The organism is Companilactobacillus versmoldensis DSM 14857 = KCTC 3814, from assembly GCF_001434295.1.
Taxonomy (GTDB): Bacteria; Bacillota; Bacilli; order Lactobacillales; family Lactobacillaceae; genus Companilactobacillus; species Companilactobacillus versmoldensis.
Genome location: NZ_AZFA01000012.1, coordinates 1 through 57,671 on the forward strand (window position 1 = coordinate 1; position 57,671 = coordinate 57,671).

General features: G+C 37.7%; 58 protein-coding genes, 1 pseudogene and 1 other annotated feature (1 of these 60 running past the window's edge). Of the genes and pseudogenes, 39 read left to right on the forward strand and 20 right to left on the reverse strand.

What is annotated here, in order from left to right:
- Positions 1-312 precede the first annotated feature (312 nt).
- The 3 genes from FC27_RS07130 (at position 313) to FC27_RS07140 (ending at position 2,205) form a co-directional block, all read left to right on the forward strand.
- A complete protein-coding gene (locus tag FC27_RS07130) occupies positions 313-1,080 on the forward strand; it encodes an ATP-binding cassette domain-containing protein (protein ID WP_010624376.1) in 768 nt (255 codons plus the stop codon).
- A 1-nt stretch (position 1,081) separates the two neighbouring features.
- Positions 1,082-1,915, forward strand: a complete 834-nt coding sequence (locus tag FC27_RS07135; protein ID WP_010624375.1) for a hypothetical protein — start codon at positions 1,082-1,084, stop codon at positions 1,913-1,915.
- 89 nt (positions 1,916-2,004) lie between these two features.
- Positions 2,005-2,205, forward strand: coding sequence for a hypothetical protein (locus tag FC27_RS07140; RefSeq protein WP_010624374.1), 201 nt, complete (start codon positions 2,005-2,007; stop codon positions 2,203-2,205).
- A gap of 258 nt (positions 2,206-2,463) precedes the next feature.
- Here FC27_RS07140 and FC27_RS07145 read toward each other — a convergent pair whose 3' ends face one another.
- Positions 2,464-2,922, reverse strand: a complete 459-nt coding sequence (locus FC27_RS07145) for a DUF5067 domain-containing protein (RefSeq protein WP_010624373.1) — start codon at positions 2,920-2,922, stop codon at positions 2,464-2,466.
- A gap of 644 nt (positions 2,923-3,566) precedes the next feature.
- Here FC27_RS07145 and FC27_RS07150 point away from each other — a divergent pair.
- Complete coding sequence (locus FC27_RS07150; RefSeq protein WP_010624372.1) at positions 3,567-5,708, forward strand: hypothetical protein; 2,142 nt, start codon at positions 3,567-3,569, stop codon at positions 5,706-5,708.
- A 104-nt stretch (positions 5,709-5,812) separates the two neighbouring features.
- Here FC27_RS07150 and FC27_RS07155 read toward each other — a convergent pair whose 3' ends face one another.
- Positions 5,813-7,732, reverse strand: a complete 1,920-nt coding sequence (locus tag FC27_RS07155; protein ID WP_010624371.1) for a heavy metal translocating P-type ATPase — start codon at positions 7,730-7,732, stop codon at positions 5,813-5,815.
- Between the two features lie 111 nt (positions 7,733-7,843).
- Here FC27_RS07155 and FC27_RS07160 point away from each other — a divergent pair, with 111 nt between their 5' ends.
- The 3 genes from FC27_RS07160 to FC27_RS07170 all read left to right on the forward strand — a co-directional run bounded on the left by FC27_RS07160 (position 7,844) and on the right by FC27_RS07170 (position 11,833).
- Complete coding sequence (locus FC27_RS07160) at positions 7,844-8,203, forward strand: ArsR/SmtB family transcription factor (RefSeq protein WP_010624370.1); 360 nt, start codon at positions 7,844-7,846, stop codon at positions 8,201-8,203.
- A gap of 527 nt (positions 8,204-8,730) precedes the next feature.
- Positions 8,731-10,656, forward strand: a complete 1,926-nt coding sequence (locus FC27_RS07165) for an Ig-like domain-containing protein (protein WP_010624369.1) — start codon at positions 8,731-8,733, stop codon at positions 10,654-10,656.
- 202 nt (positions 10,657-10,858) lie between these two features.
- On the forward strand, positions 10,859-11,833 hold the full coding sequence (locus FC27_RS07170; protein WP_056938087.1) for an alpha/beta hydrolase: 975 nt from the start codon (positions 10,859-10,861) through the stop codon (positions 11,831-11,833).
- Between the two features lie 70 nt (positions 11,834-11,903).
- Here the strand turns inward: FC27_RS07170 and FC27_RS07175 are convergent, their stop codons facing one another.
- Positions 11,904-12,434, reverse strand: coding sequence for a phosphatidylglycerophosphatase A family protein (locus FC27_RS07175; RefSeq protein WP_010624367.1), 531 nt, complete (start codon positions 12,432-12,434; stop codon positions 11,904-11,906).
- 134 nt (positions 12,435-12,568) lie between these two features.
- Between FC27_RS07175 and FC27_RS07180 the strand changes: the two genes are divergently transcribed.
- The 5 genes from FC27_RS07180 to FC27_RS07200 all read left to right on the forward strand — a co-directional run bounded on the left by FC27_RS07180 (position 12,569) and on the right by FC27_RS07200 (position 15,293).
- Positions 12,569-13,015, forward strand: coding sequence for a DUF3290 family protein (locus FC27_RS07180; protein WP_010624366.1), 447 nt, complete (start codon positions 12,569-12,571; stop codon positions 13,013-13,015).
- Positions 13,016-13,025: 10 nt separating this feature from the next.
- Complete coding sequence (locus FC27_RS07185) at positions 13,026-13,655, forward strand: DUF421 domain-containing protein (RefSeq protein WP_010624365.1); 630 nt, start codon at positions 13,026-13,028, stop codon at positions 13,653-13,655.
- A 49-nt stretch (positions 13,656-13,704) separates the two neighbouring features.
- Positions 13,705-14,082, forward strand: a complete 378-nt coding sequence (locus FC27_RS07190; RefSeq protein WP_010624364.1) for a hypothetical protein — start codon at positions 13,705-13,707, stop codon at positions 14,080-14,082.
- An 85-nt stretch (positions 14,083-14,167) separates the two neighbouring features.
- Entirely contained in the window at positions 14,168-14,830 is a 663-nt protein-coding gene (locus FC27_RS07195) for a DUF6198 family protein (RefSeq protein WP_010624363.1), read from the forward strand.
- A gap of 223 nt (positions 14,831-15,053) precedes the next feature.
- Positions 15,054-15,293, forward strand: coding sequence for a hypothetical protein (locus FC27_RS07200; protein ID WP_010624362.1), 240 nt, complete (start codon positions 15,054-15,056; stop codon positions 15,291-15,293).
- Here FC27_RS07200 and FC27_RS07205 read toward each other — a convergent pair whose 3' ends face one another.
- Complete coding sequence (locus tag FC27_RS07205) at positions 15,294-15,725, reverse strand: GNAT family N-acetyltransferase (protein ID WP_010624361.1); 432 nt, start codon at positions 15,723-15,725, stop codon at positions 15,294-15,296.
- A gap of 107 nt (positions 15,726-15,832) precedes the next feature.
- Entirely contained in the window at positions 15,833-16,702 is an 870-nt protein-coding gene (fba, locus tag FC27_RS07210) for a class II fructose-1,6-bisphosphate aldolase (RefSeq protein WP_010624360.1), read from the reverse strand.
- Between the two features lie 509 nt (positions 16,703-17,211).
- On the opposite strand from fba, the gene wecB reads away from it, so the two are divergent.
- Positions 17,212-18,354: a non-hydrolyzing UDP-N-acetylglucosamine 2-epimerase gene (gene wecB, locus FC27_RS07215; RefSeq protein ID WP_056938088.1), complete on the forward strand. Its 1,143-nt coding sequence runs from the start codon at positions 17,212-17,214 to the stop codon at positions 18,352-18,354.
- Positions 18,355-18,420: 66 nt separating this feature from the next.
- Here the strand turns inward: wecB and FC27_RS07220 are convergent, their stop codons facing one another.
- Together FC27_RS07220 and FC27_RS07225 are read right to left on the reverse strand one after the other, a co-directional pair.
- The gene (locus FC27_RS07220; RefSeq protein ID WP_056938089.1) at positions 18,421-18,882 is read right to left on the reverse strand and encodes a GtrA family protein; all 462 of its coding nucleotides are present in this window, start codon (positions 18,880-18,882) and stop codon (positions 18,421-18,423) included.
- A 3-nt stretch (positions 18,883-18,885) separates the two neighbouring features.
- A complete protein-coding gene (locus tag FC27_RS07225) occupies positions 18,886-19,341 on the reverse strand; it encodes a flavodoxin (RefSeq protein ID WP_010624357.1) in 456 nt (151 codons plus the stop codon).
- 145 nt (positions 19,342-19,486) lie between these two features.
- Between FC27_RS07225 and map the strand changes: the two genes are divergently transcribed.
- Genes map through galU form a run of 3 tightly spaced genes read left to right on the forward strand, consistent with a single transcriptional unit; the run spans position 19,487 to position 22,164 of the window.
- On the forward strand, positions 19,487-20,284 hold the full coding sequence (gene map, locus FC27_RS07230; RefSeq protein WP_010624356.1) for a type I methionyl aminopeptidase: 798 nt from the start codon (positions 19,487-19,489) through the stop codon (positions 20,282-20,284).
- 11 nt (positions 20,285-20,295) lie between these two features.
- A complete protein-coding gene (locus FC27_RS07235) occupies positions 20,296-21,255 on the forward strand; it encodes a YihY/virulence factor BrkB family protein (protein WP_010624355.1) in 960 nt (319 codons plus the stop codon).
- 3 nt (positions 21,256-21,258) lie between these two features.
- The gene (gene galU, locus FC27_RS07240; RefSeq protein WP_010624354.1) at positions 21,259-22,164 is read left to right on the forward strand and encodes a UTP--glucose-1-phosphate uridylyltransferase GalU; all 906 of its coding nucleotides are present in this window, start codon (positions 21,259-21,261) and stop codon (positions 22,162-22,164) included.
- Here the strand turns inward: galU and FC27_RS07245 are convergent, their stop codons facing one another.
- Positions 22,165-22,449, reverse strand: coding sequence for a hypothetical protein (locus FC27_RS07245; RefSeq protein ID WP_010624353.1), 285 nt, complete (start codon positions 22,447-22,449; stop codon positions 22,165-22,167).
- Between the two features lie 88 nt (positions 22,450-22,537).
- On the opposite strand from FC27_RS07245, the gene FC27_RS07250 reads away from it, so the two are divergent.
- The 5 genes from FC27_RS07250 (at position 22,538) to FC27_RS07270 (ending at position 28,352) form a co-directional block, all read left to right on the forward strand.
- Entirely contained in the window at positions 22,538-23,692 is a 1,155-nt protein-coding gene (locus FC27_RS07250) for a thiolase family protein (RefSeq protein ID WP_010624352.1), read from the forward strand.
- Positions 23,689-24,930, forward strand: a complete 1,242-nt coding sequence (locus FC27_RS07255) for a hydroxymethylglutaryl-CoA reductase, degradative (protein WP_010624351.1) — start codon at positions 23,689-23,691, stop codon at positions 24,928-24,930. Before FC27_RS07250 ends, FC27_RS07255 begins: the two co-directional genes overlap by 4 nt.
- 1 nt (position 24,931) lies before the next feature.
- Entirely contained in the window at positions 24,932-26,086 is a 1,155-nt protein-coding gene (locus FC27_RS07260; protein WP_010624350.1) for a hydroxymethylglutaryl-CoA synthase, read from the forward strand.
- An 863-nt stretch (positions 26,087-26,949) separates the two neighbouring features.
- Positions 26,950-27,906, forward strand: coding sequence for a quinone oxidoreductase family protein (locus FC27_RS07265; protein ID WP_010624349.1), 957 nt, complete (start codon positions 26,950-26,952; stop codon positions 27,904-27,906).
- On the forward strand, positions 27,906-28,352 hold the full coding sequence (locus FC27_RS07270; RefSeq protein ID WP_010624348.1) for a MarR family winged helix-turn-helix transcriptional regulator: 447 nt from the start codon (positions 27,906-27,908) through the stop codon (positions 28,350-28,352). The genes FC27_RS07265 and FC27_RS07270 overlap by 1 nt, the downstream gene beginning before the upstream one ends.
- A 403-nt stretch (positions 28,353-28,755) precedes the next feature.
- Here FC27_RS07270 and FC27_RS07275 read toward each other — a convergent pair whose 3' ends face one another.
- From FC27_RS07275 to FC27_RS07290, 4 genes are all read right to left on the reverse strand, one after another.
- Entirely contained in the window at positions 28,756-28,968 is a 213-nt protein-coding gene (locus FC27_RS07275) for a hypothetical protein (RefSeq protein WP_010624347.1), read from the reverse strand.
- Between the two features lie 27 nt (positions 28,969-28,995).
- The gene (locus FC27_RS07280) at positions 28,996-29,280 is read right to left on the reverse strand and encodes a flavodoxin family protein (RefSeq protein WP_010624346.1); all 285 of its coding nucleotides are present in this window, start codon (positions 29,278-29,280) and stop codon (positions 28,996-28,998) included.
- A 579-nt stretch (positions 29,281-29,859) separates the two neighbouring features.
- Positions 29,860-30,678 carry a hypothetical protein gene (locus tag FC27_RS12190; protein ID WP_010624345.1) on the reverse strand — a complete coding sequence of 273 codons (819 nt, stop codon included), beginning with the start codon at positions 30,676-30,678 and terminating at the stop codon, positions 29,860-29,862.
- Positions 30,679-30,848: 170 nt separating this feature from the next.
- Entirely contained in the window at positions 30,849-31,322 is a 474-nt protein-coding gene (locus FC27_RS07290; protein WP_010624344.1) for a nucleoside 2-deoxyribosyltransferase, read from the reverse strand.
- A gap of 111 nt (positions 31,323-31,433) precedes the next feature.
- On the opposite strand from FC27_RS07290, the gene FC27_RS07295 reads away from it, so the two are divergent.
- On the forward strand, positions 31,434-32,942 hold the full coding sequence (locus FC27_RS07295; protein ID WP_010624343.1) for a multicopper oxidase family protein: 1,509 nt from the start codon (positions 31,434-31,436) through the stop codon (positions 32,940-32,942).
- 106 nt (positions 32,943-33,048) lie between these two features.
- Positions 33,049-33,918 (forward strand): DegV family protein, encoded by an 870-nt coding sequence (locus FC27_RS07300; protein WP_010624342.1) that lies wholly within the window; start codon positions 33,049-33,051, stop codon positions 33,916-33,918.
- Positions 33,919-33,933: 15 nt separating this feature from the next.
- On the opposite strand, the gene FC27_RS07305 is transcribed toward FC27_RS07300, so the two are convergent.
- Together FC27_RS07305 and rlmD are read right to left on the reverse strand one after the other, a co-directional pair.
- Positions 33,934-36,600 carry an HAD-IC family P-type ATPase gene (locus tag FC27_RS07305; protein ID WP_010624341.1) on the reverse strand — a complete coding sequence of 889 codons (2,667 nt, stop codon included), beginning with the start codon at positions 36,598-36,600 and terminating at the stop codon, positions 33,934-33,936.
- A 264-nt stretch (positions 36,601-36,864) separates the two neighbouring features.
- Entirely contained in the window at positions 36,865-38,244 is a 1,380-nt protein-coding gene (rlmD, locus tag FC27_RS07310) for a 23S rRNA (uracil(1939)-C(5))-methyltransferase RlmD (RefSeq protein WP_010624340.1), read from the reverse strand.
- Between the two features lie 64 nt (positions 38,245-38,308).
- Here rlmD and recX point away from each other — a divergent pair, with 64 nt between their 5' ends.
- The 8 genes and pseudogenes from recX (at position 38,309) to FC27_RS07350 (ending at position 43,768) form a co-directional block, all read left to right on the forward strand.
- Positions 38,309-39,082 (forward strand): recombination regulator RecX, encoded by a 774-nt coding sequence (gene recX, locus FC27_RS07315; protein WP_010624339.1) that lies wholly within the window; start codon positions 38,309-38,311, stop codon positions 39,080-39,082.
- Positions 39,083-39,151: 69 nt separating this feature from the next.
- Complete coding sequence (gene ntdP / locus FC27_RS07320) at positions 39,152-39,685, forward strand: nucleoside tri-diphosphate phosphatase (protein WP_010624338.1); 534 nt, start codon at positions 39,152-39,154, stop codon at positions 39,683-39,685.
- A gap of 81 nt (positions 39,686-39,766) precedes the next feature.
- Complete coding sequence (locus FC27_RS07325) at positions 39,767-40,657, forward strand: LysR family transcriptional regulator (protein ID WP_010624337.1); 891 nt, start codon at positions 39,767-39,769, stop codon at positions 40,655-40,657.
- An 80-nt stretch (positions 40,658-40,737) separates the two neighbouring features.
- Positions 40,738-41,037 carry a hypothetical protein gene (locus FC27_RS07330; protein ID WP_010624336.1) on the forward strand — a complete coding sequence of 100 codons (300 nt, stop codon included), beginning with the start codon at positions 40,738-40,740 and terminating at the stop codon, positions 41,035-41,037.
- A 4-nt stretch (positions 41,038-41,041) separates the two neighbouring features.
- Entirely contained in the window at positions 41,042-42,001 is a 960-nt protein-coding gene (locus FC27_RS07335) for an aldo/keto reductase (RefSeq protein ID WP_010624335.1), read from the forward strand.
- 25 nt (positions 42,002-42,026) lie between these two features.
- Positions 42,027-43,025: pseudogene (locus FC27_RS07340) on the forward strand (aldo/keto reductase).
- A gap of 41 nt (positions 43,026-43,066) precedes the next feature.
- Entirely contained in the window at positions 43,067-43,555 is a 489-nt protein-coding gene (locus FC27_RS07345) for a carboxymuconolactone decarboxylase family protein (RefSeq protein ID WP_010624333.1), read from the forward strand.
- Positions 43,556-43,582: 27 nt separating this feature from the next.
- Positions 43,583-43,768, forward strand: a complete 186-nt coding sequence (locus FC27_RS07350) for a carboxymuconolactone decarboxylase family protein (RefSeq protein WP_010624332.1) — start codon at positions 43,583-43,585, stop codon at positions 43,766-43,768.
- A 52-nt stretch (positions 43,769-43,820) separates the two neighbouring features.
- On the opposite strand, the gene FC27_RS07355 is transcribed toward FC27_RS07350, so the two are convergent.
- The 6 genes from FC27_RS07355 to FC27_RS07380 all read right to left on the reverse strand — a co-directional run bounded on the left by FC27_RS07355 (position 43,821) and on the right by FC27_RS07380 (position 48,694).
- Positions 43,821-44,582, reverse strand: a complete 762-nt coding sequence (locus FC27_RS07355) for an amino acid ABC transporter ATP-binding protein (RefSeq protein ID WP_010624331.1) — start codon at positions 44,580-44,582, stop codon at positions 43,821-43,823.
- Complete coding sequence (locus FC27_RS07360; RefSeq protein ID WP_010624330.1) at positions 44,582-45,277, reverse strand: amino acid ABC transporter permease; 696 nt, start codon at positions 45,275-45,277, stop codon at positions 44,582-44,584. Before FC27_RS07360 ends, FC27_RS07355 begins: the two co-directional genes overlap by 1 nt.
- 30 nt (positions 45,278-45,307) lie before the next feature.
- Entirely contained in the window at positions 45,308-46,087 is a 780-nt protein-coding gene (locus FC27_RS07365) for a transporter substrate-binding domain-containing protein (protein WP_010624329.1), read from the reverse strand.
- Positions 46,088-46,170: 83 nt separating this feature from the next.
- Positions 46,171-47,094, reverse strand: a complete 924-nt coding sequence (cysK, locus tag FC27_RS07370) for a cysteine synthase A (protein WP_010624328.1) — start codon at positions 47,092-47,094, stop codon at positions 46,171-46,173.
- An 81-nt stretch (positions 47,095-47,175) separates the two neighbouring features.
- Positions 47,176-47,982, reverse strand: a complete 807-nt coding sequence (locus tag FC27_RS07375; RefSeq protein WP_010624327.1) for a homoserine O-acetyltransferase/O-succinyltransferase family protein — start codon at positions 47,980-47,982, stop codon at positions 47,176-47,178.
- A gap of 241 nt (positions 47,983-48,223) precedes the next feature.
- A complete protein-coding gene (locus FC27_RS07380) occupies positions 48,224-48,694 on the reverse strand; it encodes a hypothetical protein (protein WP_010624326.1) in 471 nt (156 codons plus the stop codon).
- 131 nt (positions 48,695-48,825) lie between these two features.
- On the opposite strand from FC27_RS07380, the gene FC27_RS07385 reads away from it, so the two are divergent.
- From FC27_RS07385 to hisB, 8 genes are all read left to right on the forward strand, one after another.
- A complete protein-coding gene (locus FC27_RS07385) occupies positions 48,826-50,187 on the forward strand; it encodes a hemolysin family protein (protein WP_010624325.1) in 1,362 nt (453 codons plus the stop codon).
- Between the two features lie 33 nt (positions 50,188-50,220).
- Positions 50,221-51,798 carry a peptide chain release factor 3 gene (locus FC27_RS07390; RefSeq protein ID WP_010624324.1) on the forward strand — a complete coding sequence of 526 codons (1,578 nt, stop codon included), beginning with the start codon at positions 50,221-50,223 and terminating at the stop codon, positions 51,796-51,798.
- Between the two features lie 96 nt (positions 51,799-51,894).
- Positions 51,895-53,238, forward strand: coding sequence for a branched-chain amino acid transport system II carrier protein (brnQ, locus tag FC27_RS07395; protein WP_010624323.1), 1,344 nt, complete (start codon positions 51,895-51,897; stop codon positions 53,236-53,238).
- A gap of 95 nt (positions 53,239-53,333) precedes the next feature.
- A complete protein-coding gene (gene hisJ / locus FC27_RS07400) occupies positions 53,334-54,164 on the forward strand; it encodes a histidinol-phosphatase HisJ (RefSeq protein ID WP_010624322.1) in 831 nt (276 codons plus the stop codon).
- A 77-nt stretch (positions 54,165-54,241) separates the two neighbouring features.
- Positions 54,242-54,472, forward strand: a binding site (T-box leader).
- Positions 54,473-54,540: 68 nt separating this feature from the next.
- Entirely contained in the window at positions 54,541-55,689 is a 1,149-nt protein-coding gene (locus FC27_RS07410; protein WP_010624321.1) for an ATP phosphoribosyltransferase regulatory subunit, read from the forward strand.
- Positions 55,682-56,338, forward strand: coding sequence for an ATP phosphoribosyltransferase (hisG, locus tag FC27_RS07415; protein WP_010624320.1), 657 nt, complete (start codon positions 55,682-55,684; stop codon positions 56,336-56,338). The genes FC27_RS07410 and hisG overlap by 8 nt, the downstream gene beginning before the upstream one ends.
- Positions 56,339-56,353: 15 nt before the next feature.
- Positions 56,354-57,640: a histidinol dehydrogenase gene (gene hisD, locus FC27_RS07420; RefSeq protein ID WP_010624319.1), complete on the forward strand. Its 1,287-nt coding sequence runs from the start codon at positions 56,354-56,356 to the stop codon at positions 57,638-57,640.
- 10 nt (positions 57,641-57,650) lie between these two features.
- A protein-coding gene (hisB, locus tag FC27_RS07425) for an imidazoleglycerol-phosphate dehydratase HisB (RefSeq protein WP_010624318.1) crosses the window boundary here: on the forward strand, positions 57,651-57,671 show its 5' end (the start). The gene runs 564 nt beyond the window's last position; only the first 21 of its 585 coding nucleotides appear in the window; its start codon is at positions 57,651-57,653; its stop codon lies beyond the right edge, outside the window.

Here is a 57,671-nt window from a genome sequence, read left to right on the forward strand (position 1 = left end):
CGATTATCTTCATTGAAAGACAATTGGGCAACAGGGTAATCATTTGAGGTTCTTTGAATCGGTTTGTAGTAGTTGTATAAACTAAAAAGGCACATAAAAAATAATATATGATTAATAAATAATTTAACAAAAAGGTTATTAAATTATGGTAAATATATTTACATATTATGAGTGAGATTATATTTAAATTTGGACCATTATATGAGTGTAACCTTATCGTGCATTTATTTTTTTCTGTGTCACATGATGTTTAATGTTTTTGTGTATTTTTATAATATAGCAACAATGATATAACCTACTTAAGGGGAAAAAATGAAATTATCAGTAAATGAAATATCAAAAAAGAAGGTATTGCATGAGATTTCTTTCTCAATCGTTGATGGTGATCGAATAGCCTTGATTGGTCCGAATGGATCAGGGAAAACTACGATTCTTAATATTATTATGGATTTAATGTCACCCTCCTCTGGATACGTAACAAAAGAAAATATAAAAATGTCGGCAGTTTTTCAAAATAATATACTTGATAACGATTTAACTGTATACCAAAACATATTTTGCAGAATCAAAGATCCAGTTGCCATATCATATATGATGGAAAAAATGAAACTTTTACGCATAGATTCTCATCTACAATATTCAAAACTATCTGGAGGGCAAAAAAGAATTGTTAATTTTTTACGAGCAATTGCAGCAAACCCAAATTGTTTGATTCTAGATGAGCTTACTGCCGGCATCGATTTAGAAACACGTCAGATTATTTGGAGAAACATTAATGATTATCTAGATAATCATTCAGAGAATTGTATCCTATACACAACACATTTGCTTGATGAGCTAAACAATGCAAATAAAATTATATTTATATCAAGCGGAACAATTAGATACATAGGAAATGTGGAAAACTTTATGAAAAGTACCCCGAAAGTTAAATTAACGTTTAATAACAACGTTAAATATTTCAATACATCTAATGACGCTATTAAATTCACAATTGATCACAAAGTATCTGATGAGTATTTTGAAATAAAAAAAGTAAATTACTCTGATTTACTTGAAAATTGGGAAAGGAAAATTTGATATGTACAAAAGATTTATTTGGAGAAATCTTTTACTTTATACCAAAGATCGATTAGGAATATTCTTTTCATTTTTGGGTATGTTTATTAGTTTGTTCATATACATATTTTTTTTACGTTCCAATCTGATTGGTGAATTTAAAGACATTGCCAATATTTCCAAGTTCATTGATACATGGATGGTAGCGGGATTAATTTCAATTGTTGCAGTGACTAGTCCATTGAATGCGTTTGTGCAAAAGCTTGAAGACATGGCAACGAATAGACTTGATGATTTTATAGTGAATGATAACTTACAGGCTAATAAAATAGATAAATTATATACTTTAACATCAATTATCGAGGGTACACTTTCAACAATGGTTTTTTCAATTGTATGTTTTACATATCTTTTAATTAAGTACCAATTCAACGTTTTTGATATAAGAATAATTGAGGTTCTCTTATTTAATAGTTTCTTAGTAATTGTCTCAAGTTTAATCTTTTCTTTTATAACTGATTTTTTAAAAACAACCTCCAGTTTTTCTTCTTTATCCGCGATTGTTGGTACTTTAGCTGGATTTTTTTCAGGCACTTATATTATCTATGGTGAGCTTCCCAAATTTATGCAAAATTTTTTGAATATTTGGCCAGGGTATCAAATTGCTGCAATTACACGAGAAAAGCTCATTAGTGGAATTAATGTCAAAATACCATTGGGAACATTAGTGTCCTTGGGAGTCAGTTTCGAATATTCAAAATCCATGTTAATCACAGGAACAACCTGCTTAGTATTTATCATTCTTATTTTAATAAAAGATAGATTAAAATCTTTCGGAGCTTTCAATAAAGGCTAAGCTTGATTGTGCTCTCATCCTAGTATTTGCTACATCTGATTCAAGATAGATGTGTCATAACTGAATCAATTAGAATAGGAGCTTTTTTTATGAAACGATATACCAATGTATTTAAAGAAAACATTGTAAAAATGAATCATGAGAAGAATCATTCTGTGCATTCACTTTCAGAAGAAGATGGCGTTTCTCAAGCTCTGTTCTTGATCAAGCAATCTAAGATTTCTTTAAACGATACGATAATCTTCCTTCAACGACTTTTGTATGTAGCTTTTGGTCATCTCGAAAAATGATTTTATCTTTTGAATTCGAAATATTGAAATTTGTGTATGTTATATTTAGAAGATTTAGGATAGAATTTAGTTGGGGCATCACAGTATTTCCTTTGTACGATTTGGTTTGGTTGCTTAAATCATAACAATGGACTGTGAGGTCCTTTTTGTATGCCAAAAAGAACGGAATAAAAAAATGATATTAGCTTTCATCAATACCAGAAAGTTTGAATATCAAAAACAGAAAATGAAGTGCTCACCAAATGAGCACTTCATTTTCTATTTTCTGATATTTAATGTTAAATCTTGATTATCCCCTGATCCTCTAAATTGTAAAAGAACTGGTGATTTTTTATTTTCCAATTGATAAATTCTTGTTACTTTTGCTGATTGACCTTTATTCAATGTTTTGTATAAATCATCTCCCAAATTTTCAGTTAATTGATCATTTGAATCCTTTAACTTTTGATATGGGTATATTGTAGAATCGATAATTCGATCAGGGTCAATTGATTCAGAACCCTTGTTTGTTACCTCATATAAAATAGCAATGGCATGTTTACCAGACGTCTCATTACCATTTGTGTAAGGCTTAATCACTTTGGTTTTTTGTACATCAAATTTCACGTCATCAATCAACACATTGTGACGATCTATGTTTTTAGAACAGCCTGTTAAAAATATTGCAAAGATTAGAACTCCAATAAGTGAGAACAGAGTGGTAGTCTTTTTATTCATTATTAATCCCCCAAGTTGTTCAGCTTTTAACGTCAATCAGATTTTGGACGGTTTTTAATATCTTTGAAAATTTGAATGTTATATATTATTTAATATTGAAAATTATTTGTTGATTTCCATGTCCTGAATAGAAAGTGGTAATTCAATGTTATAGATATTGCATTCATGGATAAGAGATTCTAAAACGGTATATTCATAGTCCGATATGACAGTAGTAATCAATAAATGAAAAACAGTAAGATTTTTAAATCTTGCTGTTTTTTTTGTCTAATTATATAAGAAGATGATAATTTTAAATTTAATTTGAAATATTTATATTTAAAATACTATCCACAATTTTTTTGTGAAAAACCTATCATAAATAACAATTTTACGGAAAGTATCTACGATTAGCAACTATATATAAATTAATTTGATAAAATTTGATAATCATTCACATATGAAGATGATTTGAGGGAAATTTATTTTTATATATGATTTTTAACGTTTCAAATAATCAATAGAAAAATATTGAGATATCAAAATGAAAAAGTCGACTTTAAATGATTTGAAATATGAATAAATAATGGTTGATAAAATAATCTTGATGGGCATATTATGTACCCGTATTCACAGCAGTAAATGTTTCAAGGGAGGGAACATTTATGGAAAAGTCAAAATTAATATATCTATCCATGGCGATTTTGATCTTAACGACATTTCCAGTGAAATTATTTTTGGCGATTTCTGCCAAAGTTGATGCCGATAAAATGTCACAAGTACAACAGGCAACAGACTCTAATAAAGCTTCAATAGCTCCACAAAATAATCAGGGACAAATCACCACACCAGCTAATAATCTATCTCAGGATTCAAATAAAACACGAATAGATTCCAGCAAGGATTCTTCTTCTAAGGCTCAGGATAATTCAGACAAGATTGAGAGTCGTTCTTCGAATACTCAAAGTGATGATGAAGCCACGACACGTTCTGCCACTAGTGATTCTCAAATTACACCAGCTCATCCGGTAAGCAAACCTCCAGTAAAAATTTTAGGAGTTTCTATCACATCAGGTTTTACAACCCAACCTAAAGATCAAAATTTATATGTTGGACAAGCGTCAACCATTAATCCTAAGTGTAAAGTTACTTTTGCAGATGGAGCGGTAGCAAATGGTGTGGGCTTAATTTATTTTTATCAATGGTATGTTTCAAATGATGGGAAACATTGGGAAAAACAAGGCTCATTCAAACTCAGGGCAACCACGACCTTTGTTGGGACAAACCAAAAGGTGGGCAAAAAATATTATCAGTTAGGCTACGAGGCCAGGCGGATAATTTTAGGTATCACAAGGCCAAGTATTTCTTTTTATTCAAATGTTATTACAGTCAACATCCATAAAGATAAGGTCCCAACTAAAAAGATTCATATCAGTTCTTCAGATTCGTATTTATACAACAATATGAAAGATGGTGATTCCACGCAGCTAACGGCTGTAACTGACCCGTCAGATACGACAACCAAACTGGTTTGGAAGTTAAAGAATCCAGTTGACCAGCCGGACATTGCTAAAATCGATCCGGACACTGGTGTCGTGACTGCTAATAATGATGGGATTTCTGGCGAAACCTTGGTTTATGCAACAGCTACAAATGATTCAACAGACATAGTTCCTAGTAATGAGATTCCTATAACGATTGGTGGTGAATTGGATGATCAAAGTGTGGATTCAGGACAAAGTGCTACATTTAGGCTTAAAGGTGCTGAAAACACTGATCAATTCACGTCAATTGATTGGTATCAGTTAAAGAATGGCAAGAAAATAAGATTGACTGATTCAGGGACTAGTCAATTGGAGTATAAAAAAGATAAAGTTGATTCTTCAGATGACAATTCATTATTTTATGCGGATATACATTTTAAGAAACAAAATGAACAGGATAAAGAATTTATTTTACACACCAATAAAGCCAAATTGAAGGTTAACTATGATGGTCGGATCAATTATAGTTTGAAAAATCAAATTTTTGATATTTCAAATCCTGAACAGCAAATTGGGAAGACCCACGCTAAAAATGTATTCGCTGGGGACAAATTAAAACTGGGAATTACCATCACCAATGACAATACAGATATCAAAGATAAGCAGGGCATCATTAAATTTACCTTACCTGATTTCGTAGAAGCGGATTCAGAAAAATCAATGGTCGATAATGAGACTCCAATCAAATTAACTTCAAAATCATCTGGTGGAAATACCGTTTGGAGTGTTCCTTATCAAGACCTGCATCAAGGTCCATCGCAAACTTATCAACTAAATTTTAAGGTCAATTCGATGATCAAAGATTTAAACTTCAAAATCGATCCTGAATTAGTGATCAATGATTCCAATGGTTCAACGATGGCAAATAGTTTTAGAGGTAATTATTTATTGGCCGATTTTGTGCAAAATCAATTAAGTTTGCAGCCAGTTGATTTTAGTTTTGGGCGAATCGTTTCACCCCAAGTCGATAAAATATATTCGGCTTTGCGTATGGGAACAAACGAGGAAATTTTGAAGGTAAATGATAGTCGACGTCAAAAAGACAGGTTAGCTATTACGCTGGAGGTTGATCCAGAATATCGTTTTCAATTACCAGTTGACCTAATGTTTATTGATGATCATGAAACAAAACATGATCTTAAACAAGGACCAGTAACATTGGAACAGTCACTTCAAAATCAAAATGCTAAATCAATCGTTTGGGATGATGGCGAGTCGCTGGGACTGCAATTTAATTCAGAAGACTCTAAGGCGGGTCAATAGTCAATTCCTTTAGTATGGCAAGCAGTCGACAGCATCAAATAAAAAAACGGATAATCTACAAGAGGTCATCTCTTATAGATTATCCGTTTTACTGTTTTTACAGATTACTTTTTAAAATTAATGAATTGCAAACGCATGGCGTTCAAGACGGCGATAACTGTCACACCAACGTCAGCAAAGACGGCTTCCCACATACCGACCATACCTAAAGCACCGAATAACAGGAATAAGACTTTGATGATTAAAGCAAATGAGATATTTTGTATAACGATACCGCGTGTCCGTTTGGCAATCTTGATAGCTTTGAAAACTTTTGATGGTTCATCACCCATGATGACAACATCAGCAGCCTCAATAGCGGCATCAGAACCAAGTCCACCCATTGCGAAGCCAATATCAGCGTTGGCTAAGACAGGTGTATCGTTGATCCCATCGCCAACGAAGGCAACTTTCTTATTGTTTTGATGTGAATCACTAAGTAGATCTTTGACGATCTCGACCTTATTTTCCGGCATCAAGTTACTGTAGACTGAGTCTAATTTGAGCTTTTTGCCAATCGAATTACCGATTTTTTCATTGTCACCAGTCAACATAGCTGTTCGTTTAATGCCGTGATTCTTCAGCAATTGGATAGCTGAAGCCGAATCGGCTTTAGCTTCATCAGCAATGACGATACTGCCCCAGAATTGACGGTCAACAGCTAAATAAATGACAGTTCCCAAAGTTTTTGATTTTGAGAAATTGATTCCAGCGTCTTTCATTGCTTTACTGTTACCTAAAATGATATGTTTGTCACCGATGTCAGCTTGTAGACCGTGCCCAGCTTGTTCAGAAGCGTTGGTCACTGGGAAAATCTTTCCTGAGAAACCCTTTTGAATCGAAAGGGCAATCGGATGAGTCGAATTTTGTTCAACACTAGCAGCGACTTGTAATAATTTATTGGCATCGATGCTTTTTGCAGGTGCAACTTCGACAACTTCAAATTTACCTTTGGTCAAAGTTCCAGTTTTATCGAAAGCCACTGTATCAACGAAATTCAAGGCTTCCAAATAATTACTGCCCTTAACTAAGATACCTTGCTTGGAAGCAGCTCCGATCCCGCCGAAGAAACTTAATGGGACCGAGATAACTAAAGCACAAGGACAGGAGATGACTAGAAAAATCAGGGCCCGATAGACCCAAGTGTTCCACTCACCGGAAAATAACAGCGGTGGGACAATGGCTAAAGCAACCGCAAGGAAAACGACGATTGGTGTATAGATTTTCGCAAACTTAGTAATAAATTTTTCTGTGTTAGCTTTTTTGTTGCTAGCATTTTCAACTAAGTCTAAAATCTTAGCAACAGTTGAATCACTGTAAGCTTTGGCAACACGAATCTCCAAAGTGCCGTTTTGATTGATCGAACCACTTAAAGCTTGATCACCAGTCGTGACTTCTTGGGGCATTGATTCACCTGTCAGAGCTGATGTATCAACTGAAGAAATGCCTTTAATAATCTCGCCATCAAGGGGGATCTTTTCTCCAGGCTTGACCAAAATTATTTGACCGATGGTAACTTGAGAGGGGTCAACTTGTTTTGTTTGGTCGGCAACTTTTAAAGTGGCAAATGTGGGTTTTACTTTCAGTAGTGCTGAAATTGATTTTTTTGATTTATTGACGGCAACATCTTCAAAGACATTCCCAAGTTCATAAAATAGCATGACTGCGATGGCCTCAGGATATTCCCCTAGGGCAATTGCACCGATAGTGGCGATACTCATCAAAAAGTTTTCATCGAAGATCTCGCCGTGAAAAATATTGTTGATAGCTTTAAAAACGATCCGCGAACCAATCACTAAATATGCAACGATAAAGACGAGCGTCGATAGTGGGCCAGGCAACAGCGAACTAACTCCAATCAATAATAAAATTGAAGCAATTAAAAGCCGGACGACAGTCAACTTTGCGCTATTATCAAGGTTGGTTAAGAGTTTGGGTGTTTTCTTCTTTGATTTATAATTAGATTGAATATCATAGGATTTCATTGGTGGGCCTCCTCGGAAATCGTTTACATGCACATTTGAATATATGAACAATCATTCATGTATTGATTATAATATAATAAAACCTAGTGAATTTCAACCAGAGGATAATTTATGGAAAACGAAAATTTTGAGATTGAACATCAAAAAGCACTGCACAATTTGAAACGGAACATTCCTAGTGATGGGGATCTAGAAGCAATGGTCAATATTTTTAAGGCTTTCGGTGATATGACCAGAGTTAAAATCATCTTAGCTTTATCAAAAACGCCTTTGAGTGTTGGGGAAATTGCTGATACGTTAGATATGAGTCAGTCATCGATCTCGCATCAATTAAGTATTTTGAAGCAACTCAATTTGGTCTCAAATGCTAGACGAGGACGAAACATCCATTATCGCTTGAGCGACCAACATATCATTACCATTTTTAATCAAACCAAGGAACATATCATCGAAGATGAAAACGAGTATTAAGCTAAAATGATTGACTTCCTTGTCAAAATGATTAGAATGTTGTCTAAGTATTAATAAAGGAGGTAAATAATTATGAAATATCGTGTAATGTTAAATACTGATACTCAATTGTTTACCGTAGTCGACAAGAATAACAAGAATTCTTTTGCAAACGGTAAGACAATTGAAGAAGCCGTTTCTAAATTAAAATAAATTCCAATTTAGAACAAAAATAATATCGAAATATGAAATTGATGAACGTCTACAAATCCTTATTTGTAGGCGTTTTTTGATTTCGACAACAGTTGCCATTCGGTACCGAAACATATTAATATATAAATATATTAATTAGTATTTAAGTTGTTAGGATAGAGGTCGAATACTGAGGTCAAAAGGCTAAAAAAAACGTCAATATTGCTCTAAATATCGGCGCCTTTTTCTAGTCAATAAAGTACAGTTACATAACGAAATTGGTTATAATTAATTGAAAATATGTTCAAAACTCCACAATGATTTTTGCAAAAAATATTTAAGGAGGAAGACCTACCATGCGGCATAAGAAAAGGAAACTTTTAATGGTTATGCTGCTGAGTATGATTATGATCCTTAGTTTTTTCAGTACTACAAAGGACTCAGCAGATATAGCTCGAGCAGATGATACTGAAGTAACACCACTTTTCAAACCTAGTCCTGATCCAGTGAAGATTTTATTTGTCTACTGGACTTCAGGCTTTACCCTTCAACCAACGAGCCAATATACTTATGTTGGCCAACCGGTGACTTTAAATACTGATACGGTCATAACTTTATTGGATTCAGTGACAGGACTGTACCGTTACAAATATCAATGGTATGACTCAGCCGATGGCTTAAATTGGGGTGAGACTAATTCGGCAACCAAGAAGGACGTCACGATTGACCCGACTGAAGTCGGCACGGTCTATTATCAACAAACTTATACCAGAAATGTTATCTTAGGTGATCGATCCGGTTACTACTCAAAAGTGGCTTCGATCACGACTTACCCAGAGCCTAAAGATGCCACAGCAGTTGATGTGACAGTTGATGATGACTATCTGTACAATTCACTTGAAGAACCGGCAACTACTTATGCACGTGCCAAACCAGATCCATACGACTCGACTGCCAAGCTGAGCTGGTCGATTGATGACACTAGTTTAGCTACGATCGACTCAAAAACTGGTTTGGTAACAGCTAACAATTCTGGTAAATCCGGGGTAGTCCATGTTACTGGGACGTTGACCAATAGTGATGATTCAATCGTTGAAGACAGTGAAAAAATCACGATTGGTGGCGGACTAAATGACCAAACAGCTAATGAAGGCGATTCGGCAACCTTTAAGATCCTCGGACAGTGGGATGAAAAACCTGAATCGATCGTTTGGCATAAAGTGGCCAATGGAAAAGACACCACCATCAGTGATGCCAGTGATTTGTCTTACAAAACTCCGGCAACAAGCATGAGTGATGATGGCAGTCAGTATTATGCAGTGATAAAAATCAGCCAAGATGATGCTAACGGTAAACCTCAAATTACTACTATTACTACTAATAAAGCTAAATTGACCGTTATACCGAGTACTTTGCCAAAAATATCTTTCAAAAGCAATATTTATAATTTAACTAATGATGATCATAACAGTGATGATACTGGTATCCATGGTGTCATTGCTCAAGATGAAATAGTCATCAAAGGTTCAGTCAAAGATGAAAATCAGTATTCGGAAATGACTGATGGTCTGATTAAAGTTAAATTACCAGCGAACATGACCCCAACAACAGTTTTGTTGGATGGACAAGCATATGATGATTATTCTTTAGTAGCTGATCCGACTGATGCAAACGTTCGGGATCTTCGGATCCATAATATTGATTTTAGTCAAAATAGGAGTCACGATTTTGAGATCCAAGTTCCTGCAGCAAGCAATGACAATTTACAGTTTGTCACAACGCCCAGTCTGGATTGGCAAAAGTCTAATGCCAAGGATACCGATGGGACTTATTCTGGCAATCCGTTGTCGATGGACTTCTCCGATGATAAATTGACTGCACAAGCAAACGATATTAGTTATGGGACATTGAAGTTCCAAGATGTAGGTAAAGATATCAATGGGAATGTCAATGGAACGAATAATACTGACAAAAATCTTTTAAGTGTCCAGGATAACCGTCGGAATAAGGTGGCGACACAGATATACCTTTCTCAGAAGAACCCATTTAAGGATGGGGAGACCACTTTACCAGCTGAGCTACGCTATTATTATCAAGGGCAGTATCGATTATTGAATGAAAATGATACTTTGATTTCGAGCAGTTCATCAGGAGCTAAGCTCGATTCAGTTGGTAATGATTTGGACCAAGGTTTACGTCTCTACGTTAATCCAGGTAATTTCAGGCCTGGTAGTTATAGTTCTGACTTAGTTTGGACGATCACTGATGCACCAGAAACATAATTTGAGACTAACAATTCATAATTGAATGAATTGTTAGTCTTTTTTTTGTTTTAAAAATAGCGATGACCGTTGATTTGTTAGCACTCACGACATAAAAATAAATAAAATTGTATGACATTTTGAATTTTTTATGAGCGTTAATTTTGATAATAGCTAATTGTTTGTATAATCTTTTACTTACAAATTGAAGGGAGCTATTAATATGATTGATGAATCACAAGTAACAACAGACCGTATTTCACTAGAAAAAGAGGCTTTGGCATTCAGTATCGCCAATGAGACTCATCCACGGATTTACGAGCTGCCAGAAGCTGAAGGCCGTGCTTTGTTGGATGAGGTGCAAAGCAGCCCAATTAAAAAGGCTAATGTAGATATTGAAGATCGTCAGGTTTCCACGGGGCAATGGGGAGATATCAATGTCCGCATCATGCGCCCAGAAGCAAATTATGATGTTTTACCAGTGATCCTTTATCTTCACGGTGCCGGTTGGGTCTTTGGCGGTGCTCATACCCATGACAAACTGATCCGTGAATTGGCAGTCAGGACACACTCAGTGATCGTTTTCCCAGAATATTCATTATCACCTGAAGCAAAATATCCAACAGCAATTGAACAAAATTATGCAGTGATGAACTGGTTAGTTGAACATGCTTCTGAATTGAAAATTGATGCCAGTCGTTTAACAGTCTCTGGTGACAGTGTCGGTGGTAATATGGCAACAGTTATGACGATCATGTCCAAACAGCGCAAAGGTCCAAAAATTAGTCAACAACTACTTTATTATCCAGTAACTGACGCCAATTTTGAAACAGGCTCTTATAATGAATTTGCGGAAGGCTACTTTTTAACTAAAGAAGGGATGCAATGGTTTTGGGACAAATACACGAATGATCCTGACCAACGAGCAGAGATCACTGCATCACCATTACGAGCTAGTTTAGAAGATTTAAAAGACTTACCTGCAGCAATGATCTTGAATGGTGAAGCCGACGTTTTACGAGACGAAGGTGAGGCCTATGCAAAAAAACTACGTGATGCCGGTGTAGAAGTGACTCACATGCGTTTTCAAGGAATGGTCCATGACTTCGTCATGGTCAATATGTTAGATAGCTCAAAAGCCACACGAGCAGCCATGGATGTTTCCACCAAGTGGCTCAATAAGCGTAATCAAAAATAATTATTTAGCAATTTAAATTAAAAAGAGCAGTCAATTCAAGATTTTGATTCTTGATTGACTGCTCTTTATTTTATTCAAGTTTTCCAGTAGCAAAATAGTCGGCTATTTGAGTTTCGTTATGTGCTAACCAACCGCAGGCTGCTGCGGCGATAGCGCCGACTAGATCATCTAAGAAGACGTTGATCTTGCCAGTTGATTTGTCATTTAGTTTACCTAAGATACCATGTTTTAACTTATCAACGTAACCGTAGTTAGTTACGGAGACTGATCCATAGAGGCTGGATAAGGTGATGGCTAGATTTTCATCGACACCATAGGTAGATTCATCAGTTCGCATGATTCTCTCCATAGGAGCCGATAGCAGGTCTTTTTCAGCTAAAATATCTAATTCTATTCCAGTCATAATTGCATTTTGGGCTTCACGTTTGTGTAAAACTTTATTGATAGCGTAAATCGCTAATTTTTCATCGAGACCGTGAACATATTCTTTTTCCAGGAACATCACGATTTCAGCGATATCTTTCATTTCCACACCGCGTTTACTTAAATTTCTGACGATGTGTTGATAGTATTGCTCATTTAATTCAACATCTGATGGCATAATAAATCTCCCTTCAAGTGAACCTATGAATAATATAATTTGTCGTAGATCTAAAAAGCAAGTTATATATTTTGAATACATAATAGTTCATTTGGTTTAAAATGTAGACATATGAACAGATATGGGGGATAGATATGACATTTTATTCGTATGCTTATTTGGTCGATCAAAATAAAACACCGAATTTTATTTTCATCATTGCGACGATCATTTTAGCGATAGCCTTACTATTCACGGCCTACCGTTATTATAAAAATCGCAATGACAACAAGTATCGTGATCTGTTGATAATTTTTCTTTTCGCAATGGTTTTAGTCGTTGGGATCAATTACAACAATTACGAAAAAGATTTGGATGTTAATAATAAAACTAATCAAACCATCGAACTGATGGAGTCAATCGCCAAAAACAAGGATGTCTCAGCTAAAAAACTGTATTCAAATAGTTCCACTTTAGCTGAAGGAATGCTGATTAAAAATGGCAAGACGATTTATCGAGTATCGTTTGATGATAATCAAAACAGTTATACATTGACCAAGGTTGGCTTAGTCAACAAAGATGATGTAAAAATACAAAAGTAGAGGGTAAGCTATGGATTTATCATATGGAGATTTAGCACTAAAATTCACCGTCGGATTTCTTTTCATGGTCATCCAGATCAATTTATTTGGAAAAAGTAATTTGGCACCGACCAATGCCATCGACCAACTACAAAACTATGTTTTAGGTGGCATCGTTGGTGGGATGATCTACAATCAGTCAATCACCTTGCTGCAATTTACCATGGTCTTAGTGATTTGGACATTGATCGTCTTCATCGCTAAATTTTTGACTAGTCACAGCAATATCATGAAAAAAATCATTGATGGTACACCCTCAGTTATCGTTACTAAGGGGAAAATCGATGTTGACCTGGCTTTGAAAAATGGTCTGACAGCTTCAGATTTAGCTTTTAAACTCAGACAAGCAGGCGTTTATGATATCCGAGAAGTCAAACGGGCAATTTTTGAGCAAAACGGTCAACTGACGATCGTTATGAAAAATGAAGAGAACATCAAATATCCAATCGTTCTGGACGGAAAGATCAATGAGGAAGAATTAGAGATCTTGGATAAAGATGAAGATTGGGTCGAGAAAAAATTAGACGAGAAAGGTCTAAAGGTTTCAGAAGTATTTTTAGCCAATTACATCAATGGGAAAGTTATCGCTTACAAATATTAATTCATATACAGCTGACAAGCACCCAGAAGTATATTAAAATTGATTTGAGGTGAAAATAATTAAAAAGTCAATTAAAACAGCTGTTATCAGTAGTGTGCTTGCACTTGGTTTGTTAGGTTCATCAGTTGGTGCTTTAGCTCCTGTAACTCAAGCTGCTACAACAGAGACAACAACTGAGTCACAATACCAATTGCCACATGTTGTTAAGATTGAAACGGGAAATTTTTATTATCAGATCAATAAACCAATCGGTTTCCAAACCTTAGACGGAATCAGCCCATTGATGCTAATTAATCCGGATGGCATAATTAGAAATTCGAAGGTTAAGGTAACTATGAGCGATGGCACCGTTTTATTGCAGTTTGGTAAAGATAACGTTTACTACGTTGATGCGAGCCAAGTTACAGTCTTTTCACATGTTCGCTAAATAATTCTTAAAAAAAGCCGCTTGGCGGTTTTTTTATTTTTTAGACGGGTATGATGTTTATCTAGAGGGAGATGACATTTTAAAAATGAATGGAGATCTAAAAAGACGACTGGGTTATTTGATATTTGCCATTATTTTGGATGCTGCGGCAAATGGATTGATGATCGCAAGTAATATGGGAAGCGCCGTTTGGATGGCGTCAGGTGTCAATATATCCAGTCTGATCCACGTTTCATACGGTAATACATTGTTTGTATACGCAATATTGGTTTCAATTACAAATCAAATTTTATTGAGGAAATTTGATGCACACATTTTGATCTCCAATTTACTATTTTCACTACCGTTTAGTTATTTAGTTGGATTTTTTACCAATGTTTTCGGGATGTTAAATTTAGCCGACTTGAACATGTTTTGGCGATTACTATTAGACATCTTAGGATTGATCGGAGTTTCAGCCGGAACATCGATTTATCAACGTTGTAATTTGATTCAACACCCAAATGATGAATTAGCATATCTGTTGAGATTCAAATACTTACACGGTTCAGCTGGGTGGGGACAACTAGTGAGTTACACACCACCAGTAGTTATCATGATTATCTGTTTCATGATAACCGGTTCAATTCAATCAGTCGGTATCGGAACGATTTTAGCCATGTTTATTCAAGGAGTGATCATCGGCTGGTCAGATAAATTGATCGTCCCATCACTTAAACATCATTTAAGAATCGGAAAAACAAATTAAAAAAAAAGAGCGCACCTTTTCATGGTCAGCTTTCGAGTATTAACGAAGAAATCTCGGTAATCCGCAGTTTGGATTAGCGAGATTTTGTAGTTAAGCGGAAAAAGTTATGAAAAGGTGCGCGTTTTTGAAATTTGTAATCGGAACGTAATCGCAAAAAATTTAAAAATCAGTCGTGACGGTGCTACAATACATATATAAATATTTTTATGGAGCTGATACCAAAATGAAAGATAGTGAACCTAATCCCGGCAATAATCCAGAGGGTGGAGAAAAGAAATCTCAACCTGGTCAAATAATGTCGATCATTGTAGCCATTGGTGGGACGATATTTTTGTTTTTCTGGTTCCTGCTTTATAAACAACAAAGTAGTTTGCCAATTTATTTGTACTGCCTAGCACCACTGATTATGTTGCTCGTTTTGAATTTTTCCTTCAATCTAGCTTACAAAGTAGGAAAGAACTGATTATAAATCTTTTCTCATTTCATGATGCAAAATGCCAGCTTCTTCAAATTGGTCGCCAATCGTCTGGAAGCCAAGTGATTCATAAAACTTATGGGCTTGATCTTGAGCGCCAAGGATAATATATTGATATCCTTGGCTTTTTGCTTGTTTAGAAATAAAATTCAACAATTCAGATGCCAGTCCTTGGTGACGGAACTCTTTCAAAATTGCTACTCGTTGAACGTGGACGCCGTTGTCATCAGTTGGGTAGTAGCGAGCGACACCGGCAGCTTGGTCATTTCGATAGAGTACAAAATAAGTGCAATCTTGTTCACCAGCAACCTTCAATTCTTGAGGGACATTTTGGTCTTTAACAAAAACAGCTTTGCGGATCAGAAGACCATCTTGGTAGATTTGAGAATTCAAGTCAGTTGATGATTTGATTTTGTTCATTTGAGCACCTTCTAAAATAGAATAATGATTTAATTATAATTCTTTTTTAAAAAAAAACACAAAAAAAAACAGACCCAAAGGTCTGCTTTAATATTAGAAGATATCTATTATTTGATAGATGGTGTACCGAACCATTGGATACGTTCTTTAGTAGTATCTGTAATAGCCTTTGCACCAGGTGCAAGCAACTTACGTGGGTCATAACCCTTTTCATCAATGTCCAAGTCTTTCTTGTCTTCGATATATTTACGTGTTGCTTTAGCGAATGAAAGTTGTAATTCAGTATTAACGTTAACTTTTGAGATACCCATTGAAACAGCCTTGATGATTTGGTCCTTAGGAATACCTGAGCCACCATGCAATACAAGTGGTGTATCAATAACGTCAGCTAATTCCTTAAGACGGTCAAAGCTTAAGCCTTTCCAGTTGTCAGGGTAAACACCATGAATGTTACCAATACCAACAGCAAGGTAGTCAACGCCTGTAGCATTAAGTGTCTTAGCTTCTTCAACATCAGCTAATTCACCAAGACCAACGATACCATCTTCTGTACCACCAATTGAACCAACTTCTGCTTCAACTGAGATACCCTTAGCATGTGCTAATTTAACGATTTCTTTTGTCTTTTCAAGGTTTTCGTCGAATGGTAAGTCATGACCATCGAACATAACTGAGTTGTAACCAACTTCGATACATTCTTTGGCAGCTTCATAGTTACCATGATCCAAGTGCATTACAACTGGAACTGTAATACCCATTGATTTAACTGTGTCTTGTACAAGGTGTAGACATAATTCATATCCACCCATATATTTAGCAGCACCCATTGATGTTTGTACCAATACTGGTGTTTGTGTTTCTTGAGCAGCGGCCAAGATTGAACGTGTCCACTCCAAGTCATTGATGTTAAAAGCACCAACAGCATAGCCACCTTTACGGGCTGCATTGAAAATTTCATTTCCATTTGTTAAAGCCATTGAAAAAGTCCTCCAATAAATTCATCTTTAGAATACATGACCTATTTTAACGCAAAATCTAAGTAATTTATATATGTTTCTCAAAGTATTCACTAATATAGAAATAGTCTAATTCGTGAAATAATCCTAAGGGACAGTGTAGATTAGCACAACCGTCTGATTAGTGCTGATTGAGTTTGTGATTAAAAACTGTAGTAGGGATAAAATGAAAACGCAACCAGTATAAAGAGGCAAATAAAAATATACCACCAATATTTAAATCCATCTGTTTTGGTAATTGTATTGTAGATGGCCATAACTAAGAAAAAAGACGTTAAGGTCAATAAGATCCCCACGCAAATAAGCCAGATAATATTTGTCATAAAAAAATCCTCATTCATATATATTTGTATCCATATTGAATTGTATCAAGTGTAATTTAAAGTAAACTTAAAACGGTCTGTCAATTAGTAATGGTGGACCCATTTCTGATATACTTCTAATATAATCATCATCTGAGGTGAATATTGTTGAAAAAAGTAAAAGTTATGACCGTCTTTGGTACTCGACCAGAGGCAATAAAAATGGCTCCATTAGTTTTAAAACTAAAACAAAATGCTGATCGATTTGAGACCGTGACTGTCGTGACAGCTCAACATCGAGAAATGCTAGATTCAGTTTTAGAGATCTTTAAAATCAAACCTGATTACGATCTCAACATCATGAAAGAACGCCAAACACTTAGTGGTATTACAGGATTGGTACTCAAGATGTTAGATACGATCATCGAGAAGGAACAACCAGACATTATCCTTGTCCATGGTGACACAACTACAACCTTTAGTGCTAGTTTGTCAGCCTTTTATCACCAAACAACGATCGGACACGTTGAAGCAGGCTTAAGAACTTGGAATAAATATTCTCCATGGCCAGAAGAAATGAATCGGCAAATGACCGATGACCTAGCAGATTTATATTTTGCTCCAACTAACAAGAGTAAAGCAAATCTTTTGAAGGAAAATCATCATGAGAAAGGCATCTTCGTAACTGGTAATACAGCTATCGATGCTTTACAAAGCACTGTACAAAAAGAATATCATCACGATGTCTTAGATATTATCGATCCAGATAAGAAGATGATCTTAGTAACGATGCACCGTCGTGAGAATCAGGGCGAACCAATGAAACACGTCTTCACAGCGATGAAAAATGTTGTCGAAAAACATGATGATATTGAGTTGATCTATCCAGTTCACCTTAATCCCGTTGTTCAGGAAACGGCGAAAGAAATCTTGGGAGATGTCGATCGTGTTCACCTGATAGAACCATTAGATGTCCTAGATTTCCACAACATGGCTTCTAAGAGTTATTTCATCATGACTGATTCTGGTGGCGTGCAAGAAGAAGCACCATCACTAGGTAAGCCGGTACTAGTTTTACGTGATACCACTGAAAGACCTGAAGGTGTCGATGCTGGTACCTTGAAGTTAGTGGGGACTGACGCAAAAGTCGTTGAAAAGGAAATGAGCCGTCTGATCGAAGATGACGCTGAATATCAACGTATGGCTAATGCTAAAAACCCCTATGGTGATGGTCACGCATCTGAACGAATCCTTGATTCGATCAGTTATTATTTTGGCCAAACTGAGACTAAACCAAACGAATTTAAATAAGTATGAATAAAAAACGCATCTGATCGATAATTTCAAGAAATGAAATTACTGATCAGGTGCGTTTTTTTATACTTGGCGTTCTTTTTGACGTTTTGTGCGTAAATTTTTAAATCTTTCCATTAAATGACGGTTGTTGTAATCGAAGATCCATTTGGAAGAATAATAATTGAATAGGCCAACAATAATTTGGTCGATAGCTTTGATGATCAAATTATTCCACGGCAAGATCAGGACGGCAACAATCATGAACAAATCATCTATGACCAGAGAAAAGATCCGTGACAGTAAGAAGTAGCCACCTTCGTGGAATAATTTTTTGTAATCGGTCATCTCGGTTTGAAAGACATAGTATTTGGTCACAAAAAACGAAAATAGATTGGAAATAAACCATGCAATCGTATTTGCTAGCCAAAGCTGCATGGCTAGATTATTGTGAGCAAGGTTAAAAATGGCAATGTTTAGAACCGAGGCTAAGAAACCAAAGAGACAATATACTAAGAATTCCCGATGCTGTTTAAGCATTTTCATAATTTACAGGCCCATTTCTTTGGCAGTCTTATAAAGTTGTTCGGCAAATTTATCTAAATTATCGATATCGTCTTGTTCTGGTTCGAGTTCAATTTTGACTGATTCAGCACCTTTGGTAGCTCCGGTCTCATCGAAGGTTTTGGCAAATTCATCGACAGCACTACAAAAATCCTCGTAAAATGTGTCACCGGAACCACAAGTCCCATAGACCTTACCTGTTAAATCAAGATCTTCCATATCTTCATAAAAATCAAGGGCTTCTTCGGGAACGATACCTTGATCGTATGTGTAACTAGCGATGATGCAAATATCTGCGTCCTCAAAGTCACTAGGATCGGTTTGAGAAACTTCACTCATTTCGACATCTGCATTGAGTTCTTCAAACTTTTCTGTTAATACATAGGCAATATCTTCATCATTACCAGTTATGCTAGCATATACGATTTTTACTTTTGTCATAATTATTAGTCGCCTCATTTTAAAATATCTTGAAACATTATAGCAAAAATTAAGCGTTACCACCATCTAAACAAGAATTACTAAGTAGAAATTATTGATAATGTTATACTGAAAGTAATATTTATTTTGAGGGGCAATTATAACGATGATAACATTAAAATCACCACGCGAAATCGAAGGAATGAGAAAGTCTGGAGAGCTTTTAGCTAATACTCATATTGGTTTAAGGGATATTATAAAGCCAGGTATTTCATCATGGGAAATTGAGAAATTTGCTGATAACTATATCACTGAACATGGTGGGACACCATCTGAAAAAGGTTTCGAGGGATATAAATTTGCTACATGTGTCTGTGTCAATGATGAGATAGCACATGGTATTCCTCGGAAAAATCTGATTTTAAAAACAGGTGACGTCGTCAAAGTTGATATGACTGTTAACTTAGATGGCTATGAAAGTGATTCATGCTGGACTTATGCGGTCGGCGAGATTTCTGAAGAAGATCAACGATTGATGGATGTGACTCATAAAGCTCTATATTTGGGAATCGATCAAGCTGTCATCGGTAATCGTATCGGTGATATTGGCCATGCCATTCAAGAATACGTTGAAACAGAGAATCATATGGGAGATGTCCGTGATTTGATTGGACATGGTATCCAACCAACTATGCATGAATTACCAAATGTACCACATTATGGTGAAGCCGGGACTGGTTTAAGGTTACGTGAAGGTATGACGATTACAATTGAGCCAATGGTAAATTTAGGAACTTGGGAAATCAGGGACAAGTTCGTTAAAGAAGACGGTTGGGAATATTTTGTCTCAGCTGATGGCACTAAATCAGCTCAATATGAACATACGATTGCGATAACTAAAGACGGTCCAAAAATTTTAACTTCACAAGATCCAGAATATGATGCAAAATATCGTTTAAAATAATGGGCAATTAAATGAAAGATATACAACAAAGTGAAGTGCCGATCTTCAAACAAAATATTTCTAAACGGCAAAAATTTTTAGGATTTGCAAAAGAAGTTGCAGATGCAATGAGCAAATCAAATATCGGGATGTCCTCTAAAGCCATAACTTACTATATTTTATTGGCTTTGTTTCCAGCTGTGATCATTATTGGTAATTTGATTCCTTTGTTGCACTTGAACCGGCCAACAGTTATTTCTTACATCGAATTTATTTTGCCTCAAGATCTTCACAATTATTTAATGCCAACTATCATTCAGGTTTTGTCAGATTCTAATAAGGGAATCTTATCTGTTGGTATTATTTTGGCCATTTGGGCAATTTCACGTGGTATTAACGTGGCTCAAATGACGATGAATCAAGCCTACGGGTTTGATGTTGATAGTTTATACGCTGATACGACGTTCTTTAATTTCATCATTCGTCGTTCAGTGGCATTTTTGATGACCTTCACTATGCTGATTGCTGGTGTTGCAGTCGTCAGTGTCTTCACCTTTGGCCAGTCGATTTTAGAGTTGATTTTACCTAAGATGGGCTTGAATCCGAGCTTTTTGGATGAATTTTCACGTTGGAAATGGCCAGTTGCTATTGTTATAATGTTCTTGATTGTTTTTGCTTTATTCTATTTTTTACCTAATGTACGTTTGAAAATTCATTACGTTTTGCTTGGTACAGTGATAGCATCTTTGGGAATTTTGATTTTGTCGCAACTTTTTACCTATTATTTAAATTATTTTGGAACATCTTGGAATAACTATGGAACAATTGGTGCTATCATTATTTTTCTCTTATGGATGAACATGACTGTAATTATTTTTCTGTTTGGAAATGCGGTCAATGTAGGTTTCGCAGAGGCTAGTCGTGGTCCTTTCCTACATGAAAAAACAAGCAAACTAACCAATATTTTAAAGTCACATGAAAAGGAAGAATAACAGATGAAAGTCAGAAAAGCTATTATCCCTGCAGCAGGTTTAGGAACAAGATTTTTGCCAGCAACTAAGGCATTGGCTAAGGAAATGTTGCCAATTGTTGATAAACCAACGATTCAATTTATTGTCGAAGAAGCTAAAGCTTCTGGTATCGAAGATATTTTGATCATTACTGGTAAGAATAAGCGCTCGATCGAGGATCATTTTGATTCTGTTCCCGAACTAGAGCAAAATCTTAAGGCCAAGAACAAGACTGAACTGTTGAATGTCGTTCAAAAGACGACTGATCTAGGAATCAATTTGTATTATAGTCGTCAAGCTCATCCAAATGGGTTAGGCGATGCAGTAGCTCAAGCTCGTTCATTTATTGCTGACGAACCCTTTGTAGTCATGCTTGGTGATGATTTGATGAAAGATAAGGTTCCTTTGACAAAGCAATTGATCGAAGATTATGAACAAACACATGCTTCTACCTTGGCTGTTATGCAGGTCCCTAAGTCGGATGTATCAAAATATGGTGTCATCGATCCAGAGGGTCAACAACGTCCAGGACTATACAATGTTAAACGTTTCGTTGAAAAGCCTAAGGTGGAAGATGCGCCAAGTAATTTGGCAATCATTGGTCGGTATTTATTGACACCAGAAATTTTTGATTTGCTTGATACTCAAAAACCCGGTGCCGGTCATGAGATTCAACTGACTGATGCAATCGACCGTATGAACAAGACTCAACGGGTCTTTGCCCATGAATTTACTGGCCAACGTTTTGATGTCGGTAATAAATTTGGTTACGTAAAAACAAATATCGAATATGGTTTGACACACCCAGAAGTAAAGGATGAACTGAAACCATACTTGATTCAATTAGCCAAAGAGTTAGAAGCTGAAGATAAAAAAACTACGAAAAAATAGTTAACCTAAAAGTATGCGATCATCAGCGACTCTGAAACCAAAGAGTTGCTGATGTTTTTTTGTGTCTTTATAGAAGACCGGTAGGCGATAAAGTTCCTTTTTATTTAACAAAAGTAAAAATTCCCAATTTTTTAAGCCACGCAAATTGGATGAAGTCTGTAAATAAACAGCTCCATCATGAACTTCGATGTCGACCACAGCTAGATTAAGCTCTGATTGTTCGACAAATATGCGATTGTTTTTTTTGAAATCATTTAACATAAAAATCAGATCAATAACTCTCATCAAGACACCAGCGTTGTTTTTATTTGCTAAATAAATTATTATTTAAACTTAGGGTTATTCTACCAAAAATTAAAGAGGTAATGAATTTATGGATTCAGTCGTTATTATTGATGCTAAAAGGACCGCAATTGGCAAATTTCGTGGGCAATTTGCTGAATTGACGTCGGTACAACTAGGCACCAGATTGGTCAAACAGTTACTGAGTAACAATCAAGTTGACCCAGAAATTGTTGATCAATTTATCTTTGGCAATGTGTATCAAGCAGGGATGGGCCAAAATGTCGCCAGGCAAATTGGTCTAAATGCAGGTGGACGCGTTGAATCGACTGCGATGACGGTAAATCAAGTTTGTGGTTCAGGGATGAAAGCTGTTCATGAAGCCACTAATGCACTATTACTAAATGACGCTGATGTGATCGTTGCAGGTGGGGTTGAAAGTATGTCGAATGCGGCTTTTTATTCACATCGCGTCGGGAAATTAGAACCTTCAGACGAGCAGGGCGATACCTTATTTTGTGATGGTTTAGTCGATGCATTCGGAAATTATCCTATGGGGATCACTGCCGAGAACGTCGCCAAAAAATATCAGGTCACGCGACAAATGCAAGATGAATTTGCTTTACGTTCGCAACAAAAAGCTTTTGCGGCCACTGATATGATGGCTAAAGAGATCCTGCCGATCGAAGTGGCCGGGGACCAAGTCGTCAGCGACCAATCGATCCGTGGCAACTCTAATTTAGAAAAAATGGCGCAACTAAAGCCAGCCTTTAAAGAAGATGGGACAGTTACTGCCGGTAACTCATCACCATTAAATGATGGTGCAGCCGCCTTGATCATGATGCGTAAGTCAACGGCTGAGAAAATGGGTCTAGTTTATATTGCTGAATTGACGGGCTACGTCGAAGCTGGGATCGACCCAAGTATTATGGGTTATGCCCCTTATTATGCTATTAAGAAGTATTATCAAAAATATCAAACTACTCAAACTGATTTTGATCTCTTTGAAATCAATGAAGCCTTTGCTGCGCCTTCAGTTGCCTTAGGACGTGACTTAAATATCCCTGATGAAAAAATGAATATTTATGGTGGGGCAATTGCCCTTGGCCATCCATTAGGTGCCACAGGTGCAAGATTGATCGTTTCACTGATCAACTCACTTCAACAGGAAAACAAGCAAACTGGTCTAGCTTCACTATGTATTGGTGGAGGAATGGCCATGGCTTTAGGACTCAAACTATCATGAAAATATATCAAATGACTAATCAGCAACGGATCGATTATTTACAATCTCACGGCTGTTTAAATCCTGAGCAAGTAAAATTTTTGCAAAACGAAGAACCACTCAGCCAAGATATCGCTAATAGTCTGAGTGAAAACCAAATTGGGATTTTTGGATTGCCTTATGGGTTCGCTACGGATTTTCTAATTAATGGCAAGGAATATTTAGTGCCAATGTCTATCGAAGAACCATCAGTGATTGCGGCAGCATCCAATGGTGCAATGCGCGTCAAGGCTAGCGGTGGTTTTGAGGTGAAAACTAGTCAACATGTCATGTACGGTCAGATTGTTTTAGAAGATGGCACTGATGATAAGGTGTTCAATATTGAAAAACATCAAGCTGAGATCATTAAATTAGCTGAAGCTGCACGGCCCAGCTTATTAAAGCGTGGCGGTGGAGTCGTTTCATTGACTGTCCAGAAAGTTTCTGATTGTCTAGAAATTTTGATTGGCGTCAATACAGTTGATGCAATGGGAGCTAATATCGTCAATTCAATGCTGGAACAAATCGCTCCAAGCATTTCCAAGTTAGTTGATAGTAAGATTTTATGCTGTATCCTTTCCAATAGTGGTGAAGAACAGATTGTTAATGTAGATGCTCATGTATCGTTTGATAAATTAAAGACCAAACAAATGACTGGTGAAGAGGTCGCTCAACGGATCGTTCACTTAAGTGAATTTGCACGAAATTCAAAAATGCGGGCAGTGACTCATAACAAGGGCATTATGAACGGTATCGATGCAGTTTTGATTGCTACTGGGAATGACTTTCGGGCTCAAGAAGCGGCAGCCCACAGTTTCTTTGCTGACGAGTCAGGCTACCGGCCTTTTAGTTCTTGGGAGATTGAAAACGATCAATTGGTTGGTCATCTGCAAATGCCGATTGAAATTGGGACTGTTGGCGGGGCAATCAAGGCTTTGCCAATGGCTCAGTTAAGTCTAGCGATAATGAATATCAAGAATAGCCAGGAATTACAGGCAGTCATCGGTGCTGTTGGCTTGGCCAATAACTTGTCGGCAATCAGAGCCTTGGTTACGACAGGTCTACAAGCTGGACATATGAGCCTTCAGAGTAAATCTTTAGCAGTGTCAGCTGGAGCAACTGGGTCAGAGATAACAAAAATATCTGAACAACTGAATAATGAAAAAACATACACTTTAGAAGCTGCTCAAAAACTTTTGAAAAAATTGAGGAATAAATAATATGGATATCGGAATTGAGAAAATTGGCTTTTATACGCCTAAAAATTATATAGATATCGTTGAATTAGCCAAGGCTAGAAACCAAGAACCAGATAAATTTACAATTGGTATCGGCCAAGATAAGCAGGCTGTTCCAGCTGTCTATGAAGATGCTGTTACCATGGCTGCTGAAGCTAGTCATCAAATATTGACTGATGATGATAAAAAAAATCTTGGTCTATTGATTGTTGGATCAGAAAGTAGTGTCGACGAATCAAAAGCTGCCGCATTGTTTTTGATTGATTTATTGGATCTTCCAGAGAACATCCGTGCTTTTGAAATCAAGGAAGCCTGTTATGGTGCTACTGCAGGATTACAAATGGCTACAGATTATATTGCCGCTCATCCGGATAAAAAAGCTTTAGTTATCGCCAGTGATATTGCCAGATATGGGATCAATACACCTGGCGAAGTTACTCAAGGGGCAGGGAGCGTGGCAATGGTAGTCAGCGCCAATCCTCAAGTGTTGAAACTCGAAGGAAAATCCAGTTTTATGAGCCGAAATGTCGGTGACTTCTGGCGTCCTACTTTCTCCAAAACTGCTTTCGCCCGTGGTAAGTACTCAAATCAAATTTATATTGAATTTTTTGAAACGCTCTGGAAGCAATATCAAGCTGAATTTTCTGTCTCAGCTGACGATTTTAAGGCAATGTTGTTCCATATTCCTTACACGAAGATGGGTAAAAAGGCGATGCGGACGTTGCAAGGTAAAATCAGTGACGCCAAATATGCTCAGTTAGAAAAAGAATATCAAGCAAGTATTTTATTTGGTCGTCAAGTTGGTAATTTGTACACCGGTTCTTTATACCTTGGTCTGTTATCATATTTGATCAACTCTGACGTTAAGTCGGCCGACCAATTGCTGCTGTTCAGTTATGGCTCTGGCGCCGTGGGTGAACTTTACAGTGGTATCGTTGGGGATGATTTCAAAGCTAATATTCCAGTAGCAGAGATTAAGGCATTATTATCTGACCGAAATAAGATTAGTATCGCCGACTATGAAGATGTTTTCCAGCAGTCGATCAGTGATGGTGAAAGCGTTGATCCAACAACAGTCAGTGGCCATTTCTACTTGAGTGAGATCAAGGAAAATGAAAGAATTTATAGCAAAAAGTAATTGGGTATTGCAAGCGATTACATCAAGTGATATATTTAAGTCGTGGTAAAGATGAAGTGCCTCAGGAACTGTAGACCTAATGCTTCATGGTTTAAATAGTTTTATTGTTTCTCGTAAATGGTAGATCGATTTTCGCATCAAGTTTGGTTTTTTACAGTTCAACGACATTTTTGAAACTAGCGACACAAGTTAACATAACATCGACCTAATTAGTTAGTCGCACAACAATTACATGAGATTCGCTAGGATTCATTAGTTGAACAAGTTATACATAGTAAGATATGTTTTCGAGTAGTTCGATTCACTTAACGTTTATCAATCTACAGTAAATTTCATCTTACCACGTATATTTAAACGGGCTCCCTTTCTTGGGGGTCTTTTTTTAATGGCCAGTTGCGCCTACGGCGCTTACTGTCCATTACGGCACATCCAAAGGATGTGGCGATTCATATGAAAAGAAACTAGAGTGTCAATTCATAAATTTGATAGAGGATGATGTTTTAAGTTCAAGTAACTTGAATTTAGTAGGTTCACTGCCGTCGAAGTGGCTCCACAAATATGGGCTGGAACGTGGTGGACGCCACTTGGAGCCTCCCTTTGGGAGTCTTCAAGCTGGGTCTTGTTCTAAGCTCGTTTCACTCACTAAGAACAATTTCACCACTTAGCCCAATTTGTTCCACCACTTCGACTAGTTTTGCTTGGGTATGTTAGGAGTTTGTTAGTGCTATTAGTTTAAGTAATCGTATTACTTTAGATTTGTTGGGTGTTTATCTTCTAAAAATATAATTATTGATTTTTATAAGTGATGATGCTACATTATATGTGCAAAATGCACATATCAATTTTTTGAAGGAGGAATTTTTATGAAAGCTGCTATTGTTACTGAAAAAGGAATTAACCCGGTTTATTCTACATTTAAAGAACCTGATTCTACTGATGATGAGGTCAAAATTAATGTTGTTGCTTCAGCTTTGAGCAATTTGACTAAGATGCGTGCTTTGGGTAATCACTATTCTTCTACACAAGATTTTCCAATTATTGCTGGTACTGATGGAGTAGGTACTACTGATGATGGGAAACGTGTTTACTTTTTAGCACCTACTGCACCTTTTGGATCTTTAGCTGAGAAAGCTTTGGTCAATAAGAATTTGGTTATTCCATTGCCCGATAGTTTAGACTTTGTTACTGCTGCGGCTCTTGCCAATCCGGGTATGTCATCGTGGGTCGCTCTTGAGCATCGTGCATATTTTAAGCCTGGTCAAACTGTTTTGATTAATGGAGCTACTGGGAATGCTGGTAGTTTGGCTGTCAAAATTGCTTACCATTTAGGCGCTAAAAAAGTTATCGTAACTGGTCGTAATGAAGAAAAATTAGCAAAATTAGGTGCAGACGCATTTGTTTCGTTTGATATGACCGTGGAAAATGGAGTTGAACAATTTGAGCAAAAGCTAATTCCATATTTTAAAGATGGTGTAGATGTAGTTCTGGATTATCTATGGGGTGACAGTGCTCTTGCCATCATGACTTCCATTTCACAAGCTGGGAATCAAAATAAATGTCGATATGTAAGTATTGGATCAGCTAGTGGACAAAGAGAACTAAGTTTGCCCTCAGCGTTACTACGTTCTTCAACGATTGAGATTTTAGGTAGCGGTGCTAAGAGTGCTTCAATTCCGGAATTATTGTCTTCTATCAAAAAGGTTTTCGAATTTGCTGCAACTGAAAATATTACGATACCTGTAGAAACTTATCCATTGAAAGATATCGAAGAAGCTTGGCAAGCACCATCACAGCCACGTGTCGTTGTTGAGGTAAAATAATGATTGAACAAGAGATTTACAAAGCTTTGGTAAATGTTTTGGTCTTCTTTAATCGAACAGATCAAGACAAGGAATTGATAAGAATCGCTGGAGTTGATCTTGAGGCTACATCACTTCAAGCTTTCATTACTATCGGAAGAATGCAACCAACAAATGTCAGTGATCTGGCAAACATTTTAGGTAAGAGCCATTCTAGTGTCAGTCGACAGATTGATAAGCTTGAATCTAAAGAAATTGTTGAGACTGAAAATGATCATAGTGATTCACGAGTTAGGTCCATTAGATTGTCTTGTAAAGGTAATCAAATCATTGAAAGTATTAATGCAGCTAGATTAGAAGCTTTGAAATCGGCCTTTAGTACTTGGGAAGAAAAAGATAAACAATCGTTACTTTCTGATTTGAAACATTTGTCGAAGACAGTGGATGAAATGAGTAAAACTTTTTAGATTTGGAGATACTGCCGTCGAAATTGCTCCACAAATATGGGCTGGAACGTGGTGGACGCCACTTGGAGTCTCCCTCTGGGAGTCTTCAAGCTGGGTCTTATTCTAAGCTCGCTTCGTTCACTAAGAATAAATTCACCACTGAGACCAATTTGTTCACCACTTCGACGGGGTTAGTATGGACTAATGTTCTATTCTTATTTTTTATCAAGCAAATGTCAGTGTAGCAGGAACAATTGTTTAATTAAAAAAATCACAGTAGTATGATTTAGCTTTTCGCTAAAATCATAACAACTGTGATTTTTTCTTCCGTTACAGATTGGAAAAATTAATGATAAAACGTTTTATGATGGTATAGAAATTGAAAAACGCTCAAATATACAATTAAATTGCTAATTGCGGAGGGCTATTTAATACTCAAACCAATTTTCCTTGCTTCAGCAGTCTTTTCGCTACCTAAAACTTCACCAAGGTTCTTCCAATTTAAATATTTTTCAAATCCCCGATACCACGTGACCGGCTGGCTGAAATCATTTCCTCCAGCAGTTACGAGTAGAAGACTTTTTTTGACAAAATTTTTGTAGCCAACAGCTTGTTGAATTGGCTGTAAATAATCCATCGCCGTTTTGAGGCTGCCTGAGATAGTTCACCAGTAAACAGGTGTAGCGAAAACGATGATATCAGCATCTAGCGCTTCGCGAGACAAATAACCAAGATCACCATCATCTTTAAGGATATCGTCCAAATGATAAGGATTCTCGCCAACACCTTGATCATTAGAATGAAGTTCACCACTAAAATTTAATTCATCCGTTTTGATCTCATGAACAACATTACCAGCTTCAGTTGCACCATCGGTAAATCCGTCAATCAATTTTTTAGTGTTCCCATGAGCTCGAGTAGAGCCGTTTAAAACCAATATTTTCTTCATGCAAATCTACTCCTAATCAAGTAATTAAGATAAGGGTAGGTTACATATTAAGAAACAACAATTGATAAATTGGTTAATGCATATAAAATTTTGACAGAAATGCATTTTTATATAAATAAACTATTAAATTAAAATTTCAAATATTATTAGAATTTCTTGGGTAAGCAAGCGTAGCGAGCTTATATCACTCTGGTGTTTGATTAATATGTAGCTGCTGATAAAAACAATATAGAATATTTGATTGTATACCAACTACATAACAAACAATCAGAATAAATATAGGTAGAAGGAAAAATAATGAGTATAGTCCAAATCTAGTCGAAGTGGTGGAACAAATTGGGCTAAGTGGTGAAATTATTCTTAGTGAGCGAAGCGAGCTTAGAATAAGACCCAGCTTGAAGACTCCCAAAGGGAGGCTCCAAGTGGCGTCCACCACGTTCCAGCCCATATTTGTGGAACCACTTCGACGGCAGTGAACCCCCACCATAAATAGTACAAACCAAAAAAATAGGAACACCCACAAAAAGGGGCGTTCCTAAATCAAACGGTATTCGAACATTCTAATTTGTTAAAACAAGCTTAGCCAACAACTTGAACAGAGATTGATTGACGTCCAAATTGTAAAGCTTGTGAATTAGGCATAGCAATATCCAATTGGTTAGGATTGCTGTATGCAAAAGTACCTGTGTCATTAACAGTTCTGTTAAGAACGGTACCATCACTCAAAGTGATCTTTAATTGAGTACCCTTAGGATACTTAGATAAGTTAGCAGCAACACCTGAATAGCCCATGCTTGAACCAAGAACAGCTGGATCATAAGCAGTAGCACTCATAGTGACTTTTTGTGCAGGTTTGTTATCTGTCATGTATTGTCCGTTGATCCAAGAGTTGTTACCAAGGTCATACCAAACTTGACCATTAGCATCAGTAGTTGAAGCGTAAACAGGGTAAGCAACACCATCTTGAACGCTACCTACATATGAACCATTTTTAGCTGATGAGTAGAGATTAACTCCACCACCATTGCCATTAACGTACATAGTCTTGTTCATGCTAGTGATAGGTGCATCAAAGGAAACATCAGCGCTGCTTAACCATTGGCCGTTACCGACTTGGTAATAAGTTGTGTTGCCGACTTTGATAGCTTTGTTTGAAGCCCAGGCTGTGCCTTGACCTAAATATTGTCCAGTAGCGCCAACTTGGCCTTCATTTGAAGGTGTTGTGTAAACTGGAGCACCTGAAGCGTTATTAACATAGATAACTGTACTTTGAAGATCAACAGTTGAAGTAGAAGCTGCTTGGACAGCTGCAGTACCAGCAACGTTTGAGGCAGAAATGCCTACGAATGCTAATGATGATGCAGTAACCAAAGTTGTGACGATTTTTTTCATTTTCATTATATAAAATTTCTCCCTAAGCGATTCTAAATTTATTTAATAAATTAAATAAAAATATCTAACGAGAAATACTATATAACGTATATCGACCAATTTCAGGGATATAACTTAACTGTAAATGCAATGTAATCTTATTGAAAAGTTAATAAATCAAAATATTGAAAAATATTTTATAGATAATCTTCAATACCTGCCAATAAATCGTCAACATTGTTAACAACTGAACCGTTCAATTTGATCAGACCGATGGTGTAAGTATTGACATATTGAAAAGGATTTTCGCCAATTTGAGCCACTGCTTCAAGCTTTTCTGGATTTTCGGCACCGTGTTGTCTCAAGTCAGTATAAAGGCCGAGAACGGGTATCTCCTTACCAAAAGCTAAGCCGATTTCTGAAGCAACACCGATATCGATGATCTCACCATCAAGTACAGCGACAACTAAATCAGAATCGAGCAACTCTTTATTGTCTTCCTCAGCAATCTTGATCGAATCAGCGAATTTAGTTTTGTCATTGATGTCGCCATTTTCTTGTGGTAAGTAAACCTCGATATCGTCAGACATTTTTCTGATTTTATCAACGACATAGGCATTGAACATCCGATCAGCTTGTGAGAACAATCCGTTTGCAAAATAAATTTTCATTGGTTAAAAGCTCCTTTTGATTGATATTAATATTTTATCATGCAAACTACTAAAAATTTATGAATAAAACAGTTAGAATAAAAGAAAATTAATCATATCATGGGGGATATTTTGAAAACGAAACGAGTAGTATTATTCATATTTTTGATAGTGCTAGTAGTATTAGGACTCAAACAAACTAATGGTGTCGCTTTGGCGGCTGGAATGATGTCGGGAGACCATTCAATGATGAATGACGATGACGACAGTGATAGTAATTCGCATTCGAAAATGATGAAGGAACACAATGTTGATTTAAAAGATGCTGATGTGCCGATGCAGGAATTGAATCTTCCCAAAGTTTTAAAGCCAGATAAGCAAACAAAGCATGATGTTTATTACACTGTCATTGCCCAAAAGGGTAAGACAGATTTCCACGATGGTGGCAAACTAACTAAGACATTAGGATATAATGGTAGCTATTTAGGGCCGGTCTTGAATTTGAAGCGTGGTCAGACTGTTCATATTAAAGAGGTCAATCACTTAGATGAGAAGACGACTTTCCACTGGCACGGGGCAATCATTTCTGGCAAAGCTGATGGTGGCCCACATGAGCCAGTTAAACCAGGCAAAACTAAGAAGATCAGTTTTAAAGTCCGTCAACCAGCAGCTACCCTGTGGTTCCATCCACATCCAAGTGGTACAACTGGCAAACAAGTCTATAAGGGACTGGCTGGTTTGATCTATATCCATGATCGCAAGAGCAAATGTTTATCTTTGCCTGACAATTATGGTGTCGATGATTTTCCAGTTGTAGTCCAAGATCGAACTTTTGATAAGAACAACCAATTAAATTACAAGAAAGATTACAACGCTGATAGGACTTTAGGTAAAAATCTCATGGTCAATGGAACACTTAATCCATATATCAACGTCACCACTCGTTACGTCCGTTTGAGATTGTTGAATGGATCCAACACCCGTAATTATAATTTCTATTTGAATCATCATCAGAAAATGATCAAAATCGCTGGTGACGGTAGTTTCCTAGCTAAACCAGTCAAAATCAAGAAATTACAACTTTCTCCTGGTGAGCGTGCCGAGGTCATCGTTGATACCCATAAATTAAACGTTGGTAGTAATTTGCAACTCAAGACCGGCGGCATGAAGGCCTTAACGATGAAACTCAACCAGCAACGCGATAATTTGACCAGCTTGCCTGACAAGTTGAGTGACCGCAAAGCTTTAAAGGTTCCTAAGAAAAATGTTAATCATGAAAAATTGGTTCTTAGCGGGATGAGTAATATGGTGCGGATAAATGGTAAAAAGTATAATCCGGACCGAATCGATATCCATGCTAAACGAAATCAGCAACAGATCTGGACCATTGAAAACAAAAAGGAAATGATGATGAACATGATTCATCCTTTCCATCTTCATGGTGTCCAATTCAGGATCATTAGTATCAATGGCAAGAAACCATCAAAATCTCAACGAGGTTTCTTAGATACAATCACTTTGAATCCTGGTGATAAATATAAGATATCCTTTAGATTTGAAGAAAAGGGCCTCTATATGTATCATTGCCACAATTTGGAACACGAAGAGAATGGGATGATGGGCCAAGTCTTAGTTGAATGACATTAACTTAGCCAAATTGAGAAATCTCATTTTTTCAAGTAATTTTATTCATAAATATGGTATTATTTAGGCATTACTAACTAGTTAAGAATAGAGGGAATTGTCTATGCCAACGGCAGTCGTTACTGATACAGCAGCATATTTAACACCGGAACAGATTAAGAAATATCACGTGACGGTTTTGCCGATCACGGTTATTTTGGGTGAGCAGCAGTATAAGGAGACTGAAGAGCTGGATTTGCCAACTTTTTACAACTATTTGAAAACGGAAAAAGATCTGCCAACGACTTCCCAAGTTTCGATGGGACAAATTGAACAAGCTTACGACCGTTTGGCGTCTGAAGGTTATGACAGTATCATCTCGATTCATTTATCTAGTGGGATCACTTCATTTATGGATAACTTGCGTATGTTTTGTAAGACTTATGACAAAGCTAAGATCTACCCATTTGATTCATTAGTCGCAAGTGCTGGTGAGGCTGATTTAGTCTTATTAGCGGCAGCTTTGGTTCAAAAGGGTAAGACACCTGAACAAATCATGCCCAAATTGGAAGAATTACGCTCTACAAGAGACGTTTACTTTGCCGTGGATGATTTGAAGCATTTGATGCGGACAGGCCGTCTCAGCAATCGATCAGCCTTTGTGGGTAATTTGTTGAATATCAAACCACTTTTGACCTTTGATCCGGAAGGTAAAATTGTCGCCATCGATAAAGAAAGAACTATGAAACGTTGTTTGCGGATGATCTTACAAAAGATGCAGAATAATTTTGAAAAGGTCGATTATCCAATTTTAGCGACGGTCATCGATGCAAATAATGAAGAGGTGGCCCAAAACTGGGTCGACCAGTTGCAGGAAACTTTTCCAGACATCCGCATCGCTAGGAGCCAGTTGGGACCAGCCATTTCGGTTCACACTGGTGAAAAGACTATGGGAATCCTCTGGGACCGCGATTGGAAAACGATGTTAGATTAAATTTTTGTGTAGAAATTAAGCGGTAGCCTTTTTGTTCAATCCTAGTCGGATCAATTTGTCTAATTCAGCGACTAAGAAGACGATGATTCCACCGATGATTGTCAGTAGCCATTCGAATGGTCCGATGGCGGAAGTATGGAAGACTGATTGCATAAATGGTACATAAGTTAGGATCAGTTGCAGGATCAGCATCAAGCCAATGAAGATGTAAGCTTTTTTGTTAACGAACATCTCTTTTGATAGCGCAAGGTTCTTGGTCCTGATGTTGAACATGTAGAAAATTTTACCAACGATCAAGACGTTGATCATGGTGGTGCTTGTGACAGCGGAAGAAACACCACTGCGAGTGAACCACTCGTCGATGATCATCCCTAGGATCGCCATTAGTACAGAGATATAAGCAACTTGGAAGACATCGTGAAGATTCATTAATTTACCACCAGTTTTTCGTGGCTTTCGTTGCATGATGTCTTTTTCAGCTGGTTCAAAGATCAAAGCAAATTGGATAGTGATGGCAGAGACCATGTTGATCCAAAGTAATTGGGTCGGATGAAGTGGGATATCATCTTGCATCAAAATAGCAAAGGCGATGATCAGACCTTCAGCGAAGGAGATCGGCAAGAGATATAGGATACTCTTCTTGATATTATCGAAGATCCTTCGACCTTCTTTGATAGCTTTCGAGATAGTCGCAAAGTTGTCGTCACTCAAGATCATATCGGCTGAATCCTTAGCCACGTCTGTACCCTTGATACCCATGGCGATACCAATGTCGGCCCGTTTAAGAGCAGGCGCATCATTGACACCATCACCGGTCATAGCGGTAACTTTATTGTTCTTTTGCAGAGCCTTGATGATCTCGATTTTATTTCCGGGAGTAGTTCTGGCGAAGACTTGGTTATTTTCGGCAGCGGTGACCTTTTCTGTTTCAGAAAGTTCATCCCACTTTGGCCCAGTGATGGCTGAGATCGACTCGGCGAGGCCTAATTTTTCACCGATAGCTTTTGCAGTTGCGGCACTATCACCAGTGATCATTTTTACATCGACACTGGCAGAACGGATTTCCTTAAGAGCTTGGATGACTTCTTCACGAGGCGGGTCAATGATTGCTGCTAAGCCAAGGAAATTCATCCCTTCATTGATCAATTCATGGGTGGCATCAGTGGCATCGCTTGGAGCATCTCGATAACCAACTGCGATGACACGTTTTCCTTGTTGTGAGTAGTCTTCAACGACTTTAGTCCATTTAGGGATGTCAAAGTTAGGGTCGTTCTTTTTGAAAATTGGCAACAGTTTATCAGGTGAACCCTTGATAAATAAAGTCTGTTGATTGTTTTCATCATTGACCAGTTGAGCAATGTAACGATATTCAGAGTCGAAAGGTAAAATATCGACTTCTTGATAATGGTCACTTTCACCATAGGGGAAAACTTTGTGGTACAAGGTGATAAAGGCACCGTCTGTCGGTTCACCATTGATCGTCCACTGGTCGTTTTCTTTTAAGAGGACAGTATCGTTAGCCTGATAACCGGCTTCTAAAAATAGTTTTAGATTTTGGTCAGGCTGAATTGATTGACCATTTTCAGTGATTTCACCTTCAGGCGTATAACCAGTTCCACTGACTTGATAGGTTTTATCCGCGAAAATCAGGTCGGTGACTGTCATTTCGTTTTTCGTCAAGGTACCAGTCTTATCAGTGGCAATAACGTCGACAGATCCCAGTGTCTCAACGGATGGTAATGTTTTGATGATGGTATTCTGATTTTTGGCCATATCACTGACACCTTTTGCCAAAATAACCGATGTCGTAGCTGGTAATCCTTCAGGGATAGTACCTACGACCACTGAAATGACGGCCATAGCAAGGACTGGCAAGGAGTAGATGTCGAACATGAATCCGATGGCGAAGATGACCACGGCAGCGATCAAGATAAAATATGACACGCTAGTTCCCAAGTGGTCGATGACTTGCATCAACGGTGTTTTGCGTTGCTTGACGGTGTTGACTTCAGTCGAGATCTTACCGATCTCGGTTTCTTCAGCAGTGGCAACGACTAAGCCGATCCCACTACCACTCGTAACGGCAGTCGAAGCAAAGGCCATGTTAGTTTGATCAGCTAAAGCAACTTTTTGGCCAGAAATAGCTTGTTCAGATTTTTCGACAGAATCGGCTTCACCTGTTAAAGCTGATTCCTGGATACTTAAATTATCGGCGTCAACGATCCTTAAGTCAGCTGGGACATTATCACCAGCCTCTAAGAAAATGGAGTCGCCGGTAACGATTTGTTCAGCAGGGACTTCGGTCCGTTGGCCGTCGCGGTAGACGGTGGCGTCGGTCGAAAGCATCGCTTTGATTTTTTCAACTGCGTCTGAGGCACTGGTTTCTTGAAAGTATCCGATCAAGGTGTTGATAACGACTACTAAACCGATGATCACGGCGTCAGAATACTCTCCCATAACGAGAGTCAAAATAACGGCAGCAATCAAAACATAGATGACCATATTATTGAATTGGCGTAAAAAGATCTTCCATTTGGGAGTTTGTTTGACGGCAATTTTGTTCGGGCCGTTCTCTTCGAGGCGCTTTTTTGCCTCTTGGGAACTTAGTCCTTCTTCAAAATCTTCAGTCTGGTATTCTTCTTTGATATCTTCTAATTTTGTTTGGTAGTTTATGGGTTTCATTTTCATATCCTTTTTTGAAATTTTCGAAAAAAAAAGAGAACTTTGGACGGTCGGTTAGATGGAATTTGCGGAATTTATCTTGAATGGTAAATTTCAGACCAAGAAATCGGATTTAGCATTCAATAAAATGCCAACCAAAGTTCTCCTTAACAGGATTTATCTTTAATATGAAAAATGATTGATTCGTCTTCAGCGGCGAATTCTCCTTATGCGGTAAATTTAGTAATATAATTTTATCAGGATATTTATGTAACGTCAATCAATTTAACGTCGTGAGAATTTTACGACTGTTTCCACATGTGGTGTTTGTGGGAACATATCGACTGGTTGTAAATAGTCGACCCGATATTTTTTCGTTAATAAAGTTAGGTCCTTAGCTAAGGTCGAAGGGTTACATGAAATATAAACCAACTTCTGAGGACGATTTTGCAAGATAGTTTTGATCAATTTTTCATCCAGGCCAACTCGTGGTGGATCGACGATCAAAGCTGTGGGGTGAATATCTTGTTCCAGAAGCTGTGGATAGATCTGGTCGACTGAACTGACAAAGTATTCTGCATTGGTGACATTATTTAGCTCAGCATTCTTTTTGGCATCTGCAATCGCTTCAGGGATGATCTCGATACCATAGATTCTTTTAACTTTTTCAGCTAGAGTGATACCAATTGTCCCGACACCACAATAAGCGTCAAGTAGGATGTCATCAGCTTCAGGGTTCAAAGCTTTCACAGCTAGGTCGTATAACTTATCAGTCTGTAGTGAATTCAATTGCAAGAATGCGCGTGGAGATAAGTTGAAGACATAACCATTGATGTCCTCTTGAAGATATTCGTCACCCCACAATAATTTAGTCTCATCACCCCAAACAGCACCTTGATCTTCCAAGTTGATGTTTTGTGAGATCGAGTTGACTTCTGGGATCTCCTTTTGGATAGCTTCAATGACTTGATGCTCTTTCAAAAACTTTTTCGAGCGAGTAATGAAAGTTACTTGGAGCTTGTTGAATTCGACTGATTGACGAATCACGATCATGCTGATGATTCCAGATTTTTCTTGTGGATTATAAACAGGCAAGTTTAAATCTTTGATGATCTGAACGATCTTACGCATGGCTTCCATCGTTAGATCCATTTGTGTCGGCATTTCAGTCAGATCGACTAATTTTTGAGTCCTGTTTTGATAAAGACCACATTTGATCTCTCCATCGATCTCTTGGATCGGGAATTGGGCTTTGTTACGATATTTGACCTGTTGAGGTGAAGCAATCGTTGGTCGGATGATGTAGTGTTCATAAGCATAAGGACGATATTTTTCCAATGATTCTCTTAAAATATCAGCTTTAAATTTCAATTGATCCTCATATTTGATATGAGCAAACTCAAGTCCGCCCACTTCACTTGCTAAGTCACTGACATCTTCGTTACGATAAGGACTGCGGGTCCTGATCTTGTGGATCTTACCGTTCAAGAAACGGGGATGGATATCGGTGATTTCACAGACGATCACATCTTCTGGGACTGCTTTAGGTACGAAGACGATGACATGCTTGAAAAAGCCGATGCCTTCGCCATTGATACCGATTCGTTTGATTGTCAGGGGAAAACGATCTCCCACATGTAATTCTTGATTTATCTTATTATCCATATTTTTTCCTTTGATTTTAGCGTTAAACTACACGTAAGTATAACATGTCAGTGAGGTAGGGCAATTGACAAAAGTCACAAAGATCCAAGCACAAAAACGCAAGGGACGTTACAACGTATATTTAGATGGTAGCTATGTATTTCCGGTTGGCGAATCCACTTTGATTGAATTCAGATTGATGAAGGGCCAAGAACTGACTGATGCCCAAGTTGAGTTGATCAAAAATAAAGAAAACACTAATAAAGCTTATGGCGATGCCGTCAACTATCTGAGTTATGAGTTAAGAACCGAAAAAGAAATGAAAGATTATCTCTATAAAAAAGAATACACCACACCAACGATCATGGATGTGATGGATCGGCTGAAGCAATTGAATTATCTAGATGATGAAGCCTATGCACAAAGTTTTATCAATACCCAATTGCGCATGTCGGCTAACGGTCCCAAAACGATTGAGCAAAAAATGTTCAAAAAGGGTGTTCCACAGGCGATCATCGCTGATAAGATCAGTCAAATCGACCAAGATGTTTTGTTAGAGAATGCGACCGAATTTGCGCAAAAACAGGCTCGCAAAACTAGCCATGCGTCTTTTCGGCAACAAATGACCAAACTTCGTCAGTCTTTATATGCTAAAGGCTTCACCGGTGATGTTGTCGATCAGGCAATTGCCAGTTTAGATTTAGAAAAAGATGAAGATACTGAATTAGAAAATTTACGAAAAATGATTGATAAAGTTTCACATCGATACGATAATACTTCGAAATTAATTAATTATTTAATGGGTAAGGGATTTTCATATACTGCGATAAAACACGCTTTAGAAGACGATGACGAGTGATCTTTTGCTTTTAATCGTATCAAGGCTCTGTTATACTTTTTTTGAATAAAATTGAAAGCTGGTAAGGTTATGCAAGTACCCAAAGAGGGCGATTACGTAGCGATCCAGAGTTATAAGCACGATGGAAATATTCATCGAACTTGGAGAGAGACGATGGTGTTAAAAACGAGTGAAAATGAGATCATCGGATGTAACGAAAATACTTTAGTTACTGAATCTGATGGTCGTCGTTGGGTCACTCGAGAACCAGCAATAGTTTATTTCCATAAGCATTATTGGTTCAATATTATTGCGATGATCCGTGATACTGGAGTTTCATACTATTGTAATTTAGCAACTCCGTTTGCGTTAGATAAAGAAGCTATTAAATACATTGACTATGACCTTGATGTCAAAGTTTTCCCCGATGGAGAAAAACGTTTATTAGATGTTGACGAATATGCTTTGCACAGTCGGTTGTGGGATTATCCACCTGAAATCGACAAGATCTTGCACTATAATGTCGATATCTTGATCGATTGGATCGATAAAGGCAAAGGTCCTTTTTCGCAAGCTTATGTTGATTTGTGGATGAAACGTTACCAAGAATTGACTCATCATTAAAATTAATGAATCTACCGCTAGCTCATCTTTTGGGCTGGCGGTTTTTTGGTATGATTGAATCGTTAAGGGAGGAATTTGCTGATGGAATTACGTGTTTTAAATTATTTTTTAATGATTGCCAGAGAGGAAAATATCACCCGAGCAGCTAAATTATTGCATATTAGCCAACCCACATTATCTCGTCAAATTGCAGGCCTTGAACAAGAGCTAGGTGTTAAATTGTTTACCCGTCAAAGCCATCAAATAACGTTGACTGAAGAAGGTTTATTGTTGAGAAGACGTGCTGAAGAGATTCAACAATTGACTGATAAAACCATCAGTGAATTGTCATCAGATAAGTCAGAACTTTCTGGGGAGATTGCTATTGGTAGTGGAGAATTGCTGGCTATGAATGAATTAGCTGCGATCATGACTAAATTCCATCAGCAATATCCATTAGTTACTTTTACGATCCGTAGTGATAATTCGAATAATATTAAATTAAAGATTGAGCAGGGGATACTCGATTTAGGGATGTTGATTGAACCAATAAATACCGAAAAATATGATTTCATAGAAATGAGCGATCAAGAATCTTGGGGGATATTAGTTCGAGATGATTCTCCATTAGCAAAATCATCAAAGGTATCACCAGAAAATCTTCAGGGACAGTCGTTAATCATGTCTGACAGCAGTTCGATGAACAATGAAATAACACATTGGCTAGGAAACAAAGCCAAAGATGTTCATATCGTTTCTCGCTATAATTTGTTATATAATTCAACATCTTTAGTAACTCAAGGACTAGGAATCTTGTTATGTTTGAAATTGGAATCGCATTTTGATGGTTTGACTTTCGTACCATTAAACCCTGACTTGAAATATCATTCAGTTTTAGCGTGGAAGGCAGATCAAATCAGTTCACGGACAGTGGTAGCCTTTATTGAGTTTGCTAAGAAATACTTGAGAGGTATTTCTCATGATGAAAAATAAGCATTATACATTTCAAAAATTGTGATACATACTGTAGATGTTCCAAAAGGAATGTCTATTTTTTTTAAGAAGAGTTTATGATGAATGAAATAGAAATAAGTCAAAAGTTTCATCTTCCCTTGGACTTACTGCAGGGATTGTCTGGTGAGGAGATGTCAAAAATAGCCAAAATTATCTTTGTGTTGAAGCAGGCGGGATTTTCTAAATTAGAAATGGAAAGATTTCTACTCATACTAGTTAAAGAACCTGATGCTACTAATAAACAAGTGGAATTATTGACGGCAAAACGCCAACAGATTTTACGGAAGATCCACTGTCGGGAACAACAGATCGATAAAATTGACTATTTACGTTACAAGATTAGTCAAAAAAGGAGTTAACAGTATGACTGAAATGCAAAATGATTTAAAAATGCCTAAAATTGCTCTAGGAACATGGGCTTGGGGTGAAGCTGACGGTGCTGGCCAAGTTTTTGGCAACAGTTTTAACGTTGATGATCTCAAGCCGGTATTTGAAAAAGCAACTGAACTAGGCTTGAACCTTTGGGATACGGCTGCGGCATATACGAATGGTCAATCTGAAAAGATTTTAGGACAATTTGTTAAAGATTCTGACCGTAGCAAATTATTGTTATCGACAAAATTTACCCCACAAATGGCAGATGATACAGATAAAGCCATCGAAAATATGTTCAATGGCAGTATCAAAAGATTGCAGACTGATTATGTAGATAGTTATTGGATTCATAACTCGGCTGATGTTGAAAAGTGGACGAAGGAGATCATCTCCCTGACCAAGACTGACAAAGTTAAATATATTGGTGTTTCTAACCATAATTTAGCTCAGATAAAACGTGCCAACGAGATCCTTCATTCAGCAGGACTGAAAATTTCCGCCGTTCAAAATCACTTTAGCCTTTTGGATCGAACATCTGAAACTTCAGGGATACTCGAATATTGCCGTGATAATGACATCACTTTCTTCTCCTATATGGTCCTTGAACAAGGTGCTTTGTCAGGTAAATATGACGCAAGTCATCCATTCCCAGAAGGTAGCGAGCGGGCCAAAGTTTATAACGGCAAACTTGCTCAATTAGGCTCTTTGATCGATGGGATGAAGGTCATCGCCACAGAACATAAAGTTGATGTTGCCCAAATTGCTACGGCTTGGGCAGTGGCTAAGGGAACAGTTCCGATTATTGGTGCAACTAAGGTCAAACATATTGAGGATGCAGCAAAAGCTGCTGAAGTAAAATTGAATATCACCGAAGTCAATCAATTAGATAAATTGGGTGATGAAACAGCAGTTGAAACTACACGTGAATGGGAACAATCACTGAAATAACTTTATTTGAAAGGATGTTTTTGAAATGGAATATCAAAATTTTGGCAATACAGGTTTACAAGTTTCACGACTTTGTATAGGGACGATGGGCTTTGGTTGACCAGAGACCGGTATGTTTCCTTGGGCAGTCGATTACGATAAAAGTGAAGCAGTCGTTAAAAAGGCCCTAGATTTAGGAATCAATTTTTTTGATACAGCTAATTTTTATTCATACGGTGATAGCGAAGAATTTTTGGGTAAAGCTTTGAAAAAGTATGTCAATCGTGATGAAGCAGTCGTTGCTACAAAAGTTTTCTTTGATAAATCAGAAAAGCCGAATCAAGCTGGTTTATCAAGGAAAGCGATTTTGAGTCAAATTGATAAAAGTTTACAGCGTCTGCAAATGGATTATGTTGATCTTTACATTATTCATCGTTGGGATTACAACACACCAATTGAAGAAACTATGGAAGCTTTACACGATGTAGTTAAATCTGGTAAAGCTAGATATATAGGTGCCTCAGCCATGTATTCTTGGCAATTCGAACAAGCTCAAGCAATCGCTAAAGAGCACAATTGGACTGAATTTGTCTCGATGCAGAATCATTTGAATTTGTTGTATCGTGAAGAAGAACGAGAAATGATGCCGCTATGTGAAAATCAAAATATTGCAGTAACACCTTATAGTCCTTTGGCTTCAGGCCATTTGACTCGTCCAACCTGGGATGCTAAAACGAAACGTTCTGAAACGGACAAAGTGGCAAGAAGTAAATATGATGCTGACGAATCCAACGATATGGAAATCGTCAAAAGAGTTGATGAAGTTGCTAAAAAGTATGATGCAACCATGGCACAAGTGGCCTTAGCTTGGTTATTGCAAAAGAAACAAGTCGTTGCACCGATTATTGGCGCAACTAAGCCTGATCATCTTCAAAGTTCAGTCGATGCCTTGAAACTTAATTTAACTACTGAAGACGTCAATTATTTGGAAGAACCTTACCAACCTCATGCCGTTGTCGGTGCTCTCTCAAAAAATGAGATGTAAGAAGATAATTTGCTAATTTGATGTGGAAAGCAGGTAAGCAAATGAGTGAAGAAAAATTTACTAAGTGGTTGGAAAATGATCCGGATTTAAAAGATATCGAAAATAAATTTGTTGAATCAATCCAGCAAAATACTGTTGATCTCGATCACGGTGATGAACAGTTGATTCCACTGATTGCTATGATCGTTCAAGGAACTTATTTCACGATGCCAGATCAAGTGTCAGCGACCTTAAAAAGTGGGGTAGCTCCTGAAAAAATCCTTGAAGTAGCTTATCAGTTGGAACCAGTCATCGGAATTTCGAAAGTGGTTTCAGCTTTAAAAGAGATCCATCAGGTTTACCTTCAAGAGCAAGTTCAAGTTACACCTGCCAAGCAAACTGATGAAAGTTGTATTGATGTCCAATCGAAATTATACGGTACCGAGATCAAAAATATGCTGGCTGATCTGCCAACTGGCTCAGGCAAAATGATCCCCGCCTGGTTGACGGAACACTTTTTTGAAAATTATTATGCCCGAACAGGGTTGTAAGTTGCCCAACGTGAGCGTTATGAATTAATGGCCTTGATCACGTTGAATGTGGATTTCCAGATCAATGCGCATGCACGTGGAAGCTTGAAAGCTGGTAATTCAGAATCAACTTTGATCTGGTCAGCAATTCAGTTATTGCCGTACGTGGGTTTTCCATTGGTCATTAATAGTGTTACAAAGATACATGCTGCAGCTAAGAAACTATCGGAATAAAAATCACAAAAAAATCCATCGAGTTAGCTTTTAACTAATTCGATGGATTTTATTATTCTTTGTTATCCGCAGCATCTGGGTCGATAGATATTCCGGAAAGGAAATCTTTGATCCGTGAAGTGGGATGTTCGAAAAATTCTTTTGTATCATTATCGAAGACTTTTTCACCATCTTCGATGAAGACGATTTTATCAGAAACTAAACGAGCAAAGTCCATGTTGTGAGTCACAATGATCATTGACTGACCAGCTTTTGCAAGTTCTTCAAGGATCCGCAAAACTTGCGTTTCTAGTTCAGGATCAAGCGCACTGGTTGGCTCATCTAGGAGGATGTATTCTGGGTTCATTGCCAGAGCACGACAGATGGAAATACGTTGCTGTTGTCCACCAGACAATTGACTCGGATATCTCTCTTCAAGATCTGCTAAACCAACACGGTCTAATAAGTCCCTAGCTTTACTTTCGGCTTCGTCTTTTGACAGCTTTAGAACGTTTATTGGAGCTTCAGTGATGTTCCTTAAAACAGTTAGATTAGGGAACAAGTTCCAATTTTGAAAGACCATGCTAGTTTTACGACGCAATTTAAAGCTTTCTTTTGAAGAAATTGGTTGTGAATAATCATAGTTAAAATCTTCAAAAGAAATCGAACCTGATTCCGGACGAACTAATAAGTCGATCGAACGTAACAAAGTTGATTTACCAGAACCAGATGGTCCAAGAATTACGGTTGTTTTACCACTTGGAAAGTCCACTGAGATATCATGCAAGACAGTTTTGCCGTCGTACGTTTTGACGATATTTTTTAGTGAGATCATTAAGCTTCACTCCCTTTAACGTATTGTGAAGTTCGACGTTCAAGATAATGTTGAAGCCAACTTAGTAATGTACAGATGATGGCATATAAGAAAGCAGCCAGTGAATACATCAACAATGGTTGAAAGTTTTTAGCTGTGATCTGTTGACTGACCTGAAACATTTCTAGGATCGTAATCGAACTGGCCAAGGAAGTATCTTTGAATAAACCGATAAATGAATTAGAAAGTGGTGGTAAAGCAATTCTAACAGCTTGAGGCAAGACAATCTTCATCAAAGTTTGAGGAGTTGAAAAGCCTAAAGTATAAGCTGCATCCCATTGGTCCTGTGGAACAGAAAGCAAAGCAGAACGGATCGTTTCTGAAGCATATGCACCGGTGTTAAGTGAAAATCCGATTACCGCAGCGATAAATGGATCTAATTGGACTCCAATATTAGGTAGTCCAAAGAAGATGATGAACAGTTGAACTAGTAATGGAGTTGATCTGAATAACCAGACATAAAAGCTGAAAATAGCTCGAATGACCATGTAAGGATATTTGACCAATTTGTTTCCACTAGGTTCAATAAATTTGATCAAAGCTGTGATAACAGCCAGTATCAATCCAAATATAAATGCGATGATAGCTAACGGAATGGTGTATTGCACCATTGCAACTAGCATTTCTGGCAATGATGTAATAATTATATGCCACATAAAGTCCGCTCCTCTCGAAATTGAAAAAAATTACTTACTAATATCTTGACCGAAATACTTGATAGCTAAGCGTTTCAAGGTTCCATCTTTTCTTAATTGCTTTTCAGCTTTGACCATTTTATCACGTAACTTAGTACTGTCCTTGTTTAATAAAGGAGCAATCTTAGTATTAGGAAGTTTGCTTGTTGGGATCTCAGTGTATTTCAAACCACTGTTTTTATTATCCTTTTCCCAAGTCAAGAAAGCCTCACGTAAATTGATCGTAGCCTGGACACGACCTTGTTTGATCATTGACATTGTCGTTGCAAAATCAGATGAAGGTACGATCTTGGCATCGAATTTCTTCGCTTTATTGTAGTTATCAGTACCTGTTCCTTCAGCTACTTTAACACCTTTTAAGTCATCGACTGATTGGATACTAGTATCATTTGCTTTAGTAACTAAAACAGATTTTGATTGAACATAAGGTTCAGCAAAGATGTAATGTTTCTTACGACTAGCATTTTCACCGACATTATTGATAACCACATCGAAAGTTTTTGAATTTAAGCCGGCAATCAATGAATCCCATTTAGTAGGAACGAACTTTGCTTTTAAGTTCATTTTTTTAGCTAGGGCTTTGGCAAAGTCAACTTCGAATCCGGTCAATTTACCATTTTCACGGTAAGAGTATGGTGCATAAGTTCCTTCTAGACCAATTGTTAAAGTCCCCTTAGTTTTGGTCTCACTGGAACTGTTTGAAGAGCAACCTGTAAGTACCAGTACCATGGCTGCCACCATGGTAAGAATTACGAGCATTCTTTTTTTCATGTTTGAAAAATCCCCCAATAGATTTTGATGTTTAATATTCTCTCACAAATTGCTTTTATTTAGAAAACATTTGATTTTTAGTTTTAAAATTTAAATAAATCAGTTGATAGGTATCTTTCACCGTTATCAGGTGAAACAGTAACTACGTTCTTATCTTTACCTAATTTCTTAGCAATCTCGATAGCGCCAAAGATATTTGCACCAGCAGAAATACCAGGTAAGAAGCCTTCTTTACGACTAACTTCTTGAGCCATCTGAATAGCTTGATCACTTGTTACTTCAATGATATCTGAGTATGAATCTTGATCCAATGTATCAGGGATCATACCAGCAGAAATACCTTGGATCTTGTGTTTACCAGTTTTACCTTCTTTAAGTAGTGGTGATTCAGCAGCTTCAAGCGCATAAACCTTCACATTTGGATATTTCTTGGTCAAAGCGTGGCTAACACCAGAAAGGGTACCACCAGTACCAACACCAGCTACGAAGGCATCAACGTCTTTGCCATCAAAGGCATCGATGATCTCTTTACCGGTTGTCTTTTCATGGATCTCAGGATTAGCAGGGTTGCTGAATTGCATTGGTAAGAAGTAGCCTTTTTCATCAGAAAGGTCCTGAGCACGTTTTATAGCACCGCCCATACCTTCGCTTCCAGGTGTTAAGACTAATTCAGTACCGTAACCTTGCATGATTTTACGACGTTCAACACTCATTGTGTCGGGCATCATGATGATTAAATGATATCCTTTAGCAGCAGCTACTAATGATAGACCGATACCAGTGTTACCTGAAGTAGGCTCCACGATAGTATCGCCGGCTTTTAATTTGCCAGCTTTTTCAGCAGCTTCGATCATGGATAAGGCGATCCGATCTTTCACAGAACTACCTGGATTGAAGAACTCTAATTTAACGAATACATTGGCTGCATCGTCAGGTACGACACTATTCAATTTTACGATTGGAGTATTTCCAATCAATTCGGTAATATTATTTGCAATTTTTGACATAGCTATATTCCTCCATTTAATATCTGTAAACAAATTTATTGTAATACTTTCACTGGCCTTTTGTCGCCGTAATCCCTCCCATCAATTACACACCTTAGTTTTTGAGTTTATGACCTCGTTGATCCAGTTACCAAAGAATTTGGCCTGGACATCTTTCCAAGCAAACATCGGCTTTTGGTTTATCGGTGAGTAATAGTTTTCTGGATGAATCGGATCATTTTCAGGATGGGCCGCATATTCACGGTCATATTCTTTTTGAAGATCATCTCTTTGATACTCTAAATGAGAAAATAAAAACGCTTGAGGCTTATCGATAGCTTCAGCTAAGAACAATAAGCCCTTATCATTCACGGAATTGATCCGTAATTGTGAATTATCGTTGATCTGTTGCTGATTCATTTCTGCATACCTTGCATGAGGTGCAGGGAAATGATCAGAGATATTAGTCAACAAACTAGATGATTTAAGAATTTTATTTTGAAAGATACCAAAAGTTTTATGAGGTAAAATTTTCTTTTCGACCCCATAAAAATGATTCAGCGCCACCATTGCGCCCCAACAGACATAAAGTTGGGGGATGTTGAGTTGATTTAATTTATCTAGTAGGTCGTTGACTTCATCTTTATAGGAAACTTCATTAAAATCTAAATGTTCAATTGGGCTACCGGTAATAATGAAACCATCAAGCTGGTCTAATTCATCTAGATCAAGTGGCCGCATCGTTGAAGTGATACTAGGATCTAATTTGCGGTTGATGTAACGAGTAGCTGAATAGTAGTAGATTGCTTCTACGTTGCTATGTTCACGAGTGAGTGAACGATAGAAGTTTTGATTAGTTTCAATTTTGTTATACATTAAATTTAAAATACCGATTTTGACTCTTTCCATGACGGACTCCTCTCGGAAATAAAAAAAAGAGAGCTGACTAATTGTCAGCTCTCTTGAATAGTTTTTTTATAAACAAAATTATCAATTGAGTGTAATTAGACATGTTGAAGAAGTGTAATGATTTGATGTCATTACACAGCAACATGCTTCTTTTTTAACATTAGTTAAGTTCATCATGTCTAAATTACCCCTCTCATACAATGCCTTAAGAATATTATTAGAGTATCTGTAAGTCAAGCATTTAATCTTTAATTTTTTTCTTTTCAGTATAAATTGATAAGGAATCGAATTCCAAATATGAGGCTAAAGTCAATGATATCATCATTATCAAGACTAACCAGCCAATTGAATTACCTAAGATATGTTCGATCGGTAAAACGTTGGCAACTAGATAGATACTTCCGATACAAAGCAAAAAGTCGATCAAGAGGTTTAGACCAATGATCACTTTGTCTCGCTCCAAAATGAAGAAGTGGATAAAACGCCGCAGACTTTTTCGTGTCGAGCTGCGATACATGATCAGAACTGGACGTTGGGCGATGACTTTAACTGCGAAGATCCCTAATGAACCAACGATACCACCAACGATTATCCGCCAAGTTAAGGCGTGTAAGACTAAAGCGTTATAAGCGATACCAGCAATCAACAAACTTACTATGTAAGGTATAAAGAAGAAAAATAGGTAAATAACGACAATTTTTTTGTTTGACAATTTCATTTGCTCCCTATATAGTATTAAACTTATTTTAGCATTAATGGCAGGATTATTGTTGAATTGTTTAACACCTGCTATAATTGAAGTCATCATTTTTATTTAATATATGAAAGAGAGTGAAAAAATTAATGAGCGATGATCCAACTGGTGTCGCGTTGATTGGGCAGATAATTCTTATTGTCGTCTTAACGCTTCTTAATGCCTTTTTCGCAGCAAGTGAAATGGCAATCGTTTCTGTAAATAAAACTTCAGTCGAGGAGAAAGCCAAAACGGGAAACCGTCGAGCTGAACGGATTTTACATTCAATTAATCATCCAACTAATTTTTTATCAACGATTCAAGTAGCGATAACTTTAGCTGGGTTCTTATCATCTGCTAGTGCGGCCACTAGCCTAAGTACCAAATTGGAGTCGGCTATTGGTAAGTTTCCGGGAAGTTTCGAAATTTCCATCGTAGTGATCACAGTTATTTTATCTTATTTCACCTTAGTATTAGGTGAACTTTTCCCAAAGCAAATTGCTTTGCATCGTCCGTTCCAAGTGATCTCATTCACTGAGCCGGTCGTAAATTTTGTTAGCAAGATCTTGAAACCATTTGTTTGGTTATTGACTATTTCAATCGATGGATTGATGAAGATCACGCCAATCGATTTTAGTCAAAAAGAAGACAAAGTCACACGAAATGAAATGCTATCAACGATTCAAAAATCTCGTCAGAGTGGAACTATCAACTCTGATGAGTATCAAATGTTACAAGGTATCATTAAATTCAGTGATAAAAATGTCCGTGAGATCATGGTTCCAAGAATGGATGCTTTTATGATCGATATCAATGATCCACTGGATAAGAATATCGATGCTGTTTTAGCTCAACCATATTCACGAGTACCAGTCTATGGTGGGGATAAAGATACCATCGTCGGTATCATCCACATTAAGGATCTATTGAAAAAGGCTCGGGCACTCGGTTTTGAAAATATCAATTTAAAGAGTATTATGACTGAGCCACTGTTTGTCCAAGAGACAACCAGTATCGATTCATTATTATTGAAAATGCAATCTACTCAGACCCAGATCGCCATGGTCATGGATGAGTATGGTGGAGTTGTTGGTCTAGCAACGATCGAAGATATCTTGGAAGAGATCGTTGGTGAGATCGATGATGAGTATGATCAAACGACAACTAATTATAAACGTATCTCAGCTTCTCAATATTCAGTCATTGGCCGTTTCTCTATCGAGGACTTTAATGACTTGTTCAATGAAGATATCGATGAAGAGCAAGAAGATGCTGATACTATTGCCGGATATTTGATCATGAATGTCGGCGAGATACCGGATGCTAATCGTCCTAAGAGTATAACTTTAAAAGATGGTCTCAAGATCACTTCTGGAGAAGTTGAAGGACCAAGATTAAAGACGGTCATCGTCAATGTTCCTAAGAATAAAATTAAGGTCGTAACGACCAATATGTTCGAAAAGAAATACTAATGTATTTCTTTTTTTATGAGTTAGGAGTTAGTTATGGAACAAAAACAATTAGAAAATGAAGTGAACAAACGACGGACGTTCGCTATCATCTCTCACCCGGATGCTGGTAAAACGACTATCACCGAACAAATGCTTTACTTCGGTGGAGTCATTCGTTCAGCCGGAACGGTCAAGGCTAAAAAGTCTGGCCAGTTTGCTACATCTGACTGGATGGAGATCGAAAAGAAACGTGGGATCTCCGTTACTAGTTCAGTTATGCAATTTCACTATCACGATAAAGATGTCAATATCTTGGATACTCCAGGACATGAGGACTTTTCAGAAGATACTTATCGGACTTTGATGGCTGTTGATGCTGCCGTCATGGTGATTGATTCGGCCAAAGGTATCGAGCCACAGACTAAGAAACTTTTTAAAGTTGTTAAAAAACGTGGTATTCCGATTTTTACCTTCATGAATAAGCTTGACCGTGATGGTCGCGATCCATTAGATTTGATTGCTGAACTTGAAGAATTGCTTGATATCGAAGGCTGTGCCATGAATTGGCCTATTGGTATGGGTAAGGAACTCAAGGGACTTTACGATATCCGCAACAATCGTTTAGAGATGTATCGAAAAGACGGAGACGACCGTTATTTGGCATTAGGTGACGACGGGAAATTGAAGAACAGTGATCCGATCGAAGAAGAGGGCGTCTATCAACAAGCCCTTGGTGAAGTTGATTTGATCAAGGAAGCTGGTAATCAATTCGATCTCGAAAAGATCAAAAAAGGTGACCAAACGCCAGTCTTCTTCGGTTCTGCTTTGACTAACTTTGGAGTCCAAGTATTTTTGGATACATTTTTGGACATGGCACCAGCTCCAGCTGAGCACAAATTAAAGGATAGTGACGAAGTTGTTAAACCAGATGATCCTGAATTCTCAGCTTTTGTTTTTAAGATTCAAGCAAATATGAATCCTAATCACCGAGATCGGATTGCCTTCGTGCGAATCTGTTCCGGCGAGTTCGTCAAGGGGATGGATGTTACCTTGACTAGAACTGGTAAAGCCATGCGGTTGAATAATGCGACCGAATTCATGTCAGATCAGCGTGAACAAGTTAAAACTGCTGTGGCCGGTGACATCGTTGGATTGTATGATACAGGTAATTTCCAGATCGGTGATACCATCTACACTGGTAAGAAGTCTGTTCAATTTGAAGACTTGCCACAATTTACACCTGAAATGTTCATGGAAGTTCAAGCTAAGAACGTTATGAAACAAAAATCATTCCATAAAGGGATGCAACAATTAGTTCAAGAAGGTGCCGTTCAGTTGTATCAAAAATATACAACGAACGATTATATTCTAGGTGCCGTTGGTCAACTTCAGTTTGAAGTTTTCCAATTCAGAATGAAGAACGAATATAACTGTGACGTTGTGATGTCACCAATCGGTTCACGGATCGCCCGTTGGATCGATCCTGATCAACTTGATCAAAGTATGTCATCAACTAGAAATATGTTGGTCAAGGATCTTGATGGACAACCATTATTCCTCTTTGAAAATCGTTTTGCGGAAAACTGGTTCGTCAATAAATATCCTGATGTGAAGTTGACAGCTAAATTATAATTTTTCGAAGATAAAATTTTTTACAAAAGATTGTTAAAACATGGTCAGTTTTCGATTTATTGGGAACTGACCATCTTTTTTTTGAAGGGGAAAAGTATGAAAACTAAACTTTCCGGGCGAGAGTCGCTCTTTATTGGTTCAATGTTGTTCGGGCTATTTTTTGGAGCAGGAAATTTAATTTTTCCAGTTTATCTGGGACAGCAAGCTGGGCAAAATGTCTGGCTGGCAATCATTGGTTTGTTGATCACGGGTATTGGTCTGCCATTATTAGGTGTGGCTGGATTAGGATTGACGGAGAGTGCCAGCGTTTTTGATCTGGCCAGTCGTGTTGGTCGTAAGTATGCCTTTGTGTTCACTATTTTGCTTTATTTGATCATTGGGCCACTGTTTGCGACGCCGCGATTAGCAACCACTTCTTTTCAAATTGGACTTGATCCATTTGTATCTGAGGGTCATGGTAAATTGGTATTACTGATTTTTTCAGTTATCTTTTTTGCTGTTTCTTGGTGGTTCGCCAGAAAACCTAGTAAGATCATGGATTATGTCGGGAAGTGGCTGACACCAATTTTTTTGATTTTGTTAGCTATTTTGATCATTGTTGGCCTGATCCATCCAATGGGCTCTCTTACGGCACCAGCTCAAGGATCTTACGCAAATTCACCAGTTTTATCAGGATTCACGGAAGGCTATAACACCATGGATGCTTTGGCATCACTGGCTTTTGGTGTAGTCGTAATCGACAGTATCAAGGCTCTAGGCGTCAAAAAACCAGCAGCTGTAGCAAGTGACACTATCAAATCAGGCTTTATCAGTATCGTTTTGATGGGGATAATCTATACGCTCTTAGCTTTGCTTGGTTCGATGAGCCTCGGCCAATTGAAATTAGCATCGAATGGTGGCGTCACTTTAGCCCAGATCTTCAATTATTATTTCGGAGGCTTTGGGAATATTTTATTGGCCGTCATTGTGATCGTCGCTTGTTTGAAAACTTCAATTGGTCTGATCACTTCATTTGGGGAAGCCATGCATCAGCTGTTCCCAAAAATTTCTTATCAAGTGTTGATTATCTTTGCTAGCGTCTTGCCATGTATCTTTGCTAATGTTGGTCTGACAAAGTTGATCCAGTATTCAACACCAGCTTTGATGTTCATTTATCCACTGGCAATAACCTTGATCATTTTGGCCGTTTTAACGCCGTTACTTGGTTCGTCGAAATTGGTCTATGTGCTGACCACGATATTTACACTTATTCCAGCGGTTTTCTCTGGTTTGAATTCTTTAAGCTTTTTGTTCGCTCATCAAGTTTGGTATGAGCAGACGATTAAAGTTGCGAACCTCTTACCACTTTCAAATCTTGGCCTAGGTTGGGTCGTCCCAGCGATTATCGGGATGGTTCTAGGCTATCTATTTAGTTTTATTTATAAAAAAAGAATTGTTTGATCTCTGCCAGCATTTGTTTGAATGCTGGTTTTTTTATCTCTTCAAACTGAAAATGTATTACAATTAGTCTAATTATTTTTTTAAGGAGTGATTGGATGTTAGAAGATGGACATACGCACACGGAATTGTGTCCCCATGGTAGTGGCGAACCAGTGGAGAAAATGATTCAACGGGCGATTCAGTTAGGAATGAAAAAATATTGTATTACTGAACATGCACCACTGCCTCCTGATATTGCTGATAGTTACGCCGGCAGTGTGGATGGCATCGATGAAGCTTCAATCAAAGTCAGCGAATTACCAGAATATTTTAAGCTGACACGTTCTTTACAGAAAAAATATGCTGATCAAATCGAGATCTCGATTGGCTTTGAAATTGACTACTTACAAGGGTTTGAGGAATGGACCAAAGATTTCTTAAATGAGTATGGTCCAGAGACCCAAGAAAGTATTTTATCAGTCCATTTCATGAAGGGGACTGACGATAAGCTTTGGTGTGTCGACGATGGCGTGGAGAATTTTCAGAGTGGTTTCCAGCAATTTTTAAATGACCCACAAGATGTCTTTCGCCAGTATTATCAGACAGTTGCTGCTTCAGTTGATTGTGATCTTGGTCAGTACCGTCCTCAGCGAATTGGTCATATGAGTTTAGTCCGTAAGTATCAAGATTATTTTCATTTGACAGAAGATTTGGATGAAAATAATTTAGAATTAGTTGAAAACATTTTAAGAAAGATTAAAAAACAAGACCGAGAATTAGATTTGAACTTAGCCGGATTATATAAACCGCTTTGTAATGATTTTTATCCCGGTAAACAAATTTTGAGAATGACTCAAAATTTGTCAATCCCTTTGATATATGGCTCTGATGCCCATGACATCAAATCGGTGGGGCATGGTATCCATTTGTTGAAAACTTTGATTTAAGCTTGACATCCAGTAAGTCAGCGACTAATATTAGTTTTAAATTAAATATTCATTTGAATATTACTAATCAAATTCTAATAAAAGTCAGAAATAGGAAAAGTAAAGATCAATCACTCCTCAAGAGAATTCTGGTAGCTGGAAACAGAATGGAAATTGATTTTGAACACACACCTATGAATAACTTCAAAGCTGAAATCAGTAAGCTTTGACGAAATGGTTCGTTACCCCAGTTGACACAGCCAACATGAGGTTTGATTCGCAAGGGTCAAACAAAGGTGAGGTGGAACCACGTTAATTACGTCCTCTTAGCATTTATTTGCTAAGGGGATTTTTTTTATCCAAAAATTTGATTAGTTAGAAAAGTGGAGGGATCGACATGAACAATAACTTATTACCATTAGGGACACGCGACGAATTTGGAAGCAGAGCAGTTAATAAACAACATATAATCTCAGTCATTGAGCATTCTTTTTCCGACCGTGGTTTTGCCAAGATCTCGACACCATTGTTAGAAAAAAAGACCGTTTTTGAACCATACAAATTAGGCAACTATCAGTTATATAGCTTACTTGATCAAGAAGGGGACACGATCATGTTAAGACCAGATATGACTTTACCGATTGCGAGGTTCCTCAGCTCGACTAATATCTCCTTACCTCAGAAGTTTTGGTACGTTGGCGATATTTTTCGGATCAGCCGTCAGTTGTCAGGATCATATAACGAATTGACCCAAGCGGGAATCGAATTAGTCGGTTATTCATCGATCAAAGCTGAATTTGAATGCCTGATTTTGATCAATCAGTTGAGTCAGAAATTATTGACTGATCCAATCGAAATTGAATTAGGGATTGCTGACCTTACCACAGTGATCTTAAAGGACCTAACTGACGATACTGAGCTACAAGAAGAGATTGCTCAAGCACTCTACGACAAGCAGATTCCCAAATATGAGCGATTGATCGACCGTTTCAGCAATCAACCTGAATATCAATTTCTCCTGAAATGGCCGCGGATGTTTGGCAAACCTGAACGGATATTTGCACAATTGGCTGAAGATGATCTGTCACCTGAAATCGAGCAACGAATTTCCGAGTTGAAACAAGTCGTTAACTGGATTCAAACGACTTTGCCAGATCAAGCAGTTTCAATTGATCTCAGCAGTCGTGCACCGCAACAATATTACACTGGATTGACCTTCAAAGGTTTTTCTAAGGCAGGGTCAGGATATTTGTTCAGTGGCGGACGTTATGACAAATTATTGGCAAACTTTCAAGATATGACCGAGTCAGCTGTTGGTATGGGAATCAATATTGACCTGCTGACCGACTTAATCGAAAGAAAGCCAACTGTTCAGAAAAAATTATTGTACTTTAAACCTGATCAGTGGCAAGCAGCAGAAAAAGTTTTACAGCAAAACCCAAATAGTATTTTGTCGTTGTCTGACAATTTGGATGATGCACGAAAAGAAGCTCAGCAGTTGAGAGCTGAACTAGTTGATTTGACAGAAGGTGAGTTCATTGGATAACAAACGTTTAAAAATAGCTTTGACTAAGGGGCGTGTGGAAAAACAAGTGGTGCCTTTACTCGAAGCAGCTAATATCAATTGTGACCAGATCAGGAATAAGAAACGGCGCTTGATCTTTGATTCAGAGACGCAGCCGTTAGAATTTATTTTAGCCAAGGGCCCTGATGTGACGACCTTCTTGGAACGGGGTGCGGCTGATATTGGTATAGTTGGTAGCGATATTTTGACCGAACATCAGAGTTCTCAATATGAATTGCTTGATCTTGGGATTGGGAAATGCCAATTCGTTCTCGCTTCGACTCAGGATTTTGATCCGAAAGCTCCTAAAAGAAAGATCATTGGTACGAAGTATCCGTTGATTACTAAACGTTATTTCGATTCATTAGGACAAGACGTTGAGATAATCAAGATCGAAGGTTCAGTTGAATTGGCACCTTTAACTGGATTAGCCGATGCTATCGTCGATATCACCGAAACGGGCACGACAATCCGAGAAAATAATTTGAAGATCTTTGATTATTTGGACAAGGTCTCGACCAGATTGGTCGTTAACCGGATGTCGTTGAAACAGCATCCAGATGAGATCTTCAGTTTCGTCGATCAAATCAAACAAGTTGTTGATAAGAAGGGAAAAACTATTAGTAAGTAATTGGGAGGAAATATCATGAAAATCGTTCAAAAAAGTTTAGCAGAATTAACTAATATGGTTCAACAAAAGACTCGTCAACTCAATGATCCTCAGGTCATTGCTAGTGTTACTAAGATCATCAATGATGTCATCGATAATGGTGATACAGCAGTCAAACAATATGAGCAGAAGTTTGATGATGTGAAGATCGATAACTTTAAACTACCCCAAAGTGTAATTGATGAGGCTTATGAAACAATCAAGCCTGAGGTCAAAGATGCTTTGTTGTTAGCTAAAAAGAATATCACTAGTTATCACGAAAAGGAAAAAGAAACAGGTTTTATCGACAGTGAACAAAAAGGTGTTATTCGGGGACAGAAATTGATGCCACTCGAAAAGGTTGGTCTGTATGTTCCTGGTGGGACAGCTGCTTATCCTTCAACAATCATGATGAGCGCGTTGCCAGCCAAAATCGCCGGTGTCAAGCAAGTTGTCATCGTGACACCGCCACAAAAAGATGGCATTTCCAAGGCTGTTTTAGCAGCGGCTAAAATTGCTGGTGTTGACGCTATTTATCAAGTTGGTGGTGCTCAAGCGATTGCTGCTTTGGCTTATGGGACTGAATCGATCCCCAAAGTCGACAAGATCGTTGGACCCGGCAATATCTTTGTTGCAACAGCTAAAAAACAAGTCTTTGGTCAAGTCGCTATCGACATGGTCGCTGGTCCTTCAGAAATTGGTATCATCGCTGATGATTCAGCTGATCCTCGTCAAATAGCAGCTGATTTGTTATCACAAGTTGAACACGATAAATTGGCACGGCCGATCTTAGTGACTGATAGTTTGAAACTTGCTCAAGCAGTCAGTGACAATGTTGATTCACAATTGAAAGTCTTACCACGTGAGGAGATTGCTTCAGCTTCAGCTAATAACAAAGGTTTCATCGCAGTCGTTGATAAGACCGATGACATGTTCACCTTGATGAATACTGTTGCTCCAGAGCACTTGGAAATTCAGTTGGCTGAACCGATCCAATATTTAGACCAAATCAAAAATGCCGGTTCAGTCTTCCTTGGTAAATATGCGTCTGAACCACTAGGTGATTACGTTGCTGGTCCTAACCACATTTTGCCAACTGGTGGGACAGCTAGATTTTCTTCACCACTAGGAGTTTATGACTTCGTTAAACGGACCCAATTCATTCAATATACGAAACCAGCTTTAGAAAAAGAAGCTAAAGCTATCACAACTTTGGCACGTGTTGAAGGACTCGAAGGACATGCACGAGCAATCGAATCACGTTTTGGCAAATTTTACGATTAGGGGAAAAATTATGAGAAAAGCAACGATTGAA

What these genes read in the sequence shown, in the direction of transcription:
- FC27_RS07170 (WP_056938087.1), top strand. Translation starts at nt 10,859, where the DNA reads ATGATTGATGAATCACAAGTAACAACAGACCGTATTTCACTAGAAAAA.
- FC27_RS07130 (WP_010624376.1), top strand. Translation starts at nt 313, where the DNA reads ATGAAATTATCAGTAAATGAAATATCAAAAAAGAAGGTATTGCATGAG.
- galU (WP_010624354.1), top strand. Translation starts at nt 21,259, where the DNA reads ATGAAAGTCAGAAAAGCTATTATCCCTGCAGCAGGTTTAGGAACAAGA.
- FC27_RS07270 (WP_010624348.1), top strand. Translation starts at nt 27,906, where the DNA reads ATGATTGAACAAGAGATTTACAAAGCTTTGGTAAATGTTTTGGTCTTC.
- FC27_RS07305 (WP_010624341.1), bottom strand. Translation starts at nt 36,600, where the DNA reads ATGAAACCCATAAACTACCAAACAAAATTAGAAGATATCAAAGAAGAA.
- FC27_RS07145 (WP_010624373.1), bottom strand. Translation starts at nt 2,922, where the DNA reads ATGAATAAAAAGACTACCACTCTGTTCTCACTTATTGGAGTTCTAATC.
- FC27_RS07135 (WP_010624375.1), top strand. Translation starts at nt 1,082, where the DNA reads ATGTACAAAAGATTTATTTGGAGAAATCTTTTACTTTATACCAAAGAT.
- cysK (WP_010624328.1), bottom strand. Translation starts at nt 47,094, where the DNA reads ATGTCAAAAATTGCAAATAATATTACCGAATTGATTGGAAATACTCCA.
- FC27_RS07350 (WP_010624332.1), top strand. Translation starts at nt 43,583, where the DNA reads ATGGCCTTGATCACGTTGAATGTGGATTTCCAGATCAATGCGCATGCA.
- FC27_RS07355 (WP_010624331.1), bottom strand. Translation starts at nt 44,582, where the DNA reads ATGATCTCACTAAAAAATATCGTCAAAACGTACGACGGCAAAACTGTC.
- FC27_RS07290 (WP_010624344.1), bottom strand. Translation starts at nt 31,322, where the DNA reads ATGAAAATTTATTTTGCAAACGGATTGTTCTCACAAGCTGATCGGATG.
- FC27_RS07180 (WP_010624366.1), top strand. Translation starts at nt 12,569, where the DNA reads ATGACATTTTATTCGTATGCTTATTTGGTCGATCAAAATAAAACACCG.
- FC27_RS07280 (WP_010624346.1), bottom strand. Translation starts at nt 29,280, where the DNA reads ATGAAGAAAATATTGGTTTTAAACGGCTCTACTCGAGCTCATGGGAAC.
- FC27_RS07220 (WP_056938089.1), bottom strand. Translation starts at nt 18,882, where the DNA reads ATGAAAATGCTTAAACAGCATCGGGAATTCTTAGTATATTGTCTCTTT.
- FC27_RS07330 (WP_010624336.1), top strand. Translation starts at nt 40,738, where the DNA reads ATGAATGAAATAGAAATAAGTCAAAAGTTTCATCTTCCCTTGGACTTA.
- FC27_RS07345 (WP_010624333.1), top strand. Translation starts at nt 43,067, where the DNA reads ATGAGTGAAGAAAAATTTACTAAGTGGTTGGAAAATGATCCGGATTTA.
- FC27_RS07235 (WP_010624355.1), top strand. Translation starts at nt 20,296, where the DNA reads ATGAAAGATATACAACAAAGTGAAGTGCCGATCTTCAAACAAAATATT.
- FC27_RS07175 (WP_010624367.1), bottom strand. Translation starts at nt 12,434, where the DNA reads ATGCCATCAGATGTTGAATTAAATGAGCAATACTATCAACACATCGTC.
- fba (WP_010624360.1), bottom strand. Translation starts at nt 16,702, where the DNA reads ATGGCTTTAACAAATGGAAATGAAATTTTCAATGCAGCCCGTAAAGGT.
- FC27_RS07360 (WP_010624330.1), bottom strand. Translation starts at nt 45,277, where the DNA reads ATGTGGCATATAATTATTACATCATTGCCAGAAATGCTAGTTGCAATG.
- FC27_RS07185 (WP_010624365.1), top strand. Translation starts at nt 13,026, where the DNA reads ATGGATTTATCATATGGAGATTTAGCACTAAAATTCACCGTCGGATTT.
- FC27_RS07365 (WP_010624329.1), bottom strand. Translation starts at nt 46,087, where the DNA reads ATGAAAAAAAGAATGCTCGTAATTCTTACCATGGTGGCAGCCATGGTA.
- map (WP_010624356.1), top strand. Translation starts at nt 19,487, where the DNA reads ATGATAACATTAAAATCACCACGCGAAATCGAAGGAATGAGAAAGTCT.
- brnQ (WP_010624323.1), top strand. Translation starts at nt 51,895, where the DNA reads ATGAAAACTAAACTTTCCGGGCGAGAGTCGCTCTTTATTGGTTCAATG.
- FC27_RS07165 (WP_010624369.1), top strand. Translation starts at nt 8,731, where the DNA reads ATGCGGCATAAGAAAAGGAAACTTTTAATGGTTATGCTGCTGAGTATG.
- FC27_RS07275 (WP_010624347.1), bottom strand. Translation starts at nt 28,968, where the DNA reads ATGGATTATTTACAGCCAATTCAACAAGCTGTTGGCTACAAAAATTTT.
- ntdP (WP_010624338.1), top strand. Translation starts at nt 39,152, where the DNA reads ATGCAAGTACCCAAAGAGGGCGATTACGTAGCGATCCAGAGTTATAAG.
- FC27_RS07390 (WP_010624324.1), top strand. Translation starts at nt 50,221, where the DNA reads ATGGAACAAAAACAATTAGAAAATGAAGTGAACAAACGACGGACGTTC.
- FC27_RS07225 (WP_010624357.1), bottom strand. Translation starts at nt 19,341, where the DNA reads ATGACAAAAGTAAAAATCGTATATGCTAGCATAACTGGTAATGATGAA.
- FC27_RS07375 (WP_010624327.1), bottom strand. Translation starts at nt 47,982, where the DNA reads ATGGAAAGAGTCAAAATCGGTATTTTAAATTTAATGTATAACAAAATT.
- FC27_RS07205 (WP_010624361.1), bottom strand. Translation starts at nt 15,725, where the DNA reads ATGAACAAAATCAAATCATCAACTGACTTGAATTCTCAAATCTACCAA.
- FC27_RS07335 (WP_010624335.1), top strand. Translation starts at nt 41,042, where the DNA reads ATGACTGAAATGCAAAATGATTTAAAAATGCCTAAAATTGCTCTAGGA.
- FC27_RS07325 (WP_010624337.1), top strand. Translation starts at nt 39,767, where the DNA reads ATGGAATTACGTGTTTTAAATTATTTTTTAATGATTGCCAGAGAGGAA.
- FC27_RS07160 (WP_010624370.1), top strand. Translation starts at nt 7,844, where the DNA reads ATGGAAAACGAAAATTTTGAGATTGAACATCAAAAAGCACTGCACAAT.
- FC27_RS07250 (WP_010624352.1), top strand. Translation starts at nt 22,538, where the DNA reads ATGGATTCAGTCGTTATTATTGATGCTAAAAGGACCGCAATTGGCAAA.
- FC27_RS07410 (WP_010624321.1), top strand. Translation starts at nt 54,541, where the DNA reads ATGAACAATAACTTATTACCATTAGGGACACGCGACGAATTTGGAAGC.
- hisJ (WP_010624322.1), top strand. Translation starts at nt 53,334, where the DNA reads ATGTTAGAAGATGGACATACGCACACGGAATTGTGTCCCCATGGTAGT.
- FC27_RS07155 (WP_010624371.1), bottom strand. Translation starts at nt 7,732, where the DNA reads ATGAAATCCTATGATATTCAATCTAATTATAAATCAAAGAAGAAAACA.
- FC27_RS07265 (WP_010624349.1), top strand. Translation starts at nt 26,950, where the DNA reads ATGAAAGCTGCTATTGTTACTGAAAAAGGAATTAACCCGGTTTATTCT.
- FC27_RS07140 (WP_010624374.1), top strand. Translation starts at nt 2,005, where the DNA reads ATGAAACGATATACCAATGTATTTAAAGAAAACATTGTAAAAATGAAT.
- FC27_RS07200 (WP_010624362.1), top strand. Translation starts at nt 15,054, where the DNA reads ATGAAAGATAGTGAACCTAATCCCGGCAATAATCCAGAGGGTGGAGAA.
- FC27_RS07300 (WP_010624342.1), top strand. Translation starts at nt 33,049, where the DNA reads ATGCCAACGGCAGTCGTTACTGATACAGCAGCATATTTAACACCGGAA.
- hisD (WP_010624319.1), top strand. Translation starts at nt 56,354, where the DNA reads ATGAAAATCGTTCAAAAAAGTTTAGCAGAATTAACTAATATGGTTCAA.
- FC27_RS07260 (WP_010624350.1), top strand. Translation starts at nt 24,932, where the DNA reads ATGGATATCGGAATTGAGAAAATTGGCTTTTATACGCCTAAAAATTAT.
- FC27_RS07255 (WP_010624351.1), top strand. Translation starts at nt 23,689, where the DNA reads ATGAAAATATATCAAATGACTAATCAGCAACGGATCGATTATTTACAA.
- FC27_RS12190 (WP_010624345.1), bottom strand. Translation starts at nt 30,678, where the DNA reads ATGAAAATGAAAAAAATCGTCACAACTTTGGTTACTGCATCATCATTA.
- FC27_RS07245 (WP_010624353.1), bottom strand. Translation starts at nt 22,449, where the DNA reads ATGAGAGTTATTGATCTGATTTTTATGTTAAATGATTTCAAAAAAAAC.
- FC27_RS07195 (WP_010624363.1), top strand. Translation starts at nt 14,168, where the DNA reads ATGAATGGAGATCTAAAAAGACGACTGGGTTATTTGATATTTGCCATT.
- FC27_RS07385 (WP_010624325.1), top strand. Translation starts at nt 48,826, where the DNA reads ATGAGCGATGATCCAACTGGTGTCGCGTTGATTGGGCAGATAATTCTT.
- FC27_RS07150 (WP_010624372.1), top strand. Translation starts at nt 3,567, where the DNA reads ATGGAAAAGTCAAAATTAATATATCTATCCATGGCGATTTTGATCTTA.
- rlmD (WP_010624340.1), bottom strand. Translation starts at nt 38,244, where the DNA reads ATGGATAATAAGATAAATCAAGAATTACATGTGGGAGATCGTTTTCCC.